Source organism: Bradyrhizobium sp. (genome assembly GCF_030646015.1).
Lineage (GTDB): Bacteria > Pseudomonadota > Alphaproteobacteria > Rhizobiales > Xanthobacteraceae > Bradyrhizobium.
Genome location: NZ_JAUSLT010000133.1, coordinates 1 through 49,090, shown reverse-complemented (window position 1 = coordinate 49,090; position 49,090 = coordinate 1). Strand labels below are relative to the sequence as shown.

Annotated in this window: 50 protein-coding genes; 35 read left to right on the top strand and 15 right to left on the bottom strand. The window is 63.9% G+C overall.

Features of this window, described 5'->3' with window-relative positions:
- The 3 genes from Q7T45_RS20680 to Q7T45_RS20670 all read left to right on the top strand — a co-directional run.
- The coding region (locus tag Q7T45_RS20680) for an efflux RND transporter periplasmic adaptor subunit (protein ID WP_304873130.1) at positions 1-1,058 on the top strand (1,058 nt) is incomplete at its 5' end.
- Positions 1,059-1,061: 3 nt separating this feature from the next.
- Complete coding sequence (locus Q7T45_RS20675) at positions 1,062-4,190, top strand: efflux RND transporter permease subunit (RefSeq protein WP_304873129.1); 3,129 nt, start codon at positions 1,062-1,064, stop codon at positions 4,188-4,190.
- Positions 4,156-5,052 carry an amidohydrolase family protein gene (locus Q7T45_RS20670; RefSeq protein ID WP_304873128.1) on the top strand — a complete coding sequence of 299 codons (897 nt, stop codon included), beginning with the start codon at positions 4,156-4,158 and terminating at the stop codon, positions 5,050-5,052. Before Q7T45_RS20675 ends, Q7T45_RS20670 begins: the two co-directional genes overlap by 35 nt.
- Before the next feature lie 29 nt (positions 5,053-5,081).
- Here Q7T45_RS20670 and erpA read toward each other — a convergent pair whose 3' ends face one another.
- The gene (erpA, locus tag Q7T45_RS20665; protein ID WP_213741797.1) at positions 5,082-5,411 is read right to left on the bottom strand and encodes an iron-sulfur cluster insertion protein ErpA; all 330 of its coding nucleotides are present in this window, start codon (positions 5,409-5,411) and stop codon (positions 5,082-5,084) included.
- 108 nt (positions 5,412-5,519) lie between these two features.
- On the opposite strand from erpA, the gene Q7T45_RS20660 reads away from it, so the two are divergent.
- The 14 genes from Q7T45_RS20660 to surE all read left to right on the top strand — a co-directional run bounded on the left by Q7T45_RS20660 (position 5,520) and on the right by surE (position 19,095).
- Positions 5,520-6,734: a deoxyguanosinetriphosphate triphosphohydrolase gene (locus Q7T45_RS20660; protein ID WP_304873126.1), complete on the top strand. Its 1,215-nt coding sequence runs from the start codon at positions 5,520-5,522 to the stop codon at positions 6,732-6,734.
- Between the two features lie 47 nt (positions 6,735-6,781).
- Positions 6,782-8,575, top strand: a complete 1,794-nt coding sequence (argS, locus tag Q7T45_RS20655) for an arginine--tRNA ligase (RefSeq protein WP_304873124.1) — start codon at positions 6,782-6,784, stop codon at positions 8,573-8,575.
- Positions 8,576-8,674: 99 nt separating this feature from the next.
- Positions 8,675-10,141 carry an SPOR domain-containing protein gene (locus Q7T45_RS20650; RefSeq protein WP_304873123.1) on the top strand — a complete coding sequence of 489 codons (1,467 nt, stop codon included), beginning with the start codon at positions 8,675-8,677 and terminating at the stop codon, positions 10,139-10,141.
- A 46-nt stretch (positions 10,142-10,187) separates the two neighbouring features.
- Entirely contained in the window at positions 10,188-11,216 is a 1,029-nt protein-coding gene (nagZ, locus tag Q7T45_RS20645; RefSeq protein WP_304873122.1) for a beta-N-acetylhexosaminidase, read from the top strand.
- Positions 11,213-12,043 (top strand): ScpA family protein, encoded by an 831-nt coding sequence (locus Q7T45_RS20640; protein ID WP_304873121.1) that lies wholly within the window; start codon positions 11,213-11,215, stop codon positions 12,041-12,043. Before nagZ ends, Q7T45_RS20640 begins: the two co-directional genes overlap by 4 nt.
- Before the next feature lie 24 nt (positions 12,044-12,067).
- A complete protein-coding gene (gene scpB, locus Q7T45_RS20635; protein WP_304873120.1) occupies positions 12,068-12,784 on the top strand; it encodes an SMC-Scp complex subunit ScpB in 717 nt (238 codons plus the stop codon).
- Between the two features lie 167 nt (positions 12,785-12,951).
- Positions 12,952-13,191: a twin-arginine translocase TatA/TatE family subunit gene (locus Q7T45_RS20630; protein WP_304873119.1), complete on the top strand. Its 240-nt coding sequence runs from the start codon at positions 12,952-12,954 to the stop codon at positions 13,189-13,191.
- 148 nt (positions 13,192-13,339) lie between these two features.
- Positions 13,340-13,846 (top strand): Sec-independent protein translocase protein TatB, encoded by a 507-nt coding sequence (tatB, locus tag Q7T45_RS20625; protein WP_304873118.1) that lies wholly within the window; start codon positions 13,340-13,342, stop codon positions 13,844-13,846.
- Positions 13,843-14,673, top strand: coding sequence for a twin-arginine translocase subunit TatC (gene tatC / locus Q7T45_RS20620; protein ID WP_304873116.1), 831 nt, complete (start codon positions 13,843-13,845; stop codon positions 14,671-14,673). Before tatB ends, tatC begins: the two co-directional genes overlap by 4 nt.
- Positions 14,674-14,767: 94 nt before the next feature.
- Positions 14,768-16,111, top strand: coding sequence for a serine--tRNA ligase (serS, locus tag Q7T45_RS20615; protein ID WP_304873115.1), 1,344 nt, complete (start codon positions 14,768-14,770; stop codon positions 16,109-16,111).
- Positions 16,112-16,219: 108 nt separating this feature from the next.
- On the top strand, positions 16,220-16,624 hold the full coding sequence (locus tag Q7T45_RS20610; protein ID WP_304873113.1) for a hypothetical protein: 405 nt from the start codon (positions 16,220-16,222) through the stop codon (positions 16,622-16,624).
- Between the two features lie 205 nt (positions 16,625-16,829).
- Positions 16,830-17,069, top strand: coding sequence for a response regulator (locus tag Q7T45_RS20605; RefSeq protein ID WP_304873112.1), 240 nt, complete (start codon positions 16,830-16,832; stop codon positions 17,067-17,069).
- A 462-nt stretch (positions 17,070-17,531) separates the two neighbouring features.
- Positions 17,532-18,224, top strand: coding sequence for a Crp/Fnr family transcriptional regulator (locus Q7T45_RS20600; RefSeq protein WP_304873110.1), 693 nt, complete (start codon positions 17,532-17,534; stop codon positions 18,222-18,224).
- 103 nt (positions 18,225-18,327) lie between these two features.
- The gene (gene surE, locus Q7T45_RS20595) at positions 18,328-19,095 is read left to right on the top strand and encodes a 5'/3'-nucleotidase SurE (protein ID WP_304873109.1); all 768 of its coding nucleotides are present in this window, start codon (positions 18,328-18,330) and stop codon (positions 19,093-19,095) included.
- 14 nt (positions 19,096-19,109) lie between these two features.
- Here surE and Q7T45_RS20590 read toward each other — a convergent pair whose 3' ends face one another.
- On the bottom strand, positions 19,110-19,487 hold the full coding sequence (locus Q7T45_RS20590) for a response regulator (RefSeq protein WP_304873108.1): 378 nt from the start codon (positions 19,485-19,487) through the stop codon (positions 19,110-19,112).
- A gap of 261 nt (positions 19,488-19,748) precedes the next feature.
- Here Q7T45_RS20590 and Q7T45_RS20585 point away from each other — a divergent pair, with 261 nt between their 5' ends.
- The 3 genes from Q7T45_RS20585 to Q7T45_RS20575 all read left to right on the top strand — a co-directional run bounded on the left by Q7T45_RS20585 (position 19,749) and on the right by Q7T45_RS20575 (position 23,787).
- Positions 19,749-20,399 carry a protein-L-isoaspartate(D-aspartate) O-methyltransferase gene (locus Q7T45_RS20585; RefSeq protein ID WP_304873106.1) on the top strand — a complete coding sequence of 217 codons (651 nt, stop codon included), beginning with the start codon at positions 19,749-19,751 and terminating at the stop codon, positions 20,397-20,399.
- Positions 20,400-20,649: 250 nt separating this feature from the next.
- Positions 20,650-21,999: a peptidoglycan DD-metalloendopeptidase family protein gene (locus Q7T45_RS20580; RefSeq protein ID WP_304873105.1), complete on the top strand. Its 1,350-nt coding sequence runs from the start codon at positions 20,650-20,652 to the stop codon at positions 21,997-21,999.
- Positions 22,000-22,287: 288 nt separating this feature from the next.
- Positions 22,288-23,787 carry a DHA2 family efflux MFS transporter permease subunit gene (locus Q7T45_RS20575; protein ID WP_304873103.1) on the top strand — a complete coding sequence of 500 codons (1,500 nt, stop codon included), beginning with the start codon at positions 22,288-22,290 and terminating at the stop codon, positions 23,785-23,787.
- A gap of 159 nt (positions 23,788-23,946) precedes the next feature.
- Here the strand turns inward: Q7T45_RS20575 and Q7T45_RS20570 are convergent, their stop codons facing one another.
- Entirely contained in the window at positions 23,947-24,918 is a 972-nt protein-coding gene (locus tag Q7T45_RS20570) for an ATP-binding protein (protein WP_304873101.1), read from the bottom strand.
- Between the two features lie 180 nt (positions 24,919-25,098).
- Between Q7T45_RS20570 and yajC the strand changes: the two genes are divergently transcribed.
- Genes yajC through Q7T45_RS20545 form a run of 5 tightly spaced genes read left to right on the top strand, consistent with a single transcriptional unit; the run spans position 25,099 to position 29,373 of the window.
- The gene (gene yajC, locus Q7T45_RS20565; protein ID WP_304741492.1) at positions 25,099-25,470 is read left to right on the top strand and encodes a preprotein translocase subunit YajC; all 372 of its coding nucleotides are present in this window, start codon (positions 25,099-25,101) and stop codon (positions 25,468-25,470) included.
- Between the two features lie 42 nt (positions 25,471-25,512).
- Positions 25,513-27,114, top strand: coding sequence for a protein translocase subunit SecD (gene secD, locus Q7T45_RS20560; protein WP_304873099.1), 1,602 nt, complete (start codon positions 25,513-25,515; stop codon positions 27,112-27,114).
- Positions 27,115-27,128: 14 nt separating this feature from the next.
- Entirely contained in the window at positions 27,129-28,130 is a 1,002-nt protein-coding gene (secF, locus tag Q7T45_RS20555) for a protein translocase subunit SecF (protein ID WP_304873097.1), read from the top strand.
- 2 nt (positions 28,131-28,132) lie between these two features.
- Complete coding sequence (locus Q7T45_RS20550) at positions 28,133-28,516, top strand: Mth938-like domain-containing protein (protein WP_304873095.1); 384 nt, start codon at positions 28,133-28,135, stop codon at positions 28,514-28,516.
- Positions 28,513-29,373, top strand: a complete 861-nt coding sequence (locus Q7T45_RS20545) for a phytoene/squalene synthase family protein (RefSeq protein ID WP_304873093.1) — start codon at positions 28,513-28,515, stop codon at positions 29,371-29,373. Before Q7T45_RS20550 ends, Q7T45_RS20545 begins: the two co-directional genes overlap by 4 nt.
- 112 nt (positions 29,374-29,485) lie before the next feature.
- On the opposite strand, the gene Q7T45_RS20540 is transcribed toward Q7T45_RS20545, so the two are convergent.
- From Q7T45_RS20540 to Q7T45_RS20520, 5 genes are all read right to left on the bottom strand, one after another.
- Complete coding sequence (locus tag Q7T45_RS20540; protein ID WP_304873091.1) at positions 29,486-30,622, bottom strand: serine/threonine protein kinase; 1,137 nt, start codon at positions 30,620-30,622, stop codon at positions 29,486-29,488.
- A 7-nt stretch (positions 30,623-30,629) separates the two neighbouring features.
- On the bottom strand, positions 30,630-32,063 hold the full coding sequence (gene trmFO, locus Q7T45_RS20535; protein WP_304873089.1) for a methylenetetrahydrofolate--tRNA-(uracil(54)-C(5))-methyltransferase (FADH(2)-oxidizing) TrmFO: 1,434 nt from the start codon (positions 32,061-32,063) through the stop codon (positions 30,630-30,632).
- A 107-nt stretch (positions 32,064-32,170) separates the two neighbouring features.
- A complete protein-coding gene (locus tag Q7T45_RS20530; RefSeq protein WP_304741478.1) occupies positions 32,171-32,323 on the bottom strand; it encodes a DUF1127 domain-containing protein in 153 nt (50 codons plus the stop codon).
- A gap of 401 nt (positions 32,324-32,724) precedes the next feature.
- Positions 32,725-33,540 (bottom strand): lytic transglycosylase domain-containing protein, encoded by an 816-nt coding sequence (locus Q7T45_RS20525; RefSeq protein WP_304873087.1) that lies wholly within the window; start codon positions 33,538-33,540, stop codon positions 32,725-32,727.
- Positions 33,541-33,642: 102 nt separating this feature from the next.
- A complete protein-coding gene (locus Q7T45_RS20520) occupies positions 33,643-34,563 on the bottom strand; it encodes a DUF2189 domain-containing protein (protein WP_304873085.1) in 921 nt (306 codons plus the stop codon).
- 254 nt (positions 34,564-34,817) lie between these two features.
- On the opposite strand from Q7T45_RS20520, the gene Q7T45_RS20515 reads away from it, so the two are divergent.
- Positions 34,818-35,189: a DUF3597 domain-containing protein gene (locus Q7T45_RS20515; protein ID WP_304873084.1), complete on the top strand. Its 372-nt coding sequence runs from the start codon at positions 34,818-34,820 to the stop codon at positions 35,187-35,189.
- Between the two features lie 88 nt (positions 35,190-35,277).
- On the opposite strand, the gene Q7T45_RS20510 is transcribed toward Q7T45_RS20515, so the two are convergent.
- Together Q7T45_RS20510 and Q7T45_RS20505 are read right to left on the bottom strand one after the other, a co-directional pair.
- Positions 35,278-35,445, bottom strand: coding sequence for a DUF1127 domain-containing protein (locus Q7T45_RS20510; RefSeq protein WP_304873083.1), 168 nt, complete (start codon positions 35,443-35,445; stop codon positions 35,278-35,280).
- A gap of 181 nt (positions 35,446-35,626) precedes the next feature.
- Positions 35,627-35,905, bottom strand: coding sequence for a GNAT family N-acetyltransferase (locus Q7T45_RS20505; RefSeq protein ID WP_304873082.1), 279 nt, complete (start codon positions 35,903-35,905; stop codon positions 35,627-35,629).
- Positions 35,906-36,007: 102 nt separating this feature from the next.
- Here Q7T45_RS20505 and Q7T45_RS20500 point away from each other — a divergent pair, with 102 nt between their 5' ends.
- Together Q7T45_RS20500 and Q7T45_RS20495 are read left to right on the top strand one after the other, a co-directional pair.
- The gene (locus Q7T45_RS20500) at positions 36,008-36,952 is read left to right on the top strand and encodes a tetratricopeptide repeat protein (RefSeq protein ID WP_304873081.1); all 945 of its coding nucleotides are present in this window, start codon (positions 36,008-36,010) and stop codon (positions 36,950-36,952) included.
- 158 nt (positions 36,953-37,110) lie between these two features.
- Complete coding sequence (locus tag Q7T45_RS20495) at positions 37,111-37,239, top strand: hypothetical protein (RefSeq protein WP_304741461.1); 129 nt, start codon at positions 37,111-37,113, stop codon at positions 37,237-37,239.
- Between the two features lie 22 nt (positions 37,240-37,261).
- Here Q7T45_RS20495 and Q7T45_RS20490 read toward each other — a convergent pair whose 3' ends face one another.
- A complete protein-coding gene (locus Q7T45_RS20490; RefSeq protein ID WP_304873134.1) occupies positions 37,262-38,038 on the bottom strand; it encodes a potassium channel family protein in 777 nt (258 codons plus the stop codon).
- 121 nt (positions 38,039-38,159) lie between these two features.
- On the opposite strand from Q7T45_RS20490, the gene Q7T45_RS20485 reads away from it, so the two are divergent.
- The 5 genes from Q7T45_RS20485 to Q7T45_RS20465 all read left to right on the top strand — a co-directional run bounded on the left by Q7T45_RS20485 (position 38,160) and on the right by Q7T45_RS20465 (position 42,840).
- Complete coding sequence (locus Q7T45_RS20485; protein WP_304873133.1) at positions 38,160-39,806, top strand: acyl-CoA synthetase; 1,647 nt, start codon at positions 38,160-38,162, stop codon at positions 39,804-39,806.
- A gap of 3 nt (positions 39,807-39,809) precedes the next feature.
- Positions 39,810-40,685, top strand: a complete 876-nt coding sequence (locus Q7T45_RS20480) for a PCC domain-containing protein (RefSeq protein WP_304873080.1) — start codon at positions 39,810-39,812, stop codon at positions 40,683-40,685.
- A 727-nt stretch (positions 40,686-41,412) separates the two neighbouring features.
- Positions 41,413-42,183 (top strand): AAA family ATPase, encoded by a 771-nt coding sequence (locus Q7T45_RS20475; protein ID WP_304873079.1) that lies wholly within the window; start codon positions 41,413-41,415, stop codon positions 42,181-42,183.
- 76 nt (positions 42,184-42,259) lie between these two features.
- Positions 42,260-42,547 (top strand): type II toxin-antitoxin system RelE/ParE family toxin, encoded by a 288-nt coding sequence (locus Q7T45_RS20470; RefSeq protein WP_304873078.1) that lies wholly within the window; start codon positions 42,260-42,262, stop codon positions 42,545-42,547.
- A gap of 5 nt (positions 42,548-42,552) precedes the next feature.
- On the top strand, positions 42,553-42,840 hold the full coding sequence (locus Q7T45_RS20465; protein ID WP_304873132.1) for a HigA family addiction module antitoxin: 288 nt from the start codon (positions 42,553-42,555) through the stop codon (positions 42,838-42,840).
- Between the two features lie 71 nt (positions 42,841-42,911).
- Here the strand turns inward: Q7T45_RS20465 and Q7T45_RS20460 are convergent, their stop codons facing one another.
- The 4 genes from Q7T45_RS20460 to Q7T45_RS20450 form a co-directional block, all read right to left on the bottom strand.
- On the bottom strand, positions 42,912-43,157 hold the full coding sequence (locus tag Q7T45_RS20460; protein ID WP_304873077.1) for a hypothetical protein: 246 nt from the start codon (positions 43,155-43,157) through the stop codon (positions 42,912-42,914).
- Positions 43,121-43,288 carry a DUF4258 domain-containing protein gene (locus Q7T45_RS29050; RefSeq protein WP_370691325.1) on the bottom strand — a complete coding sequence of 56 codons (168 nt, stop codon included), beginning with the start codon at positions 43,286-43,288 and terminating at the stop codon, positions 43,121-43,123. Before Q7T45_RS29050 ends, Q7T45_RS20460 begins: the two co-directional genes overlap by 37 nt.
- Positions 43,289-43,366: 78 nt before the next feature.
- Positions 43,367-46,351, bottom strand: coding sequence for an excinuclease ABC subunit UvrA (gene uvrA / locus Q7T45_RS20455; RefSeq protein WP_304873076.1), 2,985 nt, complete (start codon positions 46,349-46,351; stop codon positions 43,367-43,369).
- 252 nt (positions 46,352-46,603) lie between these two features.
- A complete protein-coding gene (locus tag Q7T45_RS20450; protein ID WP_304873075.1) occupies positions 46,604-47,371 on the bottom strand; it encodes an outer membrane protein in 768 nt (255 codons plus the stop codon).
- Between the two features lie 486 nt (positions 47,372-47,857).
- Here Q7T45_RS20450 and Q7T45_RS20445 point away from each other — a divergent pair, with 486 nt between their 5' ends.
- Together Q7T45_RS20445 and Q7T45_RS20440 are read left to right on the top strand one after the other, a co-directional pair.
- The gene (locus tag Q7T45_RS20445; RefSeq protein ID WP_304873073.1) at positions 47,858-48,364 is read left to right on the top strand and encodes a single-stranded DNA-binding protein; all 507 of its coding nucleotides are present in this window, start codon (positions 47,858-47,860) and stop codon (positions 48,362-48,364) included.
- A gap of 200 nt (positions 48,365-48,564) precedes the next feature.
- Positions 48,565-48,963: a DUF2306 domain-containing protein gene (locus Q7T45_RS20440; protein WP_304873131.1), complete on the top strand. Its 399-nt coding sequence runs from the start codon at positions 48,565-48,567 to the stop codon at positions 48,961-48,963.
- Positions 48,964-49,090 lie beyond the last annotated feature (127 nt).

The following is a 49,090-nucleotide window of genomic DNA, read 5'->3' as shown; positions in this document are numbered from 1 at the left end:
CTGCATGGCTTGGCGGCGGCGCCAGTGTCCAGGGACCGCCGCGGCCGCGCGTGGTTTCGGTTGAACTGGCCAAGGCCGAGCGCAAGCCGGTGCCGGTCGATGTCGATTCGATCGGAATGGTCACGCCGATTTCCAGCGTGGCGCTGAAATCGCGAGTCGAAACCACCATCGTCTCGGTGCATTTCGAAGACGGCGCCAGGGTCAACCGGGGCGACCTCTTGTTTACCCTCGACGCGCGTCAGATCGACGCCCAGATCGAACAGGCCGAGGGCGTGCTGGCCAGGGACCGGGCCCAGCTCGAGGCGGCGCAGCGTGATGTCCGGCGGTATGCCGACCTGATCGGCAAGGGCGCCACCACGCAGGTCAACGTAGACAACGCCAAGACCCAGGCCGATATCCTGACCGGCACGATCAGGGCAGACCAGTCCGCACTGGACAATCTGAAGGTCCAGAAGAGCTTCACCACCATCCACGCGCCATTTTCGGGACGGATCAGCGTTGCGAATGTGAAGGTCGGCAATTTCGTGCGGCCAGCAGATACTGCGCCGCTCGCCGTCATCAACCAGATGGCGCCGGTCTATGTGACTTTCGCCATTCCGCAGCGGGTCCTGGTCGAGCTGCGTGATGCCATGGCGACCGGCGGCCCCAGGGTGATTGCCACCATCCCCGGCCATCAGCGGTCCGAAGACGGCAAGGTCGCGATGGTCGAAAACACGGTCGATGCCACCACCGGCATGGTCACCGTGCGCGGTATCATGAACAACGAGAACGAAACCCTGTGGCCGGGGACGCTGGTCAACGCCAAGCTCATCATTCGCACCGAGGAGGCCGTTACGGTGCCCACCGCCGCCGTGCAGCGCAGCCAGGACGGCAACTATGTTTTCGTCATTCAGGACGGCAAGGCCCACCGGCTGAACGTAACGGTCAGTCGCACCTTCCAGGGATTGTCCGCGGTCGCGAGCGGACTGACCGGCGGCGAGGAGGTCATCGTCGACGGGCAGTTGCTGTTGTCGGAGGGCACTCCGGTCGCGCCGCGCGGCGCCAAAGCGGGGGCCTGATCGATGACCCTGTCGGAGCTTTGCATCCGCCGCCCGGTCATGACCATCCTGATGACGGCGACGATCATCGCTTTCGGTGTGTTTGGATTTCGGCTGCTGCCGGTCTCCGCGCTTCCCAAGGTGGATTTTCCGACCATTGCCGTGACCGCGACCCTGCCGGGCGCCAGCGCCGACACCATGGCGGCGTCGGTCGCCGGTCCGATCGAACGCCAGCTCTCGACCGTCGCCGGGATCTCGTCGATGTCCTCGATCTCCTCGCAGGGCACCACCGCGATCACCATTCAGTTCAATCTCAACCGCAACATCGACTCCGCCGCGCTGGACGTGCAGACCGCGCTCTCCATCGCGCAGCGCCGGCTGCCGGTCGAGATGATCATTCCGCCGACTTTCCGGAAGGTCAATCCGTCGGAATTCGCGGTGCTGTTCGTCTCGCTGCGGTCGGAAACGCTGCCGCTGTCCACGGTCAACGAGTATGGCGACATCACCATCGCCCAGGCGCTGTCGCAGATTCAGGGCGTCGCCCAAGTGGTGATTTTCGGCAGTCAGAAATTCGCGGTTCGCGTACAGGCGGATCCCGAGGCGGCCGCCGCGCGCGGCTTGACGCTGGACGATATCAGGACCGCGGTAGCGCGCGCTAACTCTTCCACGCCGGTCGGCACGCTGAACGGGCCGAAACAGGACGTGGCGCTTCAGGCCTCGGGCCAGATGACCAGGGCGGCCGATTACCGGCACGTGGTCGTCGCCTGGCGCAACGGTTCGCCGGTGCGGCTCGACGAGGTGGCGCGCGTTTACGACAGCGTCGAGAACGAAAGGATCGCAAGCTGGTTCAACGGCACCCGCTCGATCATTCTGGCCATCTATAAACAGCCTGACGCCAATACGGTAGCCGTCGTGGACGGCGTGCTGGCGAAGCTGCCGTCGCTGCGTGCGCAGGTTCCGCCATCGGTGACTATCCAGGTCGCGATGGATCGTTCGCAGTCGATCCGGCAATCCGTCGCCGATGTCGAGGAAACGCTGCTGATCGCCATCGGCCTCGTGATTCTGGTGATCTTCCTGTTCCTGCGCTCGGCGTCCGCGACCTTCATTCCGGCACTGGCGGTGCCTATCTCGCTCTGCGGCACCTTCGCCGTCATGTATGTTCTCGACTTCTCCATCAACAACATGACGCTGCTGGCGCTGACCCTGTCGGTCGGCTTCGTGGTCGACGACGCCATTGTCATGCTGGAAAACATCGTTCGTCATATCGAACGTGGCATGGCGCCCTTTGAAGCGGCCCTGAAGGGCGCGCGCGAAGTCGGCTTTACCATCATTTCGATCACCTTCTCGCTGATCGCGGTATTCATTCCGGTGCTGCTGATGGGTGGCATTGTCGGCCGCGTGTTCCGCGAATTCGCGGTCACGATCGCGGTCGCGATCCTGGTCTCCGGCTTCGTTTCGCTGACGCTGACGCCGATGCTGTGCGCGCGCGTGCTGAAGGCCCATGACGCCACCAGGAAGCCGAACATCCTGCTGCGGGGGTTCGAGCGAATGTTCGATTTCTGGCTTCGCGCCTACGAATGGTCGCTCGACTGGGTGCTGGCACGCAAGGCGTTGATGCTGGTGGTGACGCTGGCAACGCTCGCCGGCACCGTCGCGCTCTATATCGTCGTGCCCAAGGGATTCTTTCCCCAGGAAGACACCGGCTTTCTGTTCGGCACGACCGAAGCAGCGACAGATACGTCGTTCGACGCCATGGCGGCACGGCAGAAGGAGCTGACCGATATTCTCAGCAAGGATCCCGCGGTAGAATACATCAACAGCACGGTGGGCGCGGGTGGCCCGAACACGACCACGAATTACGCGCGGGTGTTCATCGCGCTGAAGCCGAGGAAGGAACGGGACGCGGCGCCGGTGGTGATGGCGCGTCTGCGCCAGAAGGCGATGGCAGTGCCGGGGATGCAGGCGTTTTTCCAGAGCGTCCAGAACCTCAACATCGGCGGACGGCTGTCCAAGAGCCAGTATCAGTACAGCCTGCAGAGCGGCGATACCGAATCGCTCTATCGCGTCGCACCTGAATTGCGCGACAGCATCGCCAAGGTGCCCGGGCTGCTCGACGTCACCACCGATCTCTACATCAAGAACCCGCAGATGACGGTTGAGATCGACCGCGAAAAGGCCGCGGTCTACGGCATTACCGTCGATCAGGTTCGCAACCAGCTCTACAACGCTTATGGCGGGCGGCAGATCGGCACCATCTACACGCCGTCGAACGATTATCAGCTCATTCTGGAGGTGCAGCCGCAGTTTCGCTCCGATCCCGCGGATCTGTCCAAGCTCTACATGAAGACCGCCAACAACCAGACCATCCCGCTGGAAGCGGTGGCCAAACTGGTGCCGACGGTCGGTCCGCTGCAGATCAATCACCAGGGCCAGCAGCCCGCGGTGACAATTTCGTTCAACCTCGCTCCGAATTACTCGCTCGGCTATGCTGTCGACCAGATCACCAGGATCGAACAGAGTTCGAACCTTCCCGCCACCATTGCGACAGGGTTCTCCGGCACCGCGCAGGTGTTCCAGGATTCGCTGCGCGGGCAGGGTGTCCTTATCCTGGCGGCGGTGTTCGCGGCCTTCGTGATCCTCGGCATCCTGTACGAGAGCTTCATCCACCCCATCACAATCATTTCCGGCCTGCCGTCGGCGGGCATCGGCGCCATCCTGGCGCTGATGGCATTCAGGATGGAGCTATCGGTCATCGCCATGATCGGCATCGTGATGCTGGTCGGCATCGTCAAGAAGAACGCCATCATGATGGTGGACTTCGCGCTGGAGCGTCGCCGCGTCGGGTTGAGCGCCGAACATGCCATTCGCGAAGCCGCCTTGCTGCGTTTCCGCCCCATCATGATGACGACATTCGCGGCGATTTTCGGCACGCTGCCGATCGCTCTCGGCACCGGCGCCGGCGCCGAACTGCGCCAACCGCTCGGCATTGCCGTGGTCGGAGGTCTCTTCGTCTCGCAACTGCTGACGCTGTTCATTACGCCGGTGATCTACATCTATCTCGATCGCATCGACCGCCGCCTCAAGCGCCGGCTCGAACCGCAGGAAGACGAGGGCGACAATGTCGAGCGACCGCATGTCGTCGCGGCCGAGTAACGCCGCCGCGCCTGGAATGATGTCGCATCGCGGATGCATCGCAGCGCTGATCGCGGCTTGCCTGCTGACCGTCGGCAGCCTTCGCGCGCGCGCGGACGAGCCGATCGAAATCTTCGACGCACACCTGCATTACAACTGGGAGCCGAAGCCGTTCTACCAGTTGGATGAAGTGCTGGCGCTGTTCAAGAAGCATCGCGTGACCGGCATTCTCGCGACCAGCCGGCCGAACAGCGGCACCCATGCGCTGGTGGGCGCGAAGGCCGATGGCCTGCAGGTCGTGCCGTTCATCAGGCCGTACCGGGTCCGCCCGGATATCCAGACCTGGTTCAAGGACCCCGTCATCTTTGATCTGGTGCAGGAAGAATTCAAGCGCGGCTACTATCGCGGCATCGGCGAGTTTCATCTGTCGGTCAGCGACGCCGACAACGAATGGGTCAAGAAGACCGTCGACTTCGCCGTGGCCAACAATCTCTATCTGCACGCCCATGCGGATGATGCCGCAGTGGAAATCCTGATGCGGCACAATCCGAAAGCGCAGATCATCTGGGCGCATACCGGCTTCGGCCTGTCGGGCGATCGCGTTGCCGCGATGCTGGCGAAGTATCCGAAGCTGTGGGGCGAATTGTCGTACCGCAGCGGCATCACCGAGGGCGGCGGGAAACTGACGCCGGAATGGCGCGCGCTGTTCGAAAAATATCCCGACCGGTTCCTGCTCGGTTCGGACACCTGGGTGCCGGAGCGCTGGGCGAGTTACGGTGAAATCATGGCCGGTTATCGCGCCTGGCTGGCGCAGCTGCCGCCGAAGGCGGCCGCACAAATCGCGCATGGCAACGCCAGGGCGCTGTTCGCGGATAGACGTTAAACGGGTTGAGCGGCCGTCAGCCGGGTTCGTCAGATCGAAAAGCTGGTGCCGCAGCCGCAGGAGGCGGTGGCGTTCGGATTGACCACCCGGAACGAGGCGCCGATCAGATCGTCGACGAAGTCGACTTCCGAGCCGGCCAGAAACGGCACCGAGGCGGGATCGACCAGCACCACGGCGCTGTCGCGCGCGATCACGAGGTCATCCTCGGCCTGGGCGCGCTCGACGTCGAATTTGTACTGAAAACCCGAGCAGCCGCCGCCCTCGACGCTGATCCGAAGCATGGCGCCGTCGCCCTCGGTCTTGAGGATCTCCCCGATACGGCGGGCGGCCCGCTCGCTGATGGTGACGGCTGTCGTCATGTGAGAAGTCTCCGGTCGCCGCGCCATACCCAAATGATTTGGTATCCGGCACGCCCCATAGTTAAGTGCGCAAGGCAGCGGAATCAATTGGATAAGGATTAAAACACCGTGTCGGTCGGAATGGCAGCCCCACGCTCGATCTATGCCTGCGACCCCGAGCGCAGCCGGGGGCGGCTGTTTGCGGAGCCGCCGAGCAAGACCCGCAGCCCGTTTCGCCGGGATTGCGACCGGGTGATCCATTCCACCGCTTTTCGCCGCCTCAAGCACAAGACCCAGGTCTTCGTGTTCCATGAGGGCGATCATTACCGGACCCGGCTCACCCACAGCCTCGAAGTGGCGCAGATCGCCCGGGCATTGGCCCGGCAGCTCGGCCTCGACGAGGATCTCACGGAAACCCTGGCGCTGGCGCATGATCTCGGCCATCCGCCGTTCGGCCATGCCGGCGAGCGGGCGCTCGACACCTGCCTGCAGGCCCATGGCGGCTTTGACCACAATGCCCAGACCCTGCGCGTCGTTACCTCGCTGGAACATCGCTATCCCGAGTTCGACGGGCTCAACCTGACCTGGGAAGCGCTGGAGGGCATCGTCAAGCACAACGGTCCGCTGACCGGGCGCAACGGCGCCGCGGTCGGACGTTACGCCGACAACGGCATTCCCGCTGGCATATCCGACTACATGGCGGCCTATGACCTGGAATTGTGGAGCTTTGCCTCGCTGGAAGCCCAGGTCGCGGCGATCGCCGACGACATCGCCTATGACGCCCACGACATCGACGATGGTCTTCGGGCCGACCTGTTCACGGTCGACGATCTCAAGGTGATGCCGCTGACGGCCGAAATGATCGCGGAAATCGCACGGCACTATCCCGATCTCGACGACGTCAGGCGCGGCGCGGAGCTGGTGCGCGAACTGATTTCGTACCTGATCGGCGCTGTCGTCACCGAAGCGCGCCGCCGGCTCGATCTTGCCCGGCCCAAATCGGTCGACGACGTGCGCAACCTCGGCGACGCCCTGATCACGTTTCCGCCCGCGGTGGCGCAGGCGGAAGCCGGGATCAAGGCGTTCCTGAAGCTCAGGATGTACCGCCATCCCCGGGTGATGCGGGTGATGGGCGAGGCCGAGCAGATCCTGTTCGACCTGTTCGCGCGCTACCAGCAGAGCCCGGGCGACCTGCCGGCGGAGTGGTCGTCGCGCGATGGCGGCGATCACGAGACCGAAGCCGAGCGGGCGAGGCGGATCGGCAACTTTATCGCCGGGATGACCGACCGTTTCGCCATCACCGAGCATCAAAGGCTTTTTGACTTGACCCCGGATTTGCGTTAGGCGGCGGCCTAGCCGCACGCGGCATCATCCCCGGTCCAGTCACGCCCATGGTCGATTCCAGCCAACCGCAGCATCTTTTCGCCAACGTACTGGCGCGCGTCCACGCGGTTTGCGGCGTGCTTGCCGCCGAAGGCGGCTGGCCCGCCGGCATTGATCTGTCGCGGGTCGTGGTCGAGCCGCCGCGGGATGCGGCGCATGGCGACATGGCGACCAATGCCGCGATGGTGCTGGCCAAGGAGGCCAGGGCAAAACCGCGCGATCTCGCCGAAGCGATCGCGGCCAAGCTGCGCGCGGATGATCTGATTGCATCGGTCGACGTCGCCGGCCCCGGCTTCATCAATCTGACCTTGAAGCCACAGGCCTGGTCGGACGCGTTGCGCACCGTGCTGCGCGAGGGCGCTGGCTACGGCAAAAGCCCGATGGGCGCGGCCGAGAAGGTCAATGTCGAATACGTCTCGGCCAACCCCACCGGGCCGATGCATGTCGGCCATTGCCGGGGCGCGGTATTCGGCGATGCGCTGTGCAGCCTCCTGCAGTTTGCGGGCTACGACGTGACCAGAGAATACTACATCAACGATGCCGGCGCCCAGGTCGACGTGCTCGCGCGCTCGGCGTTCCTGCGCTATCGCGAGGCGCTCGGCGAAACCATCGAGATTCCGGAGGGGCTTTATCCCGGCGACTATCTGGTGCCGGTGGGACAGGCGCTCGCCGCGGAGCATGGCGACAAGCTCAAGACGATGTCGGAAGGCGCCTGGCTGCCGCTGGTGCGGGCCACGGCCATCGCCATGATGATGGACATGATCAAGACCGATCTCGCGGCGCTCCATATCAAGCACGACGTGTTCTTCTCCGAGCGGTCGCTGATCGAAACCGGCAACAACAAGGTCACCGAGACCATCGACTTTCTGCGCTCCAAGGGCGACGTCTATGAAGGCCGCCTGCCGCCGCCCAAGGGCGGCGCGCCGGTGGAGGATTACGAGGACCGCGAGCAGACGCTGTTTCGCGCCACCGCCTATGGCGACGATGTCGACCGTCCGCTGATGAAGTCGGACGGCAGCTACACCTATTTCGCGTCCGATATCGCCAACCACAAGAACAAGTTCGACCGCGGCTTTGCCAATCTGATCGACGTGTTCGGCGCCGATCATGGCGGCTACATCAAGCGCATGCAGGCGGCGGTCAAGGCCGTCACGGCGGGCAGGGCCACGCTGGATGTGAAGGTGGTGCAGCTGGTGCGCCTGCTGCGCCACGGCGAGCCGGTGAAAATGTCGAAGCGCTCCGGCGAGTTCGTGACGCTGCGCGAGGTGGTCGACGAGGTCGGCTCCGACGCGGTGCGGTTCATGATGCTGTTCCGCAAGAACGACGCGGTACTGGATTTCGATCTCGCCAAGGTGATCGAGCAGTCCAAGGACAATGCGGTGTTCTATGTGCAGTACGGCCATGCCCGCGGCCATTCCATCTTCAAGAACGCCCGGGAACTGGTTCCCGACCTGCCCGAAGACACCGGCGCGAGGGCGGCCTACCTGCTGGATGCCGCGGTGGAACGGCTGACCGACCCCGCGGAACTCAGCCTGCTCAGGCTGCTGGCGCTCTATCCCCGGATGATCGAGGCGGCGGCGGTGGCACACGAGCCGCACCGAATCGCGTTTTATCTATATGATCTCGCCAGTGAATTTCATGCGCTTTGGACCCGGGGGCGCGATTTGCCCTATTTACGCTTCATTATCAATAATGATGCAGAGATTACAAAGGCGCGATTGGCATTGGTCCAGGGCGTCGTCTCGGTTCTGGCATCCGGGCTCGCCGTTCTCGGCGTCCATGCCCCGACCGAGATGCGATAGGGGGTACGCTTCACGCGGGGAACCGTGAGGCATCTGGCAGGCGCCGGTTCGTTTGCAAAAGCGGGTTGGCGGCTTTCCCGAAGGGGACGCATCATCACGATGGCTGATCGATATCAGGACAAGCCTTTTCGCGCCGACGATGGCTATGATCGTGGCGGCGAACCTCATGCGCCGGCACGGACCGAGAACGATCCGCTGGCGGAGCTTGCGCGCCTGATCGGCCAAACCGACCCGTTCGCGATGGGCAGGGCCAATCAGCCGGTGCAGCCGCGCAGCGAACGCGACCAATACCAGCCGCCGGCACCTGCTGCCGACGAGGAGCCCGCCGCAGGCCCGCCACCATGGATGCGCCGCGCCACCCCGCAGGCCGCTCCGGCCGCTCCGCAGGACGATTACGAACAGGATTACCCGAGCGCGGTGCATCCGCTGCATCGCTACGCAGCGCCGCTTGCCGCGCCGGAGCCGGACTATCACCAGTCCCCGTCCTACGCCGATGCCGGTCAGGAGCCCGATCCGTCGCGCTACGACGACGCCCTTTATGGCCAGCTCGATCACGACGGGCAGCCAGGCCAGCACGATCCGGCCTACGCGGATGACCCCTACGCCTATCAGGACGGCTACGGCGATGTCGCCGAAGAGCCGGTCAAGAAGCGCGGCGGCGGCATGATGACCGTTGCCGTGGTGCTTGTGCTGGCGGTGGTGGGGACGGGCGCTGCCTTTGCCTATCGCACCTTTGTCGGATCGCCCCGCAGCGGCGAGCCGCCGATCATCAAGGCCGACAACAGCCCGACCAAGATCGTGCCGGCGCCGTCGGATGGCTCGGCCAAGGTGCCGGACCGCATGGCGACAGGCGATGGCAAGGAAAAGATCGTTCCGCGCGAGGAAGCCCCCGTTGACGTCAATGCCAGGACGGGTCCGCGCGTGGTGTTTCCGCCGCTGAATCCGAATAGCAATCCGCCGTCCGCCGCGAGCGTTGCCACTGCCGGGCCGGTGCCCGCAGGCGCGGGCAATGGCACGCTGCCTAACGGCACCGAGCCGCGCAGGATCAAGACCCTTGCCGTCCGCGGCGATCAGGCCGACGGCGCCGCGGCGCCAGTCAACGCGCCGCCGCCGGCGAAGCCCGCACCCGCGCCAAAAGCGGCTGCTGCGACTGCGGCACCTGCTCCGGCCGCGCCTGCCTCGCGCAGCCCGCCCTCATCGGCCAATGCGAGCGCCAACGCGCCGCTGTCGTTGACGCCCGGTCAGGCGGCTCCGGCAGCGGAGTCGCGGACCCGGGTCGCCGCCACCAATTCCGTCCTGGCCGCGTCGAGTGGTGGCGGGGGATATCTGGTTCAGGTGGCCTCGCAGAAGAACGAGTCGGACGCACAGGCCTCGTTCCGGGCCCTGCAGGGCAAGTATCCGGCCGTGCTCGGCTCGCGTTCACCCGTAATCAAACGCGCCGATCTCGGCGACAAGGGCGTCTACTACCGCGCCATGATCGGACCGTTCGGGTCTGCCGATGAGGCCACGCAATTCTGCGGCAACCTGAAAACTGCCGGCGGACAGTGCGTCGTCCAAAGGAATTAACGGCCGTTTCCTTGACCCTTGGGCTGCCAGCGGGCTAATCGGCCCCATGAACAGCCGCGCATTCATCACAGGCGTATCCGGATTGGAACTCAGCGCCGCCGAGCGCGAATTCATCCGCGTGGAGCGGCCGTGGGGATTTATCCTATTCAAGCGGAATATCGAGACGCCCGCGCAAGTCACTCAGCTTGTTGGGGATTTGCGGAGCGCCGTTGGTGAGGCGGATGCGCCGGTCCTGATCGATCAGGAGGGCGGCCGGGTCCAACGCCTCGGCCCACCGCACTGGCCGGTCTACCCGCCGGGTGCCGTGTTCGGCGCGCTCTACGATCTCGACCCCGCGGCAGGCCGGTCCGCGGCGCGCCTGAGCGCCCGGCTGATCGCAGCTGACCTGCTGGATCTCGGCATTACCGTGGATTGCCTGCCGCTGGCGGACCTGCCGGTCCCCGGCGCCGACGCCGTGATCGGCAACCGCGCTTATGGCACCGAGCCCGGCAAGGTGGCGGCGATCGCCCGCGCCGTGACCGAGGGGCTGGAGCAGGGTGGCGTATTGCCAGTTCTCAAGCACATTCCCGGGCATGGACGGGCCACCGCGGACACCCATTTCAGGCTGCCGGAGGTCGATACGCCGGCTGCGGAGCTGGAACGGACCGATTTCGCCGCATTTCAACCGCTGGCGGACCTGCCGATGGCCATGACCGCACATGTTGTGTTTAGCGCGCTGGACCCCGCCCATCCGGCGACGACTTCTGCGACAATCATCGAACAGGTGATTCGCGGCGTGATCGGGTTCCAGGGTTTGTTGATGAGTGATGATGTGTCCATGAACGCGTTGGCGGGGTCGATCGCCGAGCGGACCCGAGCCATCGTCACGGCCGGCTGCGACATGGTTCTGCATTGCAACGGCGATCTCGAGGAAATGCGGGCAGTCGCCCGCGAGACGCCTGAATTGGCCGGCAAGGCGCTGGATCGCGCGAAGCGCGCGTTGGCTTCGCGAAAAGCTCCGCGGCCGTTCGATCGGCTGGCGGCGCGCGCTGAACTGGATGCGTTGATCAATCGGGCAGGGATGACAGGCGCATGAGCGCAGAGATTTTATCGTTTGAAACCGGACGGCCCGCCGAGCTCGCCGCCGACGACGAGCCGTCGCTGGTCGTCGATGTCGAAGGCTATGAGGGCCCGCTCGATTTGCTGCTGGCGCTGGCGCGGCAGCAAAAGGTCGATCTGCACAAGATTTCCATTCTGGCGCTGGCCGACCAGTACCTCGTTTTCATCGAGGCGGCCCGCAAGATCCGGCTCGAACTCGCCGCCGACTATCTGGTGATGGCGGCATGGCTGGCCTATCTGAAATCGCGGCTGCTGCTGCCGGAACCCGCGACCCCCGATGGCCCCAGCGCCGAGGAAATGGCGACCGCGCTGGCTAACCGGCTGCGCCGGCTCGAGGCCATTCGCGAGGCGGCGAACCGGCTGATGAACCGCCCGCAATTGCAGCGCGATATCTTCCCGCGCGGCGATCCGGAATCGATCGCCGAGATCAAGCACCCCAAATTTACCGCGACCCTGTTCGACCTGCTCACCGCCTATGCCGCGCAGCGCCAGCAGCGGGTGCTGGCCACGGTGCATCTGGCGCGGCGCACCGTGTGGTCGCTGAGCGAGGCGCGGGCGTCGCTGGAGCGCCTCGTCGGGATGGCCGAGGACTGGAGCCGGCTCGACGAATACCTGCTCAACTACGTCGTCGACCCCTCGCAAAAAGCCACCGTGTTCGCATCCTCCTTTGCAGCCGCGCTGGAACTGGTCCGCGAAGGCGAGGTCGAGCTGCACCAGAAAGAGGCGTTCGCGCCGTTGTATTTTCGTAAGCGTCCGCCGCAAGCCTCCGACGCGATAACCGCGCCGGATCTGCCGGTTGAGTAAGTGGAAGAAGAAGGAGACCTAGCCATGGCTAGCCTGGCGGAAAAACGCGTAGTCGATGCCGAGGAGCCTTCCGTGGATCCGCAGGCGCGGCCGGAGGAATTGCGGCTGCTGGAAGCGCTGCTGTTCGCCTCCACCGAGCCGCTCGATCAGGCCGCTTTGGCCAAGAAGATGCCCGATGGCGTCGACATCAAGGTCGCACTGGCGCAGCTGCAGGCGGATTACGCCTCGCGTGGCGTCAACCTGGTTCGCGTCGCCAACAAATGGACCTTCCGCACCGCGGGCGATCTCGCCTGGCTGATGACGCGGGAAAGCACCGAGACGCGGCGGCTGTCGCGCGCAGCAATCGAGATGCTGGCGATCATCGCCTATCACCAGCCGGTGACGCGCGCGGAGATCGAGGATATCCGCGGGGTCATTACCTCCAAGGGGACGCTGGACGTGTTGCTGGAGACCGGCTGGATTCGTCCGCGCGGCCGCCGCAAGACGCCGGGCCGTCCGCTCACCTTCGGGACCACGGAGGCCTTCCTGTCGCAATTCAGCTTGGAGGCGCTGGGCGATCTGCCGGGTCTTGAGGAGCTGAAGGGAACCGGCTTGCTGGATTCGCGATTGCCTGGCGGCTTCAGCGTTCCGACACCCTCGGATGACCCGACCCTGCGCGAGGACGAGGATCCGCTGGAGATTGGCGACCTGGAACTCGCACTGGCGCCTGCGGTGGAGCCGGAGACCGGCGAGGGAAGCTGATCCGCGAGCGGCTTGCGACAGCGCGCCCCCGAGTCGGCGATGGCGATTAACGGTAGTGCGTTAACGCCGATTTGACGCGGCTTAAGTCCTTGTTTTTGCCACCCCCTGAGCCTACTTTCCGGAAAGATTGGGCCGGGTCGCCGGCCGCGTGTTTGGAGGGATGCAGGATGGGTTCGCTTAGCATTTGGCACTGGATCGTCGTGATCGCAGTGGTCCTGCTGCTGTTCGGCCGCGGCAAGATTTCGGACCTGATGGGCGACGTCGCGCAGGGCATCAAGTCCTTCAAGAAGGGCCTGCAAGACGATGAGAAGACGGCTGAAAAGCCGCCGGAGCCGGTCAAAACGATCGATCACAATGCGGCACCTTCCTCGGCCGCCCGCTCGGATGTCGGCAGCAAGGCTGTCTGAGCATTCTGCGCCAAGCCGGCCGCGCGTTGACCTTGCGGCAAGGGTACGGCAAGGGGTGCGGCAGGACCGGTTGAGGAAGACGAGGGGCGGCTCCAAATCTTGTTGCCAGGCATTGGGGTAATATCGCCTCGCGCGAGCGGAAATTTTCATGTTCGACATCGGGTGGAGTGAACTGGTCGTCATCGCGGTTGTCGCGCTGATTGCCATCGGCCCGAAGGAATTGCCGGGCGTGCTGCGCATGGTCGGCCAATGGATGGGCAAGGCCCGCAAGATGGCCGGCGAATTCCAGGGCCAGTTCCAGGAGGCGATGCGTGAGGCCGAAATGGCCGACCTCAAGAAGACTTTTGATGAGGTCAAGGAAACCGCCACCGGCTTTGCCAGCAACAACGTCATGACCTCCCTCCAAAAGGACGTCAGCGATTCCCTCCAGATCGGCGACCTGAACAAGCCGGAGGGGGATGCCCAGGTAGCGTCCGTAACCGATGCGCCGATGACGCCGACCACCCCCGAACCTCCCACGCCGCAAACCTTTGCCGAGGCCGAGGCGCACCCGATGCCCGAACAGCTCGGCATGCGCGATGTGTCGGCGCTACCCGCGCCGCAGGACATCACGCCGTCCGCGTCCGATGTGCTGAAGGACGCAAAAGCGTCATGAGTGCCGAGGACATCGAGGCCAGCAAAGCGCCGCTGATGGATCACCTGATCGAGCTGCGCTCGCGGCTGATCAAGGCGCTGCTGGCGTTCGGCCTTGCCTTTATCCTCTGCTTCTTCTTTGCCAAGCAGATCTACAACGTGCTGGTGTGGCCGTTCGTCTGGATCGCCGGCCCGGAAAATTCGAAATTCATCTACACTGCGTTGCTGGAATATTTCCTGACTCAGCTGAAGCTGGCGATGTTCGGCGCCGCCTTCATCTCGTTCCCGATCGTCGCCGGGCAGATCTACATGTTCGTGGCGCCCGGTCTCTACAAGCACGAGCGCGGCGCCTTTTTGCCGTACCTGATCGCAACGCCGTTCTTTTTCGCGCTGGGCTCGTTGCTGGTGTATTTCATTGTGTTGCCGATGCTGGTGCGGTTCTCGCTCGGCATGCAACAGGTCGGCGGCGACGAGACCGCGCAGATCCAGCTCTTGCCCAAGGTCGGCGAATATCTGTCGCTGATGATGTCGCTGATCTTCGCGTTCGGGGTCGCGTTCCAGCTGCCCGTCATCCTGACGCTGCTGGGCCGCATCGGCATCATCACCGCGAAACAGCTGCGTGAAAAACGCCGCTATTTCATCGTGGTCGCCTTCGTCATCGCCGCCATCCTGACGCCGCCTGACGTCATCAGCCAGGCTTCGCTCGCGATCCCCCTGATGATCCTGTACGAAGGCTCGATCCTGGCCGTGGTCATGGTGGAGAAGCGGGCCGCCGCCGCCGCCAAGGCGACCGCTGCCGCCGCGCCGCCCGCCACCCCGCCGCCGCCCGAGGCCAATCCGGCGGAGTAGGGGCTCGGCGCTCTTTGTCGCCCCAATGACAAGCGGGGCCTATCCGGGTTACCAGATGCCCGCTTTAGCCGGCCCGACTCAGGACTGAATCGCCATGCATGACATCAAATCGATCCGCGACAATGCCCAGGCTTTCGACGCCGGCCTGAAGCGGCGCGGGTTGGAGCCGTTGTCGGCGTCGCTGCTGGCGATCGACGAGAAGCGCCGCGCGGCGATCCTGAAGTCAGAGCAGATGCAGGCACGGCGTAATGCCGCTTCGAAGGAAATCGGCGACGCCAAGAAGGCGAAGGATGACGCGCGTGCGAGCGCGCTGATGGCCGAGGTTGCCGAGCTCAAGACCTCCATGCCGCAACTCGAACTGGCGGCGAAGACGGCGGACGACGAACTCGCCAGGGAGCTTGCCGCGATTCCGAACCTGCCGCTGGACGAGGTGCCCGAGGGCGTCGACGAACACGGCAATGTGCAGCGCCATGTGTTCGGCAAGATTCGCAATTATGCGTTCGCGCCGAAACCGCATGATGACATCGGCGGCGCGCTCGGCTTCATGGATTTTGAAGCGGCGGCGAAATTGAGCGGCGCGCGCTTCGTCGTGTTGAAAAAGGGACTCGCTCGGCTGGAGCGCGCGATCGGGCAGTTCATGCTCGACCTCCACACCAACGAACACGGCTATGCCGAAATCAATCCGCCGCTGATGGTGCGCGATCACGTCATGTACGGCACGGGGCAGTTGCCGAAATTTGAAGACGATCAGTTCTGGGCGATCAAGGGAGAGTCGCTGGCCGCCGCCGATGACAATCTGCTGGACAAGCTAAGGAGCGAAAGGCTCGGGCTCATCCCCACCGCCGAAGTGCCGCTGACAAATCTCGTGCGCGAATCCATTCTCGACGAGAAGGAATTGCCGATGCGGCTGACCGCGCTGACGCCGTGCTTTCGCGCCGAGGCGGGGGCGGCCGGGCGCGATACCCGCGGCATGATCCGCCAGCATCAGTTCACGAAAGTCGAGCTGGTCTCGATCACGACGCCTGAAAACGGCAAGGACGAGCATGAGCGCATGCTGGCCTGCGCCGAGGAAGTGCTGCGTCGGCTCGACTTGCATTACCGCGTGATGACGCTCTGTGCCGGCGATATGGGATTTTCGGCGCAAAAGACCTGCGACATCGAGGTCTGGATGCCGGGCCAGGGCGAGGGCGGTGCCTACCGGGAAATCTCGAGCTGCTCGCTGTGCGGCGATTTCCAGGCAAGGCGGATGGACGCGCGCTACCGCGGACCCGACGGCAAGCCGCGCTTCGTGCACACGCTGAACGGCTCCGGCACCGCGGTCGGCCGCGCGCTGATCGCGGTCATGGAAACCTACCAGCAGGAAGACGGCTCGATCGCCGTGCCTGACGTGCTGCAGCCCTATATGGGCGGGGTCAAGGTCGTCGCCCGCGAGCAATAGGCCTCGGACGAATACCTCGCACAATCCGCGCGGCCGGTGTTGCCTGCGCAGCAGCGCCCGGTATCTTCGCTGGGGGCAGCCCGCCCGTGAGGGAAGCGAAGACCGGCCATGGCCCTGCACCGCGACATCTACTGGGTCGGCCGGCAATGGGCCGTCACCGGTTACGGGATGCAGGCGGTCGATCAAAGGCTGAAGGGCCAGTTCGACATCGAGGCTATCAGGCTGTGGGAAGACGGTCTGCCGGAAAGCCTGAATGCCGGGGGATGGCTCAACGCTGAGGATTTCGCCAAGGCGCTTTCGGTAGCGCGTGCGCGGTATCCACAGCCGCCCGGAAAAGCCCCTGAGCCGCCGGCGCAGGAGGGCGCCTTGAGCTTGACCTTGAGCTTGACCTTGGGCTTGAACGGCGGCGCGCCGACGGAGCCGCCGAAACCGCTGGTTCCACGATTTGCCATGCGGATCGAACGCTGGCCGGCCAAATTCCTGCGATCCTGGCGCGCGAGCGTTCGGCGATAGCGGCCCCCTAACTGCCGCGTCCTGGCCAATGGCCGGCATTTGAATCGCAGTATCGCGGGCCGTCGTTCAATCCGTTCACCCAAAAATTCTCAATGTTTTTCAAAGTGAGCGGTTTTGAACACAGCCTGAGTCGCGGGAAGGGCCATTCTCAACCATCACCGTCTGCTTCCTGGCAGATTCGGTAATAAATCGGTCCAGGTACGACATGCCCGAATATCAGCCGGTATCGTCAGCGCAGATTGCCGCGATCGAGCGACCGCGCTGCCCGAATTGCCATCAGAACCGCATGCTGCTGTCGAAACTGGAGCAGGGACCTACCGGTTTCGACTACCACAGCTTCGAGTGCCAGAAGTGCGGCCGGGTTCAAACGACCGTCGTGGAGCGAGACCCGCTGACCTCAGACGTACTGGGCTGGCTTGCCAGCGAGCTCAAGCCGCCAACGTGAAGTTCGACGCCGGCGCGAAACCGCAGCGAAAAGGTAAGCCAGCACATTGAGGGTTTGGGTTATGCCTCCACTCGATGCCAGCGCCGCGAAACCTCGTTCGAAGGGGCTTGATCGGGCACTCTCCCTCATCGCGGCATTGCTTGTCGCCGCCATTGTCGTGGTCGCACGCTACTGAACCAGCTACCGGCAACGATCGGCCGATTCGCCGTTCCGTGGTTCGGGGACGGTCGCCTGACATTGCTCAACTGGATGTGATCGGCGCTCCTCCGTCTGGGGGTCAGTTCTTGCCGGGAATGAGGCTTTTTGTCGCTATTTTGGCGATATCCGGGACGACTTACCATTTATGGTTGCGATTTAAGTCGTCTTCCCGACATAACAGGGATAAGATGGAACATCACCGCGCCGCCCCAGGCTTCCGCCGGTGACTGAGAGTGTTGCGCTCCCGCCTGTTGGACCAGCACCATGCTCACGGCACCAGAAATCCGCGCTTCCCTGGGCGACTTCGATCCGAAGGCTTTTCTTGGCCGGAACGGGCCGGGCCGGGCGACGGAGCAATACGCGAAAAACCAGAAGATATTCAGCCAGGGCGACGTCGCCGACACTGTGTTTTTCATCCACAAGGGCAAGGTCAAGGTCACGGTCTTGTCCGAGCATGGCAAGGAAGCGGTGGTCGGAATTTTCGCGGAAGGACAGTTCTTCGGCGAGGCAGGTCTCGAAGGGGCGGCGATACGCACCACGACCGGCCATGCCATGGAGGATTGCCTGATCACGTCGATCACCAAGCAGGCGATGCTCGCGGCGCTCACTGCGGAGCCGAAGTTTGCGACGTTCTTCATCGCCTATCTGCTGTCCCGGAACAGTCGGATCGAAGACGACCTGATCGACCAGCTGTTCAATTCCAGCGAAAGGCGGCTGGCGCGCTTGCTGCTGCTGCTCGCCAATTTCGGCGAGGATGGCGGCGCACGGCCGATCGCGATCAACCTCAGTCAGGAGACCCTGGCGGAAATGATCGGCACCACCCGGTCCCGCGTCAGCTTCTTCATGAACCAGTTCAGGAAGAAGGGCTACATCGACTACAACGGCAAGATCGAGGTTCATCGCTCGCTGCTGGACGCGGTGCTGCGCGATAAACCGCAAATCAGGCAAGACGAATAGCGCACGGCGCTTTCGGTCGAGATGACCGCCCGTCACCGGTTTGCCTCGGCCGCGATAGCCGGATAAGAGGGCATATCGACCGTGATGGAAGGCCCTCAAGCGCATGCGAATTCTTTGCACCAATGACGACGGAATCCATGCGCCCGGCCTGAAGATCGTCGAGCAGATCGCGCGTGCGCTGTCCGAGGACGTCTGGGTGGTGGCGCCGGAGCTCGATCAGTCCGGCGTGTCGCATTCGCTGTCGCTGAACGATCCGTTGCGGCTGCGCGAAGTCGGCCCGCGGCATTTCGCGGTGCGGGGCACGCCGACCGATTGCGTGATCATGGGCGCGCGCCACATCCTGGGCGCCACCATGCCGGATCTCGTGCTGTCGGGCGTCAACAAGGGCCGCAACGTCGCCGAGGATGTCGTCTATTCCGGCACCATCGCGGGCGCGCTGGAAGGCACGATCCTCGGGCTCCCATCATTCGCGCTGAGCCAGGAATTCAGCCTGGAGACGCGCGACAAGCCGCTGTGGGAAACTGCGCTGAAATTCGGCCCGCAAATCCTGCGCAAGGTGATCGACGCCGGCGTGCCCAGGAACACCGTGATCAACGTCAATTTTCCGGCCTGTGCGCCCGAAGAGGTCAGGGGCGTGCGCGTGACCCGGCAGGGCAAGCGCAATCTCGGTTTTCTCAAGGTCGACAAGCGCCATGACGGCCGCGGCAATCCTTACTTCTGGATCGGCTTCGAACGCGCGGCCATGATGGATACGCCGGCCGAAGGCACCGATCTCGCCGCTTTGGCGGCGCGCTATGTTTCGGTGACGCCACTGCGGCTCGACCGCACCAACGATGAGTTTTCGGAAGCGCTGACGGCGACGCTGAAATAACGGCGAGTGATGCTCTAGACCGTCGCGCTTTTCAGCGCGGCGTCGATCATCTTGGCCAGGGTTTCGAGCTGGAAGGGCTTTTGCAGTGCCGGGCGGTCGCGATATTCCTCCGGAAGACCCGAGGAGCCGTAGCCGGTCGCGAAGATGAATGGACGGTTGCGCGCCTTGATCAGTTCGGCAACCGGCGAAATCACCTTGCCGTTGACGTTGACGTCGAGAATGGCGAGGTCGAAATGGGCGGACTGCGCCAGCCTGATCGCCTCGTTGATCTCGCCGGCCTCGGCCGCGACGGTGTAGCCCAGCTCCTCCAGCATGTCGGCGACCATCATCCTGATCATGACCTCGTCCTCGACGAGAAACACTGAACCCCGCGGGAGCCGCGTCGCAGTCATGATGATGTCCTAGCCCGTCCCACGGTAAAGATCGCAAATAACGCTGTCAGGCGCAATGTCAACGTGCACCACGCCACCCGCGCCGTTGCCGGCCATGGCAGGTTGCACGGCTGGTTGATTGTCCGGTCAGCCAACGCCAAGCTAGCACGCCGGGTTCCCTGACGGGAACCTGGATTGGCAGAGAAACTTGCATTCTATATTGCATCGAACTGTCCGGCCGGGGCGCGCTAGGGTGCCTCGGTAGAGCCCTGCGAGTCCGAGATGCCCATCGTTCAAGAACCGCCGGAAAAGATGACGTTTCAACTCAGCCTGCGGCGGCGCGGGATCAGCGATCAGGCGGTGCTGCGCGCCATGGAGGCGATACCGCGCGACGTCTTCGTCGAGCCGGCCGATCGCGCCTACGCCTGGCGCGACAGCGCGCTCGGCATCGCCTGCGGCCAGACCATCAGCCAGCCGTTCGTGGTGGCTTACATGACCGAGCAACTGCAGCTGCAGAAGCATCATCGCGTGCTGGAGATCGGCACCGGCTCTGGATACCAGGCTGCCATCCTGTCGCGGCTCTGCGGCCATGTCCTGTCGATCGAGCGCTACCGGACGCTCGCCGACAGCGCCCGGGCGCGGCTGGAGAAGCTCGGATGCAACAATGTCGAGGTGCTGCTGGGGGACGGCTTCGATATCCCCGCCGGCGCCGGCAATTTCGACCGCATCATGGTGACGGCGGCGATGGAGCTGGTCCCCGAGGCGTTAACGCAGCGGCTGGAGCCCGGCGGCATCCTCATTGCCCCGGTCGGGCCGCATCAGGGCACCCAGACCCTGATCCGCCTGACCAGGACGGAGGCCGGTCTGGAGCGCAAGGCGCTGGTGGACGTGCGGTTCGTGCCGGCGCTGCCCGGGATCGCCCGCGAACTGTAGCTCATTTCCCCCTCATCCTGAGGAGCATCGCCAACGGCGATGCGTCTCGAAGGATGGCATCAGGCACGGTGCCAGATGGTTCGAGACGTGCGTCCCGGCGGCGCAAGTGCTGCCCGGACGCACTCCTCACCATGAGGGAGTTAAGGCTGGATCGGCTGTTCCGCCAACGTCTTATTCTCAGGGTTAAGCGGTTGTTTACTGGGGACGTGTTTACTCAAATCAGTAATTTGTTGCGTACGAGTGAGTAACCATGTCCCGTGTCGTCGAGTTGCTTTACTCGCGTCGCGTTCCGCACGTCGCGGCGCTGGCGCTGATGTCATTTGGGTTTGCCGGCTGCAGCGCCGACATGCAGACGCGGCTGTCGCAAAACAACCTCTCCAATCCCTTTGCGTCACAACCGGATACTACCAGCGCGGTGCGGACGCCCGCGGTCGAACGTCGCGAGCTGCCGCAATATTCCCGCCCGCAAGCGCAATACCAGTCACAGCCGCTGCCGCCGCCGATCTCGGCACCGCAATCCTATCCGACCGCGCATTCCGGCGTGTCCGGGGGAGGGCGCGGTCTGTCCTCTTATGCGCCGCCGACGCATCAGCCGCTGGAGACAACGGCTACCGTCGCCCCGCGCTCGGTCGCGGCCGTTCGCCCGCCTGCTCAAGCCGGCACCACGATCATCGTCGGCACCAGCGACACGCTCGATACATTGTCGCGCCGCTACAACGTTTCCTCCGCCGCGATCCTGCAGGCCAATGGCTATAAGGGACCGCGCGCACTGTCGCCTGGCCAGCAATTGATCATTCCGCGTCAGACCGCGGCTGTTGCTGCGCCTGCACCGGCCGTGGCGGCGCCTGCAAGCAAGCCTGTTGTGGCTGCCGCGCCGACGGTTCATGTCGTCAATCGCGGCGACACCTTGCTCAGCATCGCGCGTCGCAACAAGGTGACCGCCGCGGAACTCTCCAGGGCCAACGGTCTCGACTCCTCGTCCAGACTCAAGCTCGGTCAGAAATTGACCGTGCCCGGCGCAAAAACCGCGGCGGCGGGACCTGCTGCCCAGCCGGTTGCCGTGGCTGCCGCGCAGCCCGGTACATTGGCGGCGCCGGTCACCCGAACGATTGCATTGGGCCCGCAGCCGCAAAGCGCGCGGCTCGCTTCGGCTACCGCCAAGGTCGAAGAAGCGCCCGCGGCTGAAGCGCCTGTCAAAGCCAGTGAAGCAACCGGCGCGCTGCCGACGTTCCGCTGGCCGGTACGCGGCAAGGTGATCACGAGCTACGGCGCCAAGACCAACGGCAAGGCGAATGACGGCATCAATCTGGCGGTGCCGGAAGGCACGCCCGTCAAGGCGGCGGAAGATGGCGTCGTCGCCTATTCCGGAAATGAACTCAAGGGTTACGGCAATCTCGTTCTGGTTCGGCACTCCAACGGTTACGTCACCGCATATGCCCATGCGAGTGAACTGATGGTGAAGCGCGGCGACACGATCAAGCGCGGCCAGATCATTGCCAAGTCGGGTCAGTCGGGAGAGGTGGGGTCGCCGCAGCTCCACTTCGAGATCCGCAAGGGATCTTCACCGGTTGACCCGCTTCAATTCCTCAACGGGGCGTGAGGCGACAAGTCTTCCGGCACAGGCTGCTCGAGCCGAGGCGCCGCGGCGTACCGGGTCCCTCGCTTTCGCGGGGGATGACGACGGACTGTGACGCGACAGTCGCGGTTCCCGCCAGCCGTGCGGGCGTAGTGGTGTACATTTCCACGCCGGTCGGCTACTTCCCTGACCATTAGGCCTGCCGTTGCCGGCCTCGGTTTTTACAGTTCTCAGCGCTTCGCTTATGCGGTCAGCAAATTTGCTGAAACCGCCTCAGACGCGCCGCGTGAGACAATGATTGCGCGACATCACATGATCTGGCGCACGACTTCGGCAAGGATTGCCACCTGGTTCGGCTTCGTCCTGATGTGCCTCGGCATGTTCATGGCGATCCTCGACATTCAGGTGGTCGCGACTTCGCTGCCGGCGATCCAGCATGCGCTCGCGATCTCGCCCGATGCCATGAGCTGGATCCAGACGGCGTATCTGATCGCCGAGATCACGGCGATCCCGCTGACCGGCTGGCTGACGCGCGTCCTCACCCTGCGCTGGCTGTTCGTGATCGCCATCTTCATCTTCACCGTGACGTCGGTCGGCTGTGCCTTCTCTACCAATTTCACGTCGCTGGTGTTCTTCCGCATCCTTCAGGGTTTTGCCGGAGGCACGCTGATCCCCGCCGTGTTCTCGGGCATCTTTCTGTTGTTTCCGGCGCGGGCCCATCCGATTGCCGGCACCATCGCCGGCATCATGGCCGTGCTGGCGCCGACGATCGGGCCGGTGGTCGGCGGCTGGATCACGCACCATTATTCGTGGCCCTGGTTGTTTCTGGTCAATGTGGTTCCAGGCGTCATCGCGGTGATCGCGACACCATTCCTGTTGCCGCGGGGCAGGCCCCGACTGAACCAGCTGAAGCATTTCGACGCAATGTCGCTGGCGCTGATGGCGGTGGCACTGGCGAGCCTCGAGATCGGCTTGAAGCAGGCGCCGCACAATGGCTGGTTCTCCGCCGTCTGCTTCGGTCTGTTCGCGCTTTGCGCGGCCGCAACGACGGCGTTCGCCATGCGAACGCTGAAGGCGGTGCAGCCGATCGTCGAACTGACGACGCTGAAAGTGCCGTCGTTTGCGGTCGGCTGCGGGCTCAGCTTCTGCCTCGGCGTCGGATTGTTCGGCGCGGTCTATCTGATGCCGGTATTTCTCGCCTATGTCCGGCAGCACGATCCTCTGCAGATCGGCTCGATCATGCTGGTGACGGGAGCAGCCCAATTGGTGGCCGCGCCCATCGCCGGCGCGCTGGAGAGCCGGGTCAGTCCGCGCTGGCTGTCGGCGTTTGGATTTACGTTGTTTGCCGTCGGCCTCGGCATGAGCGCGTTCGAAAGCCGCACTGCCGATTTCGACGAGATGTTCTGGCCCCAGGTCCTGCGCGGCTTCGCGGCGATGTTCTGCCTGCTGCCGCCGACCAGGATGGCGCTGGAGAGGTTGCCGCACAAGCAGGTGCCGGACGCCAGCGGCCTGTTCAACATGATGCGAAACCTCGGCGGCGCGGTCGGCATCGCGTTGATCGATACGGTGCTTTACGGACGCACCAGCGGACATGCCGAAGCCATCCGCCAGCGCCTGATCGCGGGTGACGTCACGGCCGCGCAGGCGATCGGGCTCGACCGGATTCCAACGGATCTATCCACGGCTGCTTCCATGATCGAGCAGGCCGCCTTTGCGACCAGTGTCAATGAAGCCTGGGCTCTGCTGGCCGCGGTGGCGGTGCTCGGGCTGCTGATCATTCCGCTGGCGCGGTCGGAACGGCCCGCCGATTAGCTTTCACGACGTTCCCCCGACGTAGCGCCATTGGCGGTGCGCTGCTGATCCGGGGGCCATCTTGAACCCGGTGGGTCCCGGCTCTGCGGAGCAGCGTGCCGGACGATGCTTCGCATCGCCGGGAGGACGCTGCACCGCGTCCGGGACACGTATCAGCGGTCAGTCCGGCTTCAGCCGCACCCCGAGCCGTCCCGCCAGTTCCTGCGTGAACTGCCAGGCCACGCGCCCCGATCGCGAGCCGCGCGTGGTCGACCATTCGAGCGCCTCGCGCTCGAGTTCGGCTTCCGCGAGCTTGATACCGAAATGGGCGCAATAACCCTTCACCATCGCAAGGTATTCATCCTGGCTGCAACGATGGAAGCCGAGCCAAAGGCCAAAACGGTCCGACAGCGAGACCTTCTCCTCGACCGCTTCGCCGGGATTGATCGCGGTCGAGCGTTCGTTCTCGATCATCTCGCGCGCCAGCAGATGCCGGCGGTTGGAGGTCGCGTACAGGATCACATTGTCGGGGCGGCCCTCGATGCCGCCCTCCAGCACCGCCTTCAGCGACTTGTAGGAGGCGTCGTTGCCGTCGAACGACAGATCGTCACAGAACACGATGAAGCGGAAATCCGAGCGGCGCAGCCTGTCCATCAGCGCCGGCAGGCTCTCGATGTCCTCGCGGTGAATCTCGACCAGCTTCAGGCGTCGCGCCGGCTTGCGCTCGAGGTTGATATTGGCATGCGCCGCCTTCACCAGCGACGACTTGCCCATGCCGCGCGCGCCCCACAGCAGCACGTTGTTGGCGGGCAGGCCGTCGGCGAAACGCTCGGTGTTTTCGATCAGGATATCGCGTACCCGCTCGATGCCCTTGAGCAGGCCGAGCTCGACCCGGCTGACACGCGGCACCGGCGCCAGCCGTCCATTCGGGTGCCAGACGAAGGCGTCGGCGCTGCCGAATGAGGAGGCCTCATTCGACGCCGGCGAGGCGGCCGCGAGGTGCGCCACGATGGTTTCGAGCGCGCGCGCGATCCGCTCGTCGGTGGCCTGTTTTGGCGGGGCCGGCGGGCGTTTTGTCGCGGGCTTCGCCGATTTCCGCTGGCCAGCCCGGGAGGCGGCGCGAGACCCTGTTTTGCTGGGCTTTTTTGACATCTTGGGGGTTCCTGACGACGCACCCATATCGGGCCTTGCGGAAGGCCGCAAGCGGGCCAAATGAGGGGGCTGGCAGCGTTGCAATTGGGGCGCTGGCCGCTATAGTCCGCGCGAATTTGACCGAACCGGCCCGACGCCGATGGGTCGCTGGTTTACCCCCGTTTCACGAGGATTGTCCGAATGCTGATTACTCCTGCGTTTGCCCAGGCCGCGGCCGGCGGCGATACCAACAGCATGTTGATGTCGCTGCTGCCGTTCGCGCTGATCTTCGTGATCATGTACTTCCTGATTCTGCGGCCGCAGCAGAAGAAGGTGAAGGACCACGCCGAACTGGTGAAGAACATCCGCCGCGGCGACACGGTCGTCACGTCTGGCGGCCTGGTCGGAAAAGTGACCAAAGTGGTCGACGACGACCAGATCGAGTTCGAGATCTCCGACGGCGTCCGCGTGCGGCAGATGCGGCAGATGATTTCCGGCGTGCGCGCCAAGGGCGAGCCGGCGAAGGAAAAGGCCGAAACCGCCAAGGACAAGGACGAGACGTCCGCGAGCTAGCTTCTTGCGCGCCGCATGCTCCTGATTTGACGGGTCAACTCGATGCTGTATTTCTCGCGGTGGAAGACGCTGGCGATCATCCTCACGGCGCTGATCGTATGCCTTTGCGCCGTTCCGAACTTCTTTCCCGAAGCGCAGGTCAAGACCTGGCCGCTCTGGGCGCAGCGCCATCTGGTGCTGGGCCTCGATCTGCAGGGCGGTTCGCACCTTCTGCTCGAGGTCGACGCCAATGCGGTCAAGAAGGACAAAGTCGACCAGGTGCGCGATGATGTTCGCCGTGTGTTGCGTGAAAACAAGATCGTCTACACCGGGCTCACGGCCCGCACGGATTACGCCGAGGTCCGCATCACCAAGGAAGGCGACCTGCCGACGGCGCTCACCAAACTGCGCGAGTTATCGCAGCCGCTCGGCGGTTTGCTCGGGTCCAGCGGCCAGCGCAGCCTCGAAGTCAGCGATGCCGGCGGCGGTCTGATCCGGCTGACCGTGCCGACGGCGGCCGTGACCGACCACGTCAGGAAGGCCGTCGAACAGTCGATCCAGATCGTCGAGCGCCGGGTCAACGAACTCGGCACCGTGGAGCCGCTGATCCAGCGCCAGGGGCTGGACCGCATCGTGGTGCAGGTGCCGGGACTGGGCGATCCGTCACGCCTGATCGACCTGTTGGGCAAGACCGCGAAAATGGATTTTCGCATGGTCGATGCGACGATCTCGCCGGATCAAGCGGTGGCGGGAAGTATTCCGCCGGATTCGGAGCTGCTGCAGAGCACGGAGGCGGGCAGGCCGCCCGAGGTTATCAAGAAGCAGGTGCTGGTTTCCGGCGGCGACCTGACCGACGCTCAGCCCGGTTTCGACCAGCGTTCGGGCGAACCGATCGTCAGCTTCAAGTTCAATACGTCGGGCTCGCGCAAGTTCTCGCAAGCGACCTCCGAAAATGTCGGGCAACGCTTTGCGATCGTGCTCGACAACAAGGTGATCTCGGCGCCCGTCATCCGCGAACCCATCACCGGCGGGTCGGGTCAGATTTCCGGCAGCTTCACCGTGCAGTCGGCCAACGATCTCGCCATTCTCTTGCGCGCCGGCGCACTGCCGGCGCCGTTGAAGGTCATCGAGCAGCGAACCGTCGGACCCGGGCTTGGTCAGGATTCGATCCAGAAGGGTGAACTCGCCGCCTATGTCGGCTCGATCCTGGTCATCGTTTTCATGCTGCTGACCTACCGGCTGTTCGGCGTGTTCGCCAACATCGCGGTCGCCATCAACGTGGCGATGATCTTCGGCATATTGTCGCTGCTGAACGCCACGCTGACGCTGCCCGGTATCGCCGGCATCGTGCTCACCGTCGGTATCGCGGTGGACTCCAACGTGCTGATCTATGAGCGCATCCGCGAGGAATTGCGCGGCGGACGTAGTGCGATCAACGCGATCGATGCCGGCTTCCGGCGCGCTTTGTCGACGATTCTGGATTCCAACATCACCACCTTCATCGCCGCCGCCGTCCTGTTCTTTATCGGCACCGGGCCGGTGCGCGGCTTTGCCGTGACGCTCGGCATCGGCATCATCACCACGGTCTTTACCGCGTTCACGCTCACCGCCCTGATCGTGGCGGCCTGGGTGAGATGGAAGCGGCCGCAGACCGTGCCGATCTAGGGAATGCATCCGCTGTGACAAATCTCGTTCTCATCGGACTCGGCGTCCTGATAGCCGTGCTGACGGTGGTCGCCTGCTTCGGCTGGCTGCCGTCGCTGCGCATCGTGCCCGACGACACCAAGTTCGATTTCACCCGCTTTCGCCGTATCAGCTTTCCGATTTCGGCGCTGCTCTCGATCGCCGCGATCGTACTTTTCTTCACCCACGGGCTGAATTTCGGCATCGACTTCAAGGGCGGCACGCTGCTGGAAGTGCAGGCCAAATCAGGGACGGCCGATATCGCCTCGATGCGGGCAACGCTGGGCGGCCTCGGGCTCGGCGACGTTCAGCTGCAGCAGTTCGGCGGGCCCGCCGACGTGCTGATCCGCGTGGGCGAGCAGCCCGGCGGTGACGCCGCTCAGCAGGTGGCCGTGCAAAAAATCCGCGGCGCGCTCGGCGAGGCCGTCGAATACCGCAGGGTCGAAGTGGTGGGTCCGCGGGTATCCGGCGAATTGCTGGCCAAGGGCATGCTGGGCCTGATGCTCGCGATCTTCGCCATCCTGATCTATCTCTGGTTCCGGTTCGAATGGCAGTTCGCGCTCGGCGCCATGATCGCCAACGTCCATGACATCGTTCTCACCATCGGCTTCATGTCGATCAGCCAGGTCGATTTCGATCTCACCAGTATCGCGGCGCTGCTGACGATTTTGGGCTATTCCCTCAACGACACCGTCGTGATCTACGACCGCATCAGGGAAATGCTGCGGCGTTACAAGAAGATGCCGATGCCGGAATTGCTCAACGAGTCCATCAACTCGACGCTGTCGCGCTCGATCATCACGCACGTCACCGTGACGCTGGCCTTGCTGGCGCTGTTCATGTTCGGCGGCCATGCCATCCACAGCTTCACCGCCGTGATGATTTTTGGCGTCGTGCTGGTCGGCACCTACACCTCGATCTTCATCGCGGCACCGATCCTGATCTATCTCGGCGTCGGGATTAACCGGGACGCGCCGGAAAAACCGTCCAGGAAGTGACGATGCCGGCTCCGTCGGACGCTCCGCATCTTCCGAGATCGGCGCCGATCGAGGCCTACGGCAAGGGCGGCTTCGCCTTTGCCGAGATGTCGCACCGCGGCTCGCTGCTGTGCCTGCCGGATGCGATCTGGGCCTGGCCGGTCGCCCGGCCTGAGGAGATCGACAGGGCCTCGCTGGCCCGCGTATTTGAAGCGGCTGGTGGCATCGATACCCTGATCATCGGCACCGGTACCGGCGTCTGGCTGGCTCCAACCGCGCTGCGTGATGCCCTGCGCGCGGTGAGGGTGATGCTGGACACGATGCAGACGGGCCCCGCGATCACCACCTACAACATCATGATCGGTGAACGCCGGCGCGTCGCGGCGGCGCTGATCGCGGTGCCATGAGCGGCGGGGAGGGCAACCGGGAATCCGCGGCCTTCTGCGCTGATCTCGTGCGCAGCCATGATTTCGCCCGCTACGCCTCCACCCTGTTCATGCCGTCCGACCAGCGCCGCGCGCTGCTGGCGATCTATGCCTTCAATGCCGAAATTTCCCGGGTGCGTGAGCAGGTAAGCCAGCCGCTGCCCGGTGAAATGCGCCTGCAATGGTGGACCGACACGTTGGCGGGCACGAGCCATGGCGGGGTCGAGGGCAATCCGGTGGCGGCTGAACTGATGCTGGCGATCCGCAGCTGCCGTCTGCCGGTCGAGCGGTTGTCGCGGCTGATCGACGAGCACCAGCTCGATCTCTACAACGATCCGATGCCGACCATGGCGGCGCTGGAAGGCTACATCAACGATACCGCGTGCGCGCTGCTGTCGCTCGGCGCCGGAATCTGCGGCCGCCAATCCGATGAGATCGAACACCTCGCGCGCCATGCCGGCCTGGCGCAGGGCATCGCCCAGGTGATGGCCGCGCTGCCGCTGGATGCGTCACGGCGCCAATTGTTTGTGCCGCTGCAACTGCTGCAGCAGCACGGCGTCGGGATGGAAGAGGTGTTTGCCGGCAAGGAGACGCCGAAACTGCGCGCGGTGCTGGATCAATTGATCGCCGAGGCGCGGGGTCATCTGAAGACGGCGCTTGCGTTGCTGTCGCAGGTGCCGTCGGAGGTAAGGCCGGTGTTCCTGCCGCTGGCGCTGGTCCGCTGCGACCTGCAGCGGATGTCGCGGGCGGACAACGATCCATTCAAGCCACACGTCACGTCGCGGTTGCGGACGCTGTGGACGTTGTGGCGGGCGTCAAGGTCGCGGGAGTTCTCATAAGCTTAGGGGAGTGCACTACGTCGCGCCATCCCAGGTCGTCATCCCCGCGCATGCGGGGATCCAGTACGCCGCGGCCTCTCGATCGAATCTCAGGCGCCTCTGGAATACTGGGTCACCCGCCTTCGCGGGTGATGACGTCCGTTGCGTGTGTTGGCGTTTGCGCCAAATCACCCGCCTCGAAATTGAACCGGTCCCGCAAGTTCTTCCGCGACTCCAGAATGCTTTTCAAAAACGCGCGGTCGGCGTCGCCGGCTATCATCGGCTCGATCAGATCGAGCTGGTTCATCGCCACGAGTTGCAAAATCTCGGTGCGGGGCTTGCCGGCGGCATCGCGCGGCAGCGCCTGCACCACCTGGATATGTTCCGGTGGTTTGGGGCCCTTGGCGGCGGTGAGCTCGCTGCGCAGTCGTTCCTCGAGCGCGGTACCATCGGCTTCCACAAACGCATAAAGCCCGACGCCGGTGCGGCGGTCGGCGAAGGCGACGATGGCGGCATCGCGGACATCAGGATTTTTCCGGATCAGTTCGAGCAGAACCGGCGCGTCGTTGACCAGCCGCCGGCCGCCGCCCTCGCGGTCGGTAAAATTGAACAGGCCGCGGGTGATGGCGCGATAGACCTTCTTGCCGGTCATCAGCCAGAGGCTCGCGACAGCCGATTTGCGCGCGAGGATCTTGCGCTCGCTTGGCGTCAACGCCTCCGGCGCGTAACTGCGCTTGTGTTTGAGGAGATGCCGCAGATCCTCATAGGCCGCGATCCGGAACAGCTTGCTGCGCGATTTGAAGCAGGCCGCGAGCTGGAAGTCAGTGACATAGGCACGGCCATCGGTGCCGCGCAGCCAGTTTTGTTCCTTGGCGAGATCGTTGTGGCAGATGCCGGCGCGATGCATTTTCCGCAACGCGTGCTTGGCGGAGCGAAAATAGGCGGCGTCGCCGTGCGGCTTGGCCATTTGCAGCGCCACGCCATTGATGAAGCCGCGCACCAGCGCCTGTTTGCCGGCCCACAACAGTTCCGGCCCGACATCGAGGTTGCGCGCCAGCGCCAGCGCGCGGGCCTCGCGTCCGAACAGATGACGCGCCGGCAGCCAGGACCACCAAGGCACCTGATCGAGCCGGCGCAGCACGGCGTCGACTTCGCCGGCATCCCCTCGAAAGCGGCCGCGCTCGACGGTTGAAAACACGTCGCGCTTCAATAGCACGCCTTCGGTCCAGCGCGCCGACAGCACGGCGGCGTCTTCTTTCGGTAGACTCATGAAATGCTCACGCCGCCGCTGCAACGCGTAAGTGATCGGCTATCCAGCGATCGAGATCCGACAGCGCCCGGGCGCTCATCGCCTGCTTCTTGGCCACGGTCTTTTCGTTGCCGCGCAATCGGGTGCCGTCGGGCTTTTTGGTGGGAGCGCTGGCCAGCGGCGGAAACAGTCCGAAATTGATGTTCATCGGCTGGAACGAGCGCGGGCCGGCATCGATGGTCTCGATATGGCCGCCGGTGATGTGGCCGAGCAGCGACCCCAGCGCCGTGGTCGAAGGCGGCGGCGCCAGCGATGCGGCGCGGGCATCGGCGGCGGCGTAGAGGCCGGCGATCAACCCGATGCTGGCGGATTCCACGTAACCCTCGCAGCCGGTCATTTGTCCCGCGAAGCGCAGCCGCGGCTCGGCGCGCAACCGCAGCTGCGTGTCCAGCAGTTTTGGCGAATTCAGGAAGGTGTTGCGGTGCAAGCCGCCGAGCCGGGCAAATTCGGCATTCTCGAGCCCGGGAATGGTGCGGAACACGCGCTGCTGGGCGCCGTGCTTCAGTTTGGTCTGGAAGCCGACCAGATTGTAGAGCGTGCCGAGCTTGTTGTCCTGGCGCAGCTGCACGATGGCGTAGGCCTTCACGGTCGGATCGTGCGGATTGGTAAGCCCGACCGGCTTCATCGGCCCGTGGCGCAGCGTTTCGCGGCCGCGCTCGGCCATCACCTCGATCGGCAGGCAGCCGTCGAAATAGGGGGTGTTGGTTTCCCACTCCTTGAAGTCGGTCTTCTCGCCTGCGATCAGGGCGTCGACGAAGGCGTCGTACTGCTCCTTGTTCATGGGGCAGTTGATGTAGTCGGCGCCGGTGCCGCCGGGGCCGACCTTGTCGTAGCGCGACTGAAACCATGCCGCCGACATGTCGATGGAATCGCGGTGCACGATCGGCGCGATGGCGTCGAAGAACGCCAGCGCGTCCTCGCCGGATAGCTCGCGGATGGCTTCCGCGAGCGGGGCGGAGGTGAGGGGGCCGGTCGCGACGATGACATTGCCCCAATCGGCCGGCGGCAGGCCGCCGACCTCGGTACGGTCGATCTCGATCAGGGGATGTTCGTTGAGGGCCTTGGTGACGGCGGCGGAGAAGCCGTCACGGTCCACCGCCAGGGCGCCGCCGGCGGGCACCTGGTTGGCGTCGGCGGCCCGCATGATCAGCGAGCCCAGCCGGCGCATTTCGGCATGCAGCAGCCCCACGGCGTTGTTGGCGGCATCATCGGAGCGGAAGGAGTTGGAGCAGACCAGCTCGGCCAGGCCATCGGTCCGATGGGCCTCGGTCATCCTGACAGGGCGCATCTCGTGCAGGACCACGGCGACGCCTGTATTAGCGACCTGCCAGGCCGCTTCCGAGCCGGCGAGGCCGGCGCCGATGATGTGGACGGTTTCAGTGGGAGATTTGCTGGCGTTCATGGCCGAGAGAGGTAGCGCGTTTTCGGGCCAAGTGGAATGCACAGCCGATACGACAACGCCCGCAGCGAGGCGGGCGTTATCCGTTCGTCAGTCAGCTGAGAAACGAATCAGCCGTTATAGGTACCGGCTGCAACGCGCGGAATGTCCGAGCGATCCAATCCGATATCGGACAGTTCGCGATCACTGAGCTGGGACAATTCGCTGACATTGCGCTGATAGTCCCGGAACGCCTGGATCATGCGGATGAGCGAGAGCAACATGGGGTAGTCTCCTTGTATCTACGATTCAGCTCTTGGAGGAAGCCTCATCGTTGAAATGAATATAGAAGAACATACCGCAGTGCAGAAGTTCCGATGTTGCGGTGCAGCTAGGTGAAAAACGCATGGCATTGGTAAGAATCGATTAACCTTTCAAAAGGCGCGGAAGCGACTGGCCGTCACGCCCAAGATGTTAGAATACTCCGATTTTATCACGGGATTGTCACAAAAGACCCACCGAGTTTTGGGTGATCGAGGGGCACGAGATCCAACTTTGCACATGCGATGAGCTCGAAAACAGCGTGCACAAGGCTTGATCAGGACGGTACACGCATGCGTGATTCGCATGCAGCTTCATGCCTGATTATGAATATAAAATCACTTCTTGTGCTTGGCAGGCTAAACTAGGGTGCCCGGGAAAGCTGGGTCGCGAAGTCAGCGATCGTCTTCGAATAGACCTCACTCTTGTTCCATTGCTGGATCACCGCGAAATTGGCGCTGCCGGCATCCCAGCCCTTGCCGCGCTGCCAGCCATGGCCGGCGAGAAAATTGGCGGTCGACGCCAGCACATCCGGGGCGCTGCGCAGCAGGTCGCGGCGGCCGTTGCCGTCGAAATCGACGGCGTATTTGATCCAGGATGACGGCATGAACTGGGTCTGGCCGAGTTCGCCCGCCCAGGCGCCGCGCATTTCGGATGGCGCGAGATCGCCGCGCTCGACGATGCGCAACGCGTCCATCAATTCGGCCCGGAACAGCTCCGGGCGCCGGCAGTCGTAAGCCAGCGTCGCCAGCGAGCGCAGCGTCGGGAATTTTCCGATGTTGGCGCCGTAGTCGGTCTCCAGCCCCCAGATCGCCACCAGCACTTCGCCCGGCACGCCGTAGTCCTTTTCGATGCGCGAGAGCAACGAACCATACTGCTTCAACATGTTGGCGCCGCGCGTAAGCCGGGGAGGGATCATGCGGCCGGAGAATTCCTCAAAACTCTGGCTGAAGACGCGCTGCGATTGATCGCGGGAGAGCACGTACTTGTCCAGCGTGACGCCGCTCAAGCCCGATGAGAGGGCGGACTGCGAAATTCCCTTGGCCGCGGCTTCGGTCCTGAAGTCGCCGAGCCACGCCTCGAAGCTGCCGGTGCCGCAACTCGCCGCCAACGCGGCTGCGGTCGGCGTCAGCAGGACGGCGCCGAGCGCGATGGCTCGGAACAGATATCGAAAGCTCATGTCTTGAAGTTTCGTCGGTAACCTCGGCCAAAACAAGGCTTCGGGCAGCGCCGACATGTCAAGCCGCCGGTCAACAATGGCCGACGGCTTGATGGCGCTCTGCTATGCGTCGTTCTTGCGCTTCCACGGGAACAGGTTGGCCGGGAAATCCGCCGCCGGACGGCGCTCGCGATGCGGGCGGGGCGGCAGCGGTTGCGGATTGAGTTCAGGCACGACCACCTTGCGGTAGAGGTGCCAGGTGGCATGGCCGAGCAGCGGGATGACGATGGCGAGGCCGAGGAAGAACGGCAGCGGTCCCGCGACCAGCAACACCGCGACGATCAATCCCCATGCCGCCATCGGCACCGGATTGCGGGCCACTGCGCGCAGCGAGGTGACCATGGCGTCGCCGACACCGGCGTGACGCTCGAGCATCAGCGGGAATGAAACCACGCTGACGCACAGCGCCACCACCGCGAACAGGAAGCCGACGCCGCAGCCGACGACGATCAGCCACCATCCCTGCGACGTCGTCAGCACGCGCCGCGCGAAATCCGGAATCCCGGCCGCGGCCTCGTAACCGAACGCCGCGACATAGATCGCCTGCGCGGTTGCCACCCAGACCACGAACAGCGCCAGCAGCAGCGTGCCGAGCCCGAGCATGGCGCCGAACGACGGCGAACGCAGCACCTCGACCGCATCCCATGCGGAGGCCTGTTCGCCGCGCTCACGGCGGCGGCTCAGTTCATAGAGACCGAGGGCCGCGAACGGGCCGAGCAGGGCAAAGCCGGCCGCCAGCGGAAACAGCAGCGGCAGAACGGAATAGCCGAGCACGGTGCGCGCCAGCACCAGTCCGAGCACCGGATAGATCACACAGAGAATGATGGCGTGGCTGGGCACGGCCTTGAAGTCTTCCCAACCGAGTCGCAGTGCCCGCTGCAGGTCGGACAGGCCGATGGTTCGGATGACGGGGGCGGCTGCGCTATCTTCTGCAGCCAGCGGCGTGGCATTGCCGGGAGCATTGCCCGGATATGGCGTGGCCATGGTCGTCGTCTCCCTTGTGTGACAGCCGGATGTCACGCCGTTGCGGGCGCTCAGGCCGTCTTTTCGAAAACGATCACGATCAGGGCCAGACGCGAAGACAGGAAACCAGAGCAGGCCATGTCGCGAACTGAACCATGAGCGTACTCCCAATCATCCGCGCCGTCGCTCACGCTTCGGTGAATGCTGCATTGGCAAGCCTCGGCGGGGGCGCTAAGGTCCGAACGGGCTGTCCGTAACTCTTTCAGGAGAAAACCATGAGCATTTTCGGAAAAATCATGAGCGCGATCTTTGGCACCAAGGCCGATGCGGCTCCTGCGGGCGGCGGCACGGCTGCCGGATCAGGCGGATCGGCGGCTGCGCCCGCTGCCACCGTCGACGTCGCGCCGATCCTGGACGCTGCGGTAAAGGCCAAGGGTGAAAAGCTGGCATGGCGGACTTCGATCGTCGATCTGATGAAGGCGCTCGATATCGATTCCAGCTTCACCGCGCGCAAGGAACTGGCGAAGGAGCTCGGCTACACCGGCGACAGCAACGATTCCGCCAGCATGAACATCTGGCTGCACAAGCAGGTGATGACGAAACTCGCCGCCAACGGCGGCAAGCTTCCGCCGGAGCTCAAGGACTAGTCCCGGCAAGCCATCGGCGCAGCGTCGCGCGACAGCAAAAGGCCCGCCGAATGGCGGGCCTATTTTGTATGCGAACGAAACGCTGCGATCAGTGTCCGGCGCCGTGCACGGCCATATCCCAGGCCGCGGATCGCAGTTCGCTGCGGTTGAGGCCGATGTCGCGCAGGATGTGATCGTCGAGCTGGCTGATGCTGGTGAGTTGCGATCGATAGCTAAGGTATTGCGCGATGGCGCCGACGAGAGATGCAATGAACATGGCCGATTTTCCAGGAAGTTGAGCATGGGGCACTGGCTGGTGCCGGTGCGCTTTCGTCGCACCGATCCGTTAACTGTTCATTGCGATGCAGCAAGGTCCACGTAGTGTTACGGATGGCCACAGCGCATGGCTGCGTCCCGAGAATTGCCCACCCGGACATAACTCGCGGGTGGCGTTTTGCTCACCCCGCCAGATCCGCAAATTCCGGGTGCTTGCGCAGGTAATCCCCGACAAAACCGCAGCCGGCGATCACCTTCAATCCGTCGGCGCGGATCAGCTGCAGCGCGCCATGCACCAGCTCGGAGGCAATACCGCGGCCGCGCAGCGCGCGCGGCGTTTCGGTGTGGGTGATGACGACGGCCGACGGCGTCAGGCGGTAATCGGCGAACGCCAGTGTGCCCTCGACGTCGAGTTCGAACCGGCTTTGCGCCTTGTTGTCGCGAACGGATGCTGCCGCCATACCTGAATTCTCCCGAAACGATTTCCTTGCCCTCATTTAGGAGCGTGAACCCGCCGATGCAAACCCGCGACTAAGCAGGTGACGCAGGGAGGGATTGCGAAGATGCGTATTTTGGATGGCCTGGCCGCTTCCCTGCTCGGCGCAGCCCTGACGCTGTCACTCCCGTCAGCGGCATCGGCCCAGGGTGAGCCGTCATGGCAGGCGTGCATCGGCGCGACATCCACCCCCGATGACCGCGTGTCGGCGTGCTCGTCGGTGATCGACGCCAGGGCGGAGACCGGCCGCAAGCTCGCGGCGGCGTTTTGCAACCGCGGCCATGGCCTGACCGAAAAGCGCGACCTCGATGCCGCGCTCGCCGATCTCAACGAGGCCATCCGGCTCGACCCGGCCTATCCCTGCGCCCATACCAACCGCGGCCGTGTCTACGCCATCAAGCGCGACCTCGACCGTGCCATGGCCGACTATGACGAGGCGCTCCGCATCGATCCCGGCTTCGCGCTGGCCTACAACAATCGCGGCGACGCCTGGGCCGGCAGGGGCGATCTGGAGCGCGCCTTGACCGATTTCAATGCCGCCATCAAACATGATCCCGCGCTGGCCATCGCCTACGGCAATCGCGGCTATCTCCATTATCGCAAGCGCGACATGGCGCGCGCGATCGAGGACTACAGCGTGCAGATCAGGCTCAGGCCCGATGTGCTCGCCTATATCAACCGCGGCAATGCCTGGCACGATTCCGAACAGCTTGACCGCGCCGCCGCCGATTATGCCGAAGTGATAAGGCTGGCGCCGACGGACGTGCGCGGCTGGCGCAATCGCGGCATGATCCGGCTCTACAAGGGCGACAACAAGGGGGGCCTCGCCGATTACGACAAGGCAGTGCAATACGATCCGGCCGACGTGTTCTCCTGGAACAACCGCGGGCAGGCGAAATTGCGGCTCGGCGACAAGGCGGGCGCGATCGCCGATTTCAGGAAGGCGCTGGAACTGCGCCCGGATCTTTCGACGGCGCGGGCCAGCCTGCAACAGCTTGGGGTGACGCCGTAGCGGCGCTGCCTTCTGCCGCTCCAGGCTTGCGGCAGACCAGAACCGGCATCCGGCGGGCAATCATGGCTGTCCTCATGCCGGCCGGATCAGCCTATAAGCTGTTGGCGCGCACGCGGTCGTCTTGCCGGCGCTGCAGCGCTTCTGGTCTGGAGAACGTCATGACGAGCCAAAAGGGCCCCAACATCAAGAAGAAGCAGAAATGCAAGAATTGCGAGGGCAAGGGCCTGCTGAAGAAGGGCGACAAGGTGGTGAAATGCCAGCGCTGCGGCGGGACGGGCTTGCGCTGAGGATGCCGCCGTCGCGCCGGCGCTAGGACTGGCCCTCGTCGGGAATATTCAGCACCACGCCGCACGCCTTGCAATGCACGGCGTCGCTGTCGTGGCGCTGCAGGCCGCAGGACGGGCAGGGAAATCGGACCTTGTTCGGGTTCAGCAGCGCGCGGGCGAGATTGAAGAACAGGGTCACGCCGAAAATCATGATGACGACCGAGATCAGGCGGCCGAGCGTGCCGGGCAGGGTGATGTCGCCAAAGCCGGTGGTGGTCAGCGCCGTGACGGTGAAATACAGCGCGTCGGCATAATTGCCGATCTGCTCGTTGCGGAATTTCTGGGTCTCGTAGACGATCGCAGTCATCACGAAGATGAATACCGCAAGGTTGGTGACGGCGAAGATGACATCTTCATTGCGCCGGAAGAACGAGCTGTCGGTACGCAGCCGCACCAGCATCTGGTAGTCGCGTAGCAGCCGCAAGGTTCGCAGGATGCGAAGAAAGCCGCCGGCTTCTCCCGCCAGCGGCGCGAGGAACGAGACGATGGCAACCACATCGGTCCAGGTCGAAAAACGGGTGAATTCGCGCAACCGATGCCGGCTGACCAGCAGTCGCGCGGCGAAATCCGAGAGGATTCCGATGCCGAACAGGACGTCGAGCGTCTCGATGATCTCACTGGGGGGCAGGAACGAGGTCGCGATGATGAACAGCACCGTGACGATATCGAACGCCAGCAGGGCATAGCGGAAACGGACGCCGCGCGGCGTCGCGCCTTCGTAGAGGCGGCGGATGCTGCTCTTCAGGGAATGGAAGGTCATTGAAGCGAAGGTCATGGCGACATCTTCATCCGTTTAGGGCTATTATTGCAATCGCGGATCGGCGAAACATCGTCGCCAGATTTGCCATGCAGAAGCTTTCAATTCCGGAGCCGTCCACGTGATCGAACCCGTACCCGCTGCCGCGCCCGCCGGCGGCATCCTGCGCATGTCCCGCCGGGTCATGAACCTCTCTTACATGCTGACGCAAAATGCCCGCCGCCACGGCGACCGCGCCGGCTTCATCTGGGGCGACAGGTCCTGGAACTGGCGCGAGATCGACGGCCACGTCTCGGCACTGGCGGCAGCCCTCGCGGCAAGCGGCGTCGTCAAGGGCGACCGCATTCTGGTGCATTCCAAGAATTGCGACGAGATGTTCTGGTCGATGTTCGCGGCCTTCCGGCTCGGCGCGGTCTGGGTTCCCACCAATTTCAGGCTGATGCCGGATGAAGTCGCGTATCTCGCGACCGCCTCCGGCGCCAGGGCCTTTCTGTGCCACGGCGATTTTCCTGAACATGCGGCGGCCGTCAAGGCGGCGAGCCCGGCGCTCGAATTCACCTGGCGGATCGGCGAGGGCGCCTTCGCCGGGACATCGGTGAGCGAGGTCATATCAGCGCATACGGGTGCCAGGTTCGAAAACACCGCCGTCGAGTATGACGATCCCTGCTGGTTCTTCTTCACCTCGGGCACGACAGGGCGATCCAAGGCGGCGGTGCTGACCCACGGCCAGATGGCGTTTGTGGTGACCAATCATCTGGCCGACCTGATGCCCGGCACCACGGAGAACGATGCGTCGCTGGTGGTGGCGCCGCTGTCGCACGGCGCCGGCCTGCATCAGCTGGTGCAGGTCGCGCGCGGGGTGCCGACTATCCTGCTGCCGTCGGAGCGGTTCGACATCAACGAGGCATTTCGGCTGATCGAGACCCACCGCGTCACCAATATCTTTACCGTGCCGACCATCCTGAAGATGATGGTCGAGCATCCCGCGGTCGATCGTTTCGACCACTCCTCGCTGCGCTACATCATCTATGCCGGCGCGCCGATGTACCGCGAGGACCAGAAGGCGGCCCTGAAAAAGCTCGGCAAGGTGCTGGTGCAGTATTTTGGACTCGGCGAGGTCACCGGCAACATCACGGTGCTGCCGCCGGAGCTGCACGATGCCGAGGACGGACCGCAGGCGCGGGTCGGCTCCTGCGGCTATGAGCGCACGGGCATGCAGGTCTCGATCCAGGGCGACGACGGGCGCGAACTCAAGCCGTTCGAGACCGGCGAGATCTGCGTGATCGGTCCCGCCGTGTTCGCCGGCTACTACGACAACCCCGACGCCAACGCCAAGGCGTTTCGCGATGGCTGGTTCCGCACCGGCGATCTCGGTCACATGGACAACGAGGGATTCGTCTACATCACTGGCCGCGCTTCGGATATGTACATATCGGGCGGGTCCAACATCTACCCGCGCGAGGTGGAGGAGAAGATTCTGACGCATCCTGGAATCGGCGAGGTGGCGATCGTCGGTGTGCCGGACCCGGTCTGGGGCGAGGTGGGCATTGCAGTCTGCGTGGCGCGCGAAGGCTCGGCCGCGGTGAGCGAACTGGAACTGGCCACCTTCCTGGCCACCAAGGTGCCGCGCTACAAGATGCCGAAGCGCTTCTTTTTCTGGGAGGCGTTGCCGAAATCCGGCTACGGCAAGATTCCGAAGCGGCTGGTCCGCGACGAGCTGGAGGCTAGGGGGTTGCTCGACCCTATCCCGCCCGCCGCTGGCGGCCGCTGAGCCATGCGAAGCATCCAGCAGCCCGGCCCGGCGAACCCCGAACGCATCCAGTGGGTCGAAGCCCGCGGCCGCGCCTTCGCCTTCACGCTCGAAGCCGGCCTGCCGCTGCTGGAGGCGGCGCGACGTGGCTTCGCGGCGCAAGGCTTTGCCGGCGGCGTGTTGAACATCAGGAGCGGCGCGCTCGGCCCCTTCGCCTATGTGATGCCGGCGCTGTCGAAGACCGGCGCCAACGCCGCGTTCTACAGCGACACTTTCAGGCCAGCCGGTATCTCGCGGCTCACAACGGGCGCGATGACTCTGGGGCAGCGCGACGGCGCGCCGTTCTTCCATTGCCACGCATTGTGGGTGGAAGCCGATGGCCGTGCCGGCGGCGGCCATATTCTGCCGGAGGAGACTCTTGTTGCCGAACCCTTTGCGGTGGATGCCTTCGGCATCGACGGCGCGATGTTTGTGGCGGAGCCGGACCCCGAGACCAATTTCAAGCTGTTCGGGCCGGTTGCTTCCCCGACCGCTGCCGCCGGGACGACCAGCCGCGCCTTCGCGCTGCGGCTGCGGCCGAACCAGGACTTTGCCGGCGCCCTGGAGACGTTCTGCCGGGAACGCGGAATCATCAACGCCAGGATTCACGGCGGCGTCGGCAGCACCATCGGCGTGCGCTTCGCGGACGGCCGCATCGTCGAGCCGTTCGCGACCGAACTCGCGATCCGCTCGGGGGCCATCGCGGCGAGGCCAGGCGGCACGCTCGAAGCAGAGCTCGACATTGCCGTGGTCGACTACACCGGCGGCCTCGCCGAGGGCCGGCTGACGCGCGGCGACAATCCGGTGCTGATGACGATGGAGCTGGTGCTGGAAGTGGTGGCGGAACGGATGCGCGGCTAGCTTGGCCCACAACCTCCGACTGTCATCCCCCGCGCAGGCGGGGGATCCAGTACACAGTGCCTTCCCGGTTCTGTTACTGTCGTCTCTGGAATACTGGATCGCCCGCCTGCGCGGGCGATGACGACTGAGGGCACGATCAAACTCAAACATGCGCTTATGGTCTCGCGGCACGACGTGCCCGAAGTTTTGCAGATCGTTCGGCCCTCCAATCGAGAGGGCGCAGGGAAGACCGGGTGCGCGCTGCACCCGCGGTCCCGTGTGCAAAATGCACGAGTAAATGCGCACACGAGCATACAGGTTCAGCGGAAACACTCCGGCCTTCCCTGCGCAGTGGCTTTGAGGCTTATACGAGCTCGCCCCGGTGACCGGGCTTTCTTGCCACCGTCGTCCGCGCGCCTGAGCGCGAACTTGACACCAGCGTCGGGGTGCCAGGCCCACACGATTTCGCCATCTGCATCCGCGCCGTTCGTCAAAGGCGCATCCGCGTCCACCGCATCCCACCGCGCGTTTCGTGACGATCGCGGCCGCCCCTCTTGCCGGGTGAGACGGGCAGATATGTACGGGTGATTTGCCCTTCTGAAAAAGCGAAATATTACCCGACGGGTTGATTTGTCGCAGGCGGCGAGGGGTGCCGACCCGGCTCGGCGTGAAACGCCGCGCCGCCGGGGATCTCCTTCCATGCAGGCGGCGTTCCTGTTACGTTCTGAATTCCTGCGGAGCTGAAATCATGGCCTCCAGACGAACCCGACCGATCGATCTGCCCGCGCCATATCTCAGGCGCGTCTGGCTCGAACCGTCGCGGATCGCCGACCGCGCCGCCTATCCGTTCTGCCTGCCGTTCCTGAGCGATGATTTCGAGCTGAGCTTCGATCGCTCGATCACCATCATCGTCGGCGAGAACGGCACCGGCAAATCCACTCCGCTCGAAGGCATCGCCGTGCTCGCCGGCTATGACGAAGCCGGCGGCGGCAAGGGCTATATGCCCGTCGATCATTCCATCGCCATCGAGGCGATGGGCGGCCGGCTCTCCAGCGCGTTTCGCGCCAGCTGGCTACCGAAGGTCACCAACGGCTGGTTCTTCCGCGCCGAGAGTTTCTTCTCCGTCGCCAGATATCTCGACGAAGCAGCCCGCGAACCGCTGAGCGGACCGCCGCCGGATTTCCTCTCCCATTCGCACGGCGAGGGTTTTCTGCGCTTCTTCGAGGAGCGCTGCCAGCGCCAGGGCATCTACATCTTCGACGAACCGGAATCCGCGCTGTCGCCGTCGCGCCAGATGGAGTTTTTGAAGCTGATGCGGCGAATGGAAAATTCCGGCCATTGCCAGATCATCATGGCCACGCATTCGCCGATGTTGATGGCCTATCCGAACGCGCGGCTGTTGCGATTGACAAAATACGGGCTGGAGCCGGTGAGCGTGAAGGAGACGGATCACTACAAGATCATGCGGGAGTTTTGCGAGGATCCGAAGGGGTTTGTCGAGGCGGTGGTGGAGGAGTGATTATTCGTGGGTATAGCGCTAGGAGATGCCCAGTCTATGCCTTGTCATTCACCGTCTCCCGTAGTACGTTCGTGCCATGATCCGCTCGTGGCGAAATTCCGCGACCCGAAAGATTTGGGACGGCGAGCAGCCAAATCAATTTCGCGGGCTGGATTTCGAGGCTGCGATCGATCTGCTGGTGGCGTTGAATGTCGCCAAGTCACTCAACGATCTGAGCCCGTTGAAAAGCGTTGGCTTGCACAAGCTCAAGGGTGATCGCAGGGGGCAGTGGGCGATGACGGTAAACCAGCGTTGGCGTATCTGTTTCGAGTTTCACAAAGGCGATGCCCACGAGGTTGAGATCGTGGACTACCATATAGGTTGACCGTCATGGCTCCTGTCGTACACCCCGGGCGCTTGTTGAAGCGCGAACTGACGGCCCGCAAGCTCAGCGCCAACCGGTTGTCGCTGGACATTGGCGTGCCCTCGGGCCGCGTTACGGACATTCTCAACGGCCGCCGCTCGATTACCGCCGATACAGCAGTTCGCCTTGGACGCTATTTTGGCAACGGTGCGCAGTTCTGGCTCGATTTGCAGGGCCAATATGACATCGGCGTCGTCGAGCGGGAGAAGGGCGCGGAGATCGCCAAGCGCGTGAGGCCGGCAGACGCTGCGTAGGGCAGCAGCAGCGGTGCCCGTAGGCGGAATACGCTGCGCTATTCCGCCCTACGCGCTGCGCGTTTACGCCGTCAGGCCGAAATCGGCGTCAATTCAAACACTCGGCCGTGCTTTGCAGCTTCGGCGATCTCACCTTTGCGCAATGCCAGCCGGACCGCGTCGAGCTTCTTTGCGTCGTCCAGCGAAAGATACGGCGACCAGCCGGTGTCATCCTCGATAAGTTCGACAGGGACTTCCGCCGCGTAGCGGCCTTCATGGATGAGTTTGATTGTTTTTCGGATCATCGTATTTTCCGCCTCAAGAAGTCGGACGACCATCTCTCCTGATCCGACCGGTAGGCCGTCACCATAACTCCGGGTTCTGAGTGATCCTTGGGGATTGCCCAAACCACATGAACCGGCCTTCGCGAGAGATCCCACTGCAGCACGAGAACGCTCGGTCCTCGCATGGCGGCCGGATCGCGCCGCGTTCCGCAAGAGAGCGAATGTGATTGAGGGTGTCGCTCAATATATATCAAGTCCTGCCGCTACTCCGCCGCCTCACTCGCCCCGCGCTTCTTCCTGCTGCCATCCGCCTTCGCCAGCACCGGCCCGAGAAATTTCCCCGTATAGCTCCGCGGCGCCTTCACGATATCCTCCGGCGGACCCCAGGCGACAATCTCTCCGCCGCCGTCGCCGCCTTCGGGGCCGAGGTCGATGACCCAGTCGGCGGTCTTGATCACTTCGAGATTGTGCTCGATCACGACCACCGTGTTGCCCTGCGAGACCAGCTCGTGCAGCACTTCCAATAGCTTCTTGACGTCGTGGAAATGCAGGCCGGTGGTCGGCTCGTCCAGGATGTAGAGCGTGCGGCCGGTGGCGCGCTTTGACAGTTCCTTGGCCAGCTTGACGCGCTGGGCTTCGCCGCCCGAGAGGGTGGTGGCCTGCTGGCCGACATGGATGTAGTCGAGGCCGACGCGGTGCAGCGTTTTAAAAGTTTCGCGGACGCGGGGGACGGCCTTGAAGAATTCGGCGGCTTCCTCGACGGTCATGTCGAGCACGTCGGCGATGCTCTTGCCCTTGAACAGCACTTCGAGGGTTTCGCGGTTGTAACGCTTGCCCTTGCAGACGTCGCAGGTGACGTAGACGTCGGGCAGGAAGTGCATCTCGATCTTGATGACGCCGTCGCCCTGGCAGGCCTCGCAGCGGCCGCCCTTGACGTTGAAGGAGAAGCGGCCGGGCTCGTAGCCGCGTGCCTTGGACTCTGGGAGGCCGGCGAACCATTCGCGGATCGGGGTGAAGGCGCCGGTGTAGGTGGCGGGGTTGGAGCGCGGGGTGCGGCCGATCGGCGACTGGTCGATGTCGATGATCTTGTCGATATGCTCGAGGCCCTCGATGCGGTCGTGCGGGGCGGCGCCCTCGCTGGCATTGTTGAGTTTTCGCGCGATGGCCTTGTAGAGGGTGTCGATCAGCAGGGTCGACTTGCCGCCGCCGGAAACGCCGGTGACGCAGGTGAACAGCCCCAGCGGAATTTCCGCCGAAACGTTTTTCAGATTGTTGCCGCGGGCGTTGATCACCTTGATGGTGCGGCGATGGTTCGGGGGCTTGCGCTCGGGGATTTCCACCGACAATTCGCCGGTGAGATATTTGCCGGTCAGCGATTTCGGATTGTTCATGACTTCCGCGGGCGTGCCCTTGGCGACGATGTTGCCGCCATGGACCCCGGCGCCGGGGCCGACGTCGACGACGTAGTCGGCGAGGCGGATGGCGTCCTCGTCATGCTCGACCACGATCACGGTATTGCCGAGGTCGCGCAACCGCTTCAGGGTTTCCAGCAGCCGCGCATTGTCGCGCTGGTGCAAACCGATCGAAGGTTCATCCAGCACATAGAGCACGCCGGTCAGTCCCGAGCCGATCTGCGACGCGAGGCGAATGCGCTGGCTTTCGCCGCCGCTCAATGTGCCGGAGGCGCGCGCCAGGGTCAGGTAGTTGAGGCCGACGTCGAGCAGGAAGGACAGCCGCTCGCGGATTTCCTTCAGCACGCGCGCGGCGATCTCGTTCTGCTGGGCATTGAGCGCCTTTGGCACGGTCTCGAACCATTCGCCGGCGCGGCGCACCGACAGTTCCGAAATCTCGCCGATATGCTTGCCGCCGATCTTGACGCACAGCGCCTCCGGCTTCAGCCGGTGGCCGTGGCAGCCCTCGCAGGGAATGTCGGAAAAATACTTGCCGAGTTCCTCGCGCGCCCATTCGCTCTCGGTCTCGCGGTAACGGCGGTCGAGATTGGTGATGACGCCCTCGAACGGTTTCTTGGTGTCGTAGGAACGCACGCCGTCTTCGTAGGAGAACTTGATCTCGTCGTCACCGGAGCCGTGCAGCAGCGCCTGCTGCACCTTCTTGGGCAGGTCCTTCCACTTGGTGTCGAGCGTGAACTTGTAGAATTTGCCGAGCGCCGTCAGGGTCTGGATGTAATAGGGCGACGAGGATTTCGCCCATGGCGCGATCGCGCCCTTGCGCAGGGTCAGCTCCTTGTCGGGAATGACCAGCTCCTCGTCGATGTGCTGCTCGACGCCGAGGCCGCCGCAGGCGGGGCAGGCGCCATAGGGGTTGTTGAAGGAGAACAGCCGGGGCTCGATTTCCGGAATGGTGAAACCGGAGACCGGGCAGGCGAATTTCTCCGAGAACAGGATCCGTTCCGCGCCGGTCTTGTCGTGGATTTTGGCGGTCTTCTTGTCGGACTTTTTCTCGGGGGCGGCGGCGGCGGGCGGCGCGTCGGCGTATTCGATCACCGCCAGGCCCTCGGCGAGTTTCAGGGCGGTCTCAAAGCTTTCCGCGAGGCGCTGGCCGATATCGGGGCGGACCACGATGCGGTCGACCACCACGTCGATGTCGTGCGGGAATTTCTTGTCGAGCGTGGGCGCTTCCGACAACTCGTGGAAGGCGCCGTCGATCTTGACGCGCTGAAAACCCTTCTTGAGATATTCGGCGAGTTCCTTGCGGTATTCGCCCTTGCGGCCGCGCACAACGGGCGCCAGCAGATAGAGCCGGGTGCCCTCGGGCAGCGCCAGCACGCGGTCGACCATCTGCGAGACGATCTGGCTTTCGATCGGAAGCCCCGTGGCGGGCGAGTAGGGTACCCCGACGCGGGCCCACAACAGCCGCATGTAGTCGTAGATCTCGGTGACGGTGCCGACGGTGGAGCGCGGATTTTTCGACGTGGTCTTCTGCTCGATCGAGATCGCCGGCGACAGCCCGTCGATCTGGTCGACGTCGGGCTTCTGCATCATCTCCAGGAACTGGCGCGCATAGGCCGACAGCGATTCGACGTAACGGCGCTGGCCCTCGGCATAGATGGTGTCGAAGGCGAGCGAGGATTTGCCGGAGCCCGACAACCCCGTGAAGACCACGAGCTTGTCGCGCGGGATTTCCAGGTCGACGTTCTTGAGGTTGTGCTCGCGCGCGCCGCGAATGGTGATCGCGCGCATGCCGGAGCCGGCGTTCGATTGGCGCTTCGCCCTGATCACTTCATCCATGTCGGCATTCCCAAGGCGCGTACGACGCCGCTAGCGTTCAGGCGCGCATCGCCGGATCAACCGGGACCTTACGCCGATGGGGTGAAGCATGGAACATAGGAAGAACTGCGGCGATTTCCAGCCCCCGCCGCGAATCATCAACCGTTTGTTTTCAGGGCGGATTCGATGGCAGCAGATGGCAGTACCGCGACAAACAAAAAGGCCGGCGCAAGGCCGGCCTTTCGTAGCTTGATCGAGATCGGGTCGGGAAGATCAGTACTTCGCGACGACCGGGCCGCCCCAACGGTAGTTGATGCGGGCGGTAACCAGATCGACGTCCTGACGGATGCGATCGGTGCCGAACAGCGTGCCAGCCGCGGCGGCAACGCCGTTGTTGGTGAAGGTGTAGGTCTTGTCCTGCATGAACATGTGATCGTATTCGACCGCGAACGACCAGTTCGGGGCGAAGCCGTATTCCAGACCGACGCCGACCACGCCACCCCAACGGGTGTCGTCGACATTGTTGGTGACGATCGCATTGTTGGCGACCGCGTAGGAGCGATAGCGATCCGAAGTCACCGCGGCGCCGCCCTTCACGTAGAGCAGGGCGTTGTTGAAGGCGACACCGACCTGGCCGGTGAACAGGCCGAAGGCATCGACGCGGGTGTCGTTGCCGAAAATCGGGTTGAACTGGCTGGTGTTGCGGCCATGGAAATCAGCCCAGTTGCCCTGTGCTTCCAAGCCGAACACCCACTGCGAAGCCTGCCAGCGATAGCCGATCTGGCCGCCGACGGTGCCGCCGGTTGCATCGTGGCTGCCTTCGCCTGCGACGAACACGCCGGCCGGCGTGACGAAGTCCCAGCTCTTGCGGCTCGATCCCCAGCCGCCGTTGACGCCGACGTAGAAACCGCTCCAATCATACATCGCGGCGACCATCGGGGGCGCCTTGGTGTAGGGACGCGCAGCCATGTCAGCGGCGGATGCCGGCGCGGACAGGCTCAACGCAACCAAACCAACAGTACCCAGCAAAAACTTCTTCATCTCAGTGTCTCCGGTTTTAATCCGCTTCCTTTGGTCCCGAAGCGGTTTGAATTTTCGGGGGCGAGCGCCCAAACAATCTCAATTCCAAGAATGACAATATTCGATTCCATAGAAAAAGCCGTCTCCGAAATGCAACACTCGGCCGCGAAGTGAATCGTCGGAAGTTATTGATTTGTTTACGAAATTTTGGAACCTGGCGGGAACCGGATGGAACTTTGGACCCCCGATGCGTCGCCGCCGTGCCGGGATACCGGCGCGCGGGCTGCAACCTAACAATGTGCGGAACAAAACTGGAACATTGCCGGCGGGAATGCTATATGTGGATAACCTTGCGATCCCGAGGGGATCGCAAGGCGCGCGGCAGCTGCGAGCGTATAGGGTCGGGTTCAAGATGGTCCCAAACATGATCCTGAAGGCAATCCCGGAATTAAGCCGGCGGCGTCAGGATCCGGACAGTTCAGTACATTCCAGGAGTGGAGAGCGGCGATGGCGGGAAGCGTAAACAAGGTGATTCTGGTCGGAAATCTCGGCAAGGATCCGGAAATCCGGCGGACCCAGGACGGACGGCCGATCGCCAATCTGAGCGTGGCAACCTCCGAAACCTGGCGCGACAAGGCCACCGGCGAGCGCAAGGAAAAGACCGAGTGGCACCGCGTGGTGATCTTCTCCGAGCCGCTCTGCAAAATCGTCGAGCAGTATCTCAAGAAGGGCGCCAAGGTTTACATCGAAGGCGCGCTGCAGACCCGCAAATGGACCGACCAGTCCGGCGTCGAGAAATACTCGACCGAAGTCGTGCTGCAGGGATTCAACTCGACGCTGACCATGCTCGATGGCCGCAGCGGCGCGGCCGGCGGTGGCGGCAGCTTTGGGCCGGATGAATCCGGCGGCGGCGATTTCGGCTCTGGCGGTCCGTCGTCCAGCCAGCCACCGCGCCGCGTGGCGGCCGGCGCCGGCGCCCGCAACAGCGACATGGACGACGACATTCCGTTCTGATCGCGGCGAGGCATCTGACCGGAAATGCTGCGCATTCCGGTCGCTCACCGTTCGAGCGACAAGTAGCTTTCGATCATGGCCGGGCTCCAGAGTCCGGCCATGATGCGTTGTCGAGCATCGTGCGAATAAACTTGACACTGGAAAGATTGATGTGAATGCTCATTACATCGATCGTCTCCTCTGTTTCGCAGGTGTTTCGAATGTCGCTCGCTCCGCTGTTCGCCGCCGCTCCGGAAATCCAGGTTCATGCCTTCGCCGCATTGGCGGCCTTCGTGCTCGGCGCGGTTCAGCTCGCCGCGCCCAAGGGCACGCTGCCGCACCGGGCGCTGGGGTGGGTCTGGGTCGTGCTGATGCTGGTGATCAGCGCTTCCTCGTTCCTGATCCACGGCATCAAATTGTGGGGGCCGTGGAGCCCGATCCACCTGATCTCGGTGTTCACGCCCGTCATGCTGGTGGTGGCGATCGTGGCGGCCCGCGCGCGCCGTGTCCGCGCCCACAGGATCACGATGATCTCGATCTATGCCGGCGCCCTGATCCTGGCGGGGGTGTTCACGCTGCTGCCGGGCCGGCTCATGCACCAGGTCGTGTTCGGCTCCTGAGGCGCGAAAAAGGGCGGTTCGGGGCGCGATTTTTCCGCTGCTTCGGGTGGCTGGATTCGCCGGCCCGTCAGGCTGCATCAACGGGGCCCTAAGTCCATGAAAAAACGAAGGGAAAAACCGCTGGCGC

Excerpts from the sequence above, each read along its gene's own strand:
- Q7T45_RS20630 (WP_304873119.1), top strand. The coding sequence starts at position 12,952 with ATGGGTTCGCTTAGCATTTGGCACTGGATCGTCGTGATCGCAGTGGTC.
- Q7T45_RS20500 (WP_304873081.1), top strand. The coding sequence starts at position 36,008 with ATGCGTATTTTGGATGGCCTGGCCGCTTCCCTGCTCGGCGCAGCCCTG.
- Q7T45_RS20460 (WP_304873077.1), bottom strand. The coding sequence starts at position 43,157 with ATGGTCGTCCGACTTCTTGAGGCGGAAAATACGATGATCCGAAAAACA.
- Q7T45_RS20470 (WP_304873078.1), top strand. The coding sequence starts at position 42,260 with ATGATCCGCTCGTGGCGAAATTCCGCGACCCGAAAGATTTGGGACGGC.
- Q7T45_RS20575 (WP_304873103.1), top strand. The coding sequence starts at position 22,288 with ATGATCTGGCGCACGACTTCGGCAAGGATTGCCACCTGGTTCGGCTTC.
- Q7T45_RS20515 (WP_304873084.1), top strand. The coding sequence starts at position 34,818 with ATGAGCATTTTCGGAAAAATCATGAGCGCGATCTTTGGCACCAAGGCC.
- Q7T45_RS20570 (WP_304873101.1), bottom strand. The coding sequence starts at position 24,918 with ATGTCAAAAAAGCCCAGCAAAACAGGGTCTCGCGCCGCCTCCCGGGCT.
- Q7T45_RS20610 (WP_304873113.1), top strand. The coding sequence starts at position 16,220 with ATGGCCCTGCACCGCGACATCTACTGGGTCGGCCGGCAATGGGCCGTC.
- Q7T45_RS20550 (WP_304873095.1), top strand. The coding sequence starts at position 28,133 with ATGCCGGCTCCGTCGGACGCTCCGCATCTTCCGAGATCGGCGCCGATC.
- Q7T45_RS20590 (WP_304873108.1), bottom strand. The coding sequence starts at position 19,487 with ATGACTGCGACGCGGCTCCCGCGGGGTTCAGTGTTTCTCGTCGAGGAC.
- yajC (WP_304741492.1), top strand. The coding sequence starts at position 25,099 with ATGCTGATTACTCCTGCGTTTGCCCAGGCCGCGGCCGGCGGCGATACC.
- Q7T45_RS20650 (WP_304873123.1), top strand. The coding sequence starts at position 8,675 with ATGGCTGATCGATATCAGGACAAGCCTTTTCGCGCCGACGATGGCTAT.
- argS (WP_304873124.1), top strand. The coding sequence starts at position 6,782 with ATGGTCGATTCCAGCCAACCGCAGCATCTTTTCGCCAACGTACTGGCG.
- Q7T45_RS20580 (WP_304873105.1), top strand. The coding sequence starts at position 20,650 with ATGTCCCGTGTCGTCGAGTTGCTTTACTCGCGTCGCGTTCCGCACGTC.
- Q7T45_RS20510 (WP_304873083.1), bottom strand. The coding sequence starts at position 35,445 with ATGTTCATTGCATCTCTCGTCGGCGCCATCGCGCAATACCTTAGCTAT.
- Q7T45_RS20540 (WP_304873091.1), bottom strand. The coding sequence starts at position 30,622 with ATGAGTCTACCGAAAGAAGACGCCGCCGTGCTGTCGGCGCGCTGGACC.
- nagZ (WP_304873122.1), top strand. The coding sequence starts at position 10,188 with ATGAACAGCCGCGCATTCATCACAGGCGTATCCGGATTGGAACTCAGC.
- Q7T45_RS20490 (WP_304873134.1), bottom strand. The coding sequence starts at position 38,038 with ATGACCTTCCATTCCCTGAAGAGCAGCATCCGCCGCCTCTACGAAGGC.
- tatC (WP_304873116.1), top strand. The coding sequence starts at position 13,843 with ATGAGTGCCGAGGACATCGAGGCCAGCAAAGCGCCGCTGATGGATCAC.
- Q7T45_RS20545 (WP_304873093.1), top strand. The coding sequence starts at position 28,513 with ATGAGCGGCGGGGAGGGCAACCGGGAATCCGCGGCCTTCTGCGCTGAT.
- Q7T45_RS20480 (WP_304873080.1), top strand. The coding sequence starts at position 39,810 with ATGCGAAGCATCCAGCAGCCCGGCCCGGCGAACCCCGAACGCATCCAG.
- Q7T45_RS20675 (WP_304873129.1), top strand. The coding sequence starts at position 1,062 with ATGACCCTGTCGGAGCTTTGCATCCGCCGCCCGGTCATGACCATCCTG.
- Q7T45_RS20640 (WP_304873121.1), top strand. The coding sequence starts at position 11,213 with ATGAGCGCAGAGATTTTATCGTTTGAAACCGGACGGCCCGCCGAGCTC.
- secD (WP_304873099.1), top strand. The coding sequence starts at position 25,513 with ATGCTGTATTTCTCGCGGTGGAAGACGCTGGCGATCATCCTCACGGCG.
- Q7T45_RS20450 (WP_304873075.1), bottom strand. The coding sequence starts at position 47,371 with ATGAAGAAGTTTTTGCTGGGTACTGTTGGTTTGGTTGCGTTGAGCCTG.
- trmFO (WP_304873089.1), bottom strand. The coding sequence starts at position 32,063 with ATGAACGCCAGCAAATCTCCCACTGAAACCGTCCACATCATCGGCGCC.
- Q7T45_RS20670 (WP_304873128.1), top strand. The coding sequence starts at position 4,156 with ATGTCGAGCGACCGCATGTCGTCGCGGCCGAGTAACGCCGCCGCGCCT.
- Q7T45_RS20605 (WP_304873112.1), top strand. The coding sequence starts at position 16,830 with ATGCCCGAATATCAGCCGGTATCGTCAGCGCAGATTGCCGCGATCGAG.
- uvrA (WP_304873076.1), bottom strand. The coding sequence starts at position 46,351 with ATGGATGAAGTGATCAGGGCGAAGCGCCAATCGAACGCCGGCTCCGGC.
- Q7T45_RS20530 (WP_304741478.1), bottom strand. The coding sequence starts at position 32,323 with ATGTTGCTCTCGCTCATCCGCATGATCCAGGCGTTCCGGGACTATCAG.
- surE (WP_304873109.1), top strand. The coding sequence starts at position 18,328 with ATGCGAATTCTTTGCACCAATGACGACGGAATCCATGCGCCCGGCCTG.
- tatB (WP_304873118.1), top strand. The coding sequence starts at position 13,340 with ATGTTCGACATCGGGTGGAGTGAACTGGTCGTCATCGCGGTTGTCGCG.
- Q7T45_RS20465 (WP_304873132.1), top strand. The coding sequence starts at position 42,553 with ATGGCTCCTGTCGTACACCCCGGGCGCTTGTTGAAGCGCGAACTGACG.
- scpB (WP_304873120.1), top strand. The coding sequence starts at position 12,068 with ATGGCTAGCCTGGCGGAAAAACGCGTAGTCGATGCCGAGGAGCCTTCC.
- Q7T45_RS20520 (WP_304873085.1), bottom strand. The coding sequence starts at position 34,563 with ATGGCCACGCCATATCCGGGCAATGCTCCCGGCAATGCCACGCCGCTG.
- Q7T45_RS20475 (WP_304873079.1), top strand. The coding sequence starts at position 41,413 with ATGGCCTCCAGACGAACCCGACCGATCGATCTGCCCGCGCCATATCTC.
- Q7T45_RS20505 (WP_304873082.1), bottom strand. The coding sequence starts at position 35,905 with ATGGCGGCAGCATCCGTTCGCGACAACAAGGCGCAAAGCCGGTTCGAA.
- Q7T45_RS20525 (WP_304873087.1), bottom strand. The coding sequence starts at position 33,540 with ATGAGCTTTCGATATCTGTTCCGAGCCATCGCGCTCGGCGCCGTCCTG.
- Q7T45_RS20585 (WP_304873106.1), top strand. The coding sequence starts at position 19,749 with ATGCCCATCGTTCAAGAACCGCCGGAAAAGATGACGTTTCAACTCAGC.
- Q7T45_RS20495 (WP_304741461.1), top strand. The coding sequence starts at position 37,111 with ATGACGAGCCAAAAGGGCCCCAACATCAAGAAGAAGCAGAAATGCAAG.
- Q7T45_RS20440 (WP_304873131.1), top strand. The coding sequence starts at position 48,565 with ATGTCGCTCGCTCCGCTGTTCGCCGCCGCTCCGGAAATCCAGGTTCAT.
- Q7T45_RS20445 (WP_304873073.1), top strand. The coding sequence starts at position 47,858 with ATGGCGGGAAGCGTAAACAAGGTGATTCTGGTCGGAAATCTCGGCAAG.
- Q7T45_RS29050 (WP_370691325.1), bottom strand. The coding sequence starts at position 43,288 with ATGCGAGGACCGAGCGTTCTCGTGCTGCAGTGGGATCTCTCGCGAAGG.
- Q7T45_RS20600 (WP_304873110.1), top strand. The coding sequence starts at position 17,532 with ATGCTCACGGCACCAGAAATCCGCGCTTCCCTGGGCGACTTCGATCCG.
- erpA (WP_213741797.1), bottom strand. The coding sequence starts at position 5,411 with ATGACGACAGCCGTCACCATCAGCGAGCGGGCCGCCCGCCGTATCGGG.
- serS (WP_304873115.1), top strand. The coding sequence starts at position 14,768 with ATGCATGACATCAAATCGATCCGCGACAATGCCCAGGCTTTCGACGCC.